This is a genomic window from Microvirgula aerodenitrificans DSM 15089, assembly GCF_000620105.1.
Taxonomy (GTDB): domain Bacteria; phylum Pseudomonadota; class Gammaproteobacteria; order Burkholderiales; family Aquaspirillaceae; genus Microvirgula; species Microvirgula aerodenitrificans.
The window spans coordinates 54052-110802 of record NZ_JHVK01000013.1; the positions used below are offsets into that span (position 1 = coordinate 54052).

The 56751-nt window shown below is 66.4% G+C and carries 48 protein-coding genes and 1 tRNA gene (2 of these 49 cut by a window edge); 21 read left to right on the forward strand and 28 right to left on the reverse strand.

Features of this window, described 5'->3' with window-relative positions:
* A protein-coding gene (locus Q352_RS0111990; protein ID WP_028499555.1) for an acyl-CoA dehydrogenase crosses the window boundary here: on the reverse strand, positions 1-460 show its 5' portion. 728 nt of this gene lie to the left of the window's left edge; the window shows 460 of its 1188 coding nt (coding positions 1-460); it begins with the start codon at positions 458-460; its stop codon lies beyond the left edge, outside the window.
* Positions 461-624: 164 nt separating this feature from the next.
* On the opposite strand from Q352_RS0111990, the gene Q352_RS0111995 reads away from it, so the two are divergent.
* The gene (locus tag Q352_RS0111995) at positions 625-1389 is read left to right on the forward strand and encodes an IclR family transcriptional regulator (RefSeq protein WP_028499556.1); all 765 of its coding nucleotides are present in this window, start codon (positions 625-627) and stop codon (positions 1387-1389) included.
* Positions 1390-1448: 59 nt separating this feature from the next.
* Here Q352_RS0111995 and alr read toward each other — a convergent pair whose 3' ends face one another.
* Positions 1449-2531 carry an alanine racemase gene (gene alr / locus Q352_RS0112000; protein ID WP_028499557.1) on the reverse strand — a complete coding sequence of 361 codons (1083 nt, stop codon included), beginning with the start codon at positions 2529-2531 and terminating at the stop codon, positions 1449-1451.
* Between the two features lie 116 nt (positions 2532-2647).
* On the opposite strand from alr, the gene Q352_RS0112005 reads away from it, so the two are divergent.
* Together Q352_RS0112005 and ychF are read left to right on the forward strand one after the other, a co-directional pair.
* Positions 2648-3262 carry a DedA family protein gene (locus tag Q352_RS0112005; protein ID WP_028499558.1) on the forward strand — a complete coding sequence of 205 codons (615 nt, stop codon included), beginning with the start codon at positions 2648-2650 and terminating at the stop codon, positions 3260-3262.
* A gap of 121 nt (positions 3263-3383) precedes the next feature.
* Positions 3384-4475 (forward strand): redox-regulated ATPase YchF, encoded by a 1092-nt coding sequence (ychF, locus tag Q352_RS0112010; protein ID WP_028499559.1) that lies wholly within the window; start codon positions 3384-3386, stop codon positions 4473-4475.
* A 182-nt stretch (positions 4476-4657) separates the two neighbouring features.
* On the opposite strand, the gene Q352_RS20870 is transcribed toward ychF, so the two are convergent.
* Complete coding sequence (locus tag Q352_RS20870; protein ID WP_084300110.1) at positions 4658-5659, reverse strand: DMT family transporter; 1002 nt, start codon at positions 5657-5659, stop codon at positions 4658-4660.
* A 412-nt stretch (positions 5660-6071) separates the two neighbouring features.
* Between Q352_RS20870 and Q352_RS20875 the strand changes: the two genes are divergently transcribed.
* On the forward strand, positions 6072-8921 hold the full coding sequence (locus Q352_RS20875; RefSeq protein ID WP_051528906.1) for a S8 family peptidase: 2850 nt from the start codon (positions 6072-6074) through the stop codon (positions 8919-8921).
* Positions 8922-9238: 317 nt separating this feature from the next.
* Here Q352_RS20875 and pbpC read toward each other — a convergent pair whose 3' ends face one another.
* The 3 genes from pbpC to Q352_RS0112035 all read right to left on the reverse strand — a co-directional run bounded on the left by pbpC (position 9239) and on the right by Q352_RS0112035 (position 18127).
* Positions 9239-11413, reverse strand: coding sequence for a penicillin-binding protein 1C (pbpC, locus tag Q352_RS0112025; RefSeq protein ID WP_051528907.1), 2175 nt, complete (start codon positions 11411-11413; stop codon positions 9239-9241).
* Positions 11410-17103, reverse strand: coding sequence for an alpha-2-macroglobulin family protein (locus tag Q352_RS0112030; protein ID WP_036386142.1), 5694 nt, complete (start codon positions 17101-17103; stop codon positions 11410-11412). Before Q352_RS0112030 ends, pbpC begins: the two co-directional genes overlap by 4 nt.
* A 241-nt stretch (positions 17104-17344) precedes the next feature.
* A complete protein-coding gene (locus Q352_RS0112035; RefSeq protein WP_036386144.1) occupies positions 17345-18127 on the reverse strand; it encodes an acetoin reductase in 783 nt (260 codons plus the stop codon).
* Between the two features lie 336 nt (positions 18128-18463).
* On the opposite strand from Q352_RS0112035, the gene Q352_RS0112040 reads away from it, so the two are divergent.
* Positions 18464-19783 (forward strand): methyl-accepting chemotaxis protein, encoded by a 1320-nt coding sequence (locus Q352_RS0112040; protein WP_028499563.1) that lies wholly within the window; start codon positions 18464-18466, stop codon positions 19781-19783.
* Positions 19784-19789: 6 nt separating this feature from the next.
* Here Q352_RS0112040 and Q352_RS0112045 read toward each other — a convergent pair whose 3' ends face one another.
* The 5 genes from Q352_RS0112045 to Q352_RS0112065 are packed head-to-tail and all read right to left on the reverse strand — an operon-like array spanning position 19790 to position 24828.
* Positions 19790-21892, reverse strand: a complete 2103-nt coding sequence (locus Q352_RS0112045; RefSeq protein WP_028499564.1) for a TonB-dependent receptor family protein — start codon at positions 21890-21892, stop codon at positions 19790-19792.
* A 30-nt stretch (positions 21893-21922) separates the two neighbouring features.
* Positions 21923-22363 (reverse strand): CopD family copper resistance protein, encoded by a 441-nt coding sequence (locus tag Q352_RS0112050; protein WP_028499565.1) that lies wholly within the window; start codon positions 22361-22363, stop codon positions 21923-21925.
* On the reverse strand, positions 22360-23061 hold the full coding sequence (locus Q352_RS0112055; protein WP_028499566.1) for an ATP-binding cassette domain-containing protein: 702 nt from the start codon (positions 23059-23061) through the stop codon (positions 22360-22362). The genes Q352_RS0112050 and Q352_RS0112055 overlap by 4 nt, the downstream gene beginning before the upstream one ends.
* Complete coding sequence (locus tag Q352_RS0112060) at positions 23054-23836, reverse strand: ABC transporter permease (RefSeq protein WP_028499567.1); 783 nt, start codon at positions 23834-23836, stop codon at positions 23054-23056. The genes Q352_RS0112055 and Q352_RS0112060 overlap by 8 nt, the downstream gene beginning before the upstream one ends.
* Positions 23833-24828, reverse strand: coding sequence for an ABC transporter substrate-binding protein (locus tag Q352_RS0112065; protein WP_051528916.1), 996 nt, complete (start codon positions 24826-24828; stop codon positions 23833-23835). The genes Q352_RS0112060 and Q352_RS0112065 overlap by 4 nt, the downstream gene beginning before the upstream one ends.
* Before the next feature lie 65 nt (positions 24829-24893).
* Between Q352_RS0112065 and Q352_RS0112070 the strand changes: the two genes are divergently transcribed.
* The 4 genes from Q352_RS0112070 to Q352_RS0112085 all read left to right on the forward strand — a co-directional run bounded on the left by Q352_RS0112070 (position 24894) and on the right by Q352_RS0112085 (position 28149).
* Positions 24894-25589 (forward strand): Crp/Fnr family transcriptional regulator, encoded by a 696-nt coding sequence (locus tag Q352_RS0112070; RefSeq protein ID WP_169735649.1) that lies wholly within the window; start codon positions 24894-24896, stop codon positions 25587-25589.
* A 152-nt stretch (positions 25590-25741) separates the two neighbouring features.
* Positions 25742-26017 (forward strand): PepSY domain-containing protein, encoded by a 276-nt coding sequence (locus Q352_RS0112075; protein WP_028499570.1) that lies wholly within the window; start codon positions 25742-25744, stop codon positions 26015-26017.
* Positions 26018-26125: 108 nt separating this feature from the next.
* Positions 26126-26785: a response regulator gene (locus tag Q352_RS0112080; RefSeq protein WP_028499571.1), complete on the forward strand. Its 660-nt coding sequence runs from the start codon at positions 26126-26128 to the stop codon at positions 26783-26785.
* On the forward strand, positions 26782-28149 hold the full coding sequence (locus Q352_RS0112085; RefSeq protein ID WP_051528909.1) for an ATP-binding protein: 1368 nt from the start codon (positions 26782-26784) through the stop codon (positions 28147-28149). The genes Q352_RS0112080 and Q352_RS0112085 overlap by 4 nt, the downstream gene beginning before the upstream one ends.
* On the opposite strand, the gene Q352_RS0112090 is transcribed toward Q352_RS0112085, so the two are convergent.
* Positions 28146-28607, reverse strand: coding sequence for a SixA phosphatase family protein (locus tag Q352_RS0112090; protein ID WP_234413023.1), 462 nt, complete (start codon positions 28605-28607; stop codon positions 28146-28148). The genes Q352_RS0112085 and Q352_RS0112090 overlap by 4 nt on opposite strands.
* A 110-nt stretch (positions 28608-28717) precedes the next feature.
* On the opposite strand from Q352_RS0112090, the gene Q352_RS0112095 reads away from it, so the two are divergent.
* The 3 genes from Q352_RS0112095 to Q352_RS20880 are packed head-to-tail and all read left to right on the forward strand — an operon-like array spanning position 28718 to position 30628.
* Entirely contained in the window at positions 28718-29221 is a 504-nt protein-coding gene (locus Q352_RS0112095) for a chorismate--pyruvate lyase family protein (protein ID WP_028499574.1), read from the forward strand.
* Complete coding sequence (gene ubiA / locus Q352_RS0112100; RefSeq protein WP_028499575.1) at positions 29218-30078, forward strand: 4-hydroxybenzoate octaprenyltransferase; 861 nt, start codon at positions 29218-29220, stop codon at positions 30076-30078. The genes Q352_RS0112095 and ubiA overlap by 4 nt, the downstream gene beginning before the upstream one ends.
* Positions 30065-30628, forward strand: a complete 564-nt coding sequence (locus tag Q352_RS20880; RefSeq protein ID WP_036386150.1) for a GNAT family N-acetyltransferase — start codon at positions 30065-30067, stop codon at positions 30626-30628. The genes ubiA and Q352_RS20880 overlap by 14 nt, the downstream gene beginning before the upstream one ends.
* 8 nt (positions 30629-30636) lie before the next feature.
* On the opposite strand, the gene Q352_RS0112110 is transcribed toward Q352_RS20880, so the two are convergent.
* The 4 genes from Q352_RS0112110 to Q352_RS0112125 form a co-directional block, all read right to left on the reverse strand.
* Positions 30637-30966: a c-type cytochrome gene (locus Q352_RS0112110; protein ID WP_028499576.1), complete on the reverse strand. Its 330-nt coding sequence runs from the start codon at positions 30964-30966 to the stop codon at positions 30637-30639.
* Positions 30963-31280 carry a c-type cytochrome gene (locus Q352_RS0112115; protein WP_028499577.1) on the reverse strand — a complete coding sequence of 106 codons (318 nt, stop codon included), beginning with the start codon at positions 31278-31280 and terminating at the stop codon, positions 30963-30965. The genes Q352_RS0112110 and Q352_RS0112115 overlap by 4 nt, the downstream gene beginning before the upstream one ends.
* A 99-nt stretch (positions 31281-31379) precedes the next feature.
* The gene (locus Q352_RS0112120) at positions 31380-32285 is read right to left on the reverse strand and encodes a MerR family transcriptional regulator (protein ID WP_028499578.1); all 906 of its coding nucleotides are present in this window, start codon (positions 32283-32285) and stop codon (positions 31380-31382) included.
* Positions 32286-32373: 88 nt separating this feature from the next.
* Positions 32374-32715: an FKBP-type peptidyl-prolyl cis-trans isomerase gene (locus tag Q352_RS0112125; protein ID WP_028499579.1), complete on the reverse strand. Its 342-nt coding sequence runs from the start codon at positions 32713-32715 to the stop codon at positions 32374-32376.
* 343 nt (positions 32716-33058) lie between these two features.
* Here Q352_RS0112125 and Q352_RS0112130 point away from each other — a divergent pair, with 343 nt between their 5' ends.
* Positions 33059-33820: a DUF2189 domain-containing protein gene (locus Q352_RS0112130; protein ID WP_028499580.1), complete on the forward strand. Its 762-nt coding sequence runs from the start codon at positions 33059-33061 to the stop codon at positions 33818-33820.
* A gap of 39 nt (positions 33821-33859) precedes the next feature.
* Here Q352_RS0112130 and pth read toward each other — a convergent pair whose 3' ends face one another.
* The 7 genes from pth to Q352_RS0112165 form a co-directional block, all read right to left on the reverse strand.
* Positions 33860-34429 carry an aminoacyl-tRNA hydrolase gene (pth, locus tag Q352_RS0112135; protein WP_028499581.1) on the reverse strand — a complete coding sequence of 190 codons (570 nt, stop codon included), beginning with the start codon at positions 34427-34429 and terminating at the stop codon, positions 33860-33862.
* An 83-nt stretch (positions 34430-34512) separates the two neighbouring features.
* Positions 34513-35067, reverse strand: coding sequence for a 50S ribosomal protein L25/general stress protein Ctc (locus tag Q352_RS0112140; protein WP_028499582.1), 555 nt, complete (start codon positions 35065-35067; stop codon positions 34513-34515).
* A 69-nt stretch (positions 35068-35136) separates the two neighbouring features.
* The gene (locus Q352_RS0112145; RefSeq protein ID WP_036386155.1) at positions 35137-36090 is read right to left on the reverse strand and encodes a ribose-phosphate pyrophosphokinase; all 954 of its coding nucleotides are present in this window, start codon (positions 36088-36090) and stop codon (positions 35137-35139) included.
* Positions 36091-36183: 93 nt separating this feature from the next.
* A tRNA-Gln gene (locus tag Q352_RS0112150) sits at positions 36184-36258 on the reverse strand.
* Positions 36259-36267: 9 nt separating this feature from the next.
* Complete coding sequence (gene ispE, locus Q352_RS0112155) at positions 36268-37104, reverse strand: 4-(cytidine 5'-diphospho)-2-C-methyl-D-erythritol kinase (RefSeq protein ID WP_028499584.1); 837 nt, start codon at positions 37102-37104, stop codon at positions 36268-36270.
* Between the two features lie 38 nt (positions 37105-37142).
* Positions 37143-37691, reverse strand: coding sequence for an outer membrane lipoprotein LolB (locus tag Q352_RS0112160; RefSeq protein WP_028499585.1), 549 nt, complete (start codon positions 37689-37691; stop codon positions 37143-37145).
* Positions 37688-39439, reverse strand: a complete 1752-nt coding sequence (locus tag Q352_RS0112165) for a tetratricopeptide repeat protein (protein ID WP_028499586.1) — start codon at positions 39437-39439, stop codon at positions 37688-37690. Before Q352_RS0112165 ends, Q352_RS0112160 begins: the two co-directional genes overlap by 4 nt.
* A 122-nt stretch (positions 39440-39561) precedes the next feature.
* Here Q352_RS0112165 and mutM point away from each other — a divergent pair, with 122 nt between their 5' ends.
* Positions 39562-40377: a bifunctional DNA-formamidopyrimidine glycosylase/DNA-(apurinic or apyrimidinic site) lyase gene (gene mutM / locus Q352_RS0112170; RefSeq protein WP_028499587.1), complete on the forward strand. Its 816-nt coding sequence runs from the start codon at positions 39562-39564 to the stop codon at positions 40375-40377.
* Between the two features lie 61 nt (positions 40378-40438).
* On the forward strand, positions 40439-41251 hold the full coding sequence (locus Q352_RS0112175; RefSeq protein WP_028499588.1) for a lysophospholipid acyltransferase family protein: 813 nt from the start codon (positions 40439-40441) through the stop codon (positions 41249-41251).
* Here Q352_RS0112175 and Q352_RS0112180 read toward each other — a convergent pair.
* A complete protein-coding gene (locus Q352_RS0112180) occupies positions 41181-42008 on the reverse strand; it encodes a symmetrical bis(5'-nucleosyl)-tetraphosphatase (protein ID WP_028499589.1) in 828 nt (275 codons plus the stop codon). The two genes, Q352_RS0112175 and Q352_RS0112180, sit on opposite strands and share 71 nt — an antisense overlap.
* A gap of 157 nt (positions 42009-42165) precedes the next feature.
* Here Q352_RS0112180 and Q352_RS0112185 point away from each other — a divergent pair, with 157 nt between their 5' ends.
* Both Q352_RS0112185 and Q352_RS0112190 read left to right on the forward strand, forming a co-directional pair.
* On the forward strand, positions 42166-44178 hold the full coding sequence (locus tag Q352_RS0112185) for a UvrD-helicase domain-containing protein (RefSeq protein ID WP_028499590.1): 2013 nt from the start codon (positions 42166-42168) through the stop codon (positions 44176-44178).
* A gap of 4 nt (positions 44179-44182) precedes the next feature.
* On the forward strand, positions 44183-45109 hold the full coding sequence (locus Q352_RS0112190; protein WP_028499591.1) for a bestrophin family protein: 927 nt from the start codon (positions 44183-44185) through the stop codon (positions 45107-45109).
* A 21-nt stretch (positions 45110-45130) separates the two neighbouring features.
* Here the strand turns inward: Q352_RS0112190 and Q352_RS0112195 are convergent, their stop codons facing one another.
* From Q352_RS0112195 to pap, 3 genes are all read right to left on the reverse strand, one after another.
* A complete protein-coding gene (locus tag Q352_RS0112195) occupies positions 45131-46051 on the reverse strand; it encodes a branched-chain amino acid transaminase (RefSeq protein WP_028499592.1) in 921 nt (306 codons plus the stop codon).
* Between the two features lie 228 nt (positions 46052-46279).
* Positions 46280-47155 (reverse strand): LysR substrate-binding domain-containing protein, encoded by an 876-nt coding sequence (locus tag Q352_RS0112200; RefSeq protein ID WP_028499593.1) that lies wholly within the window; start codon positions 47153-47155, stop codon positions 46280-46282.
* Positions 47156-47162: 7 nt separating this feature from the next.
* Positions 47163-48692, reverse strand: coding sequence for a polyphosphate:AMP phosphotransferase (gene pap, locus Q352_RS20885; RefSeq protein WP_036386157.1), 1530 nt, complete (start codon positions 48690-48692; stop codon positions 47163-47165).
* Between the two features lie 254 nt (positions 48693-48946).
* Here pap and Q352_RS0112210 point away from each other — a divergent pair, with 254 nt between their 5' ends.
* Positions 48947-49816 (forward strand): NUDIX hydrolase, encoded by an 870-nt coding sequence (locus tag Q352_RS0112210; protein ID WP_028499594.1) that lies wholly within the window; start codon positions 48947-48949, stop codon positions 49814-49816.
* A gap of 297 nt (positions 49817-50113) precedes the next feature.
* On the opposite strand, the gene Q352_RS0112215 is transcribed toward Q352_RS0112210, so the two are convergent.
* Entirely contained in the window at positions 50114-50740 is a 627-nt protein-coding gene (locus Q352_RS0112215; protein WP_028499595.1) for a TetR family transcriptional regulator, read from the reverse strand.
* Between the two features lie 385 nt (positions 50741-51125).
* Between Q352_RS0112215 and Q352_RS20890 the strand changes: the two genes are divergently transcribed.
* The 3 genes in view from Q352_RS20890 to Q352_RS20895 are tightly spaced (at most 12 nt apart) and all read left to right on the forward strand, a layout consistent with a single transcriptional unit that may run on beyond the window.
* Positions 51126-52229, forward strand: coding sequence for an efflux RND transporter periplasmic adaptor subunit (locus tag Q352_RS20890; protein WP_244879578.1), 1104 nt, complete (start codon positions 51126-51128; stop codon positions 52227-52229).
* A 12-nt stretch (positions 52230-52241) separates the two neighbouring features.
* The gene (locus tag Q352_RS0112225; protein WP_028499596.1) at positions 52242-55421 is read left to right on the forward strand and encodes an efflux RND transporter permease subunit; all 3180 of its coding nucleotides are present in this window, start codon (positions 52242-52244) and stop codon (positions 55419-55421) included.
* Positions 55421-56751 carry the 5' portion of an efflux transporter outer membrane subunit gene (locus tag Q352_RS20895; RefSeq protein ID WP_156952534.1) on the forward strand. Its footprint extends 103 nt past the window's final position, so only the first 1331 of its 1434 coding nucleotides appear in the window; its start codon is at positions 55421-55423; the stop codon falls past the right edge of the window. The genes Q352_RS0112225 and Q352_RS20895 overlap by 1 nt, the downstream gene beginning before the upstream one ends.

The following is a 56751-nucleotide window of genomic DNA, read 5'->3' on the forward strand; positions in this document are numbered from 1 at the left end:
TCATCCCGGCCGGATCGGAGCCGGCGTCCGGCTCGGTCAGCCCGAAGCAGCCGACCCACTCGCCGCTGGCCAGCTTCGGCAGATAGCGGTCCTTCTGCTCGTCGGAACCGTAGGCCCAGATCGGATGCATGACCAGCGAGCTCTGCACGCTCATCGCCGAGCGGTAGCCGGAATCGACCCGTTCGACTTCGCGGGCGATCAGCCCGTAGGCCACGTGCGACAGGCCGGCGCAGCCGTAGCCGTCGATGGTGCAGCCCAGCAGGCCCAGTTCCCCCATCTCGCTCATGATTTCGCGGTCGAAGCGCTCGTCACGGAAGCCCTGGCGGACACGCGGCAGCAGCCGTTCCTGGCAGTAGTCGTGCGCGCTGTCGCGCACCATGCGTTCTTCTTCGGTCAGTTCTGCTTCCAGCAGCAGGGCGTCATCCCACTGGAACGGGGCCCGGTTTTGCGTTGCAGCCATGTGATTTACTCCTTTGCAGAGGATTTCGCCTGCCCCGGTGCGGGGCGTCCGACAAATTTAATTCCGCCAGGCGGAACTTTGTTCTAATATGTGGAATCAAGATACCCTCGGCACCGGTGACTGTCAAAGCCCTTGCCCCGTCTTTCCCCCTTTTTTTGCCGACCATGACCGATACCGACAAAGACCGACTTTTCGTAACCGCGCTGGCGCGCGGCCTGGACGTGCTGTCCGCCTTCGACGGCACCGCCGCGCGCATGACCAATCTGCAACTGGCCAGCCGCACCGGTCTGCCGAAATCGACTGTGTCACGGCTGACCTACACCCTGACCCAGCTCGGCTATCTGAATGCGGTCGACAATGGCTATACCCTCGGTTTCCGCGTGCTGGCGCTGGCCGCCGCACAACTGAACCGCTTCGAGCTGCGCACGCTGGCCGCGCCACTGATGCGCGAGTTCGCCGACCGCCATCAGGTGTCGTGCAGCCTGGCAACCGATGACGGGGTGGAGATGGTCTATCTGGAATGCACGCGCAGCAGCGCGCGGGTAACGGTGCAGTTGTCGGTTGGTTCGCATGTGCCGATGACCCGCACCGCCATCGGCCGCGCCTGGCTGGCGGGGCTGGAGGCGGCCGAACGCGACCGGGTGTTTGCGCGGCTCGGGCAGCACTACGGCGAGGCATGGCCGGCCGAAGCGGCCCGCATCGAAACCGCCCTGGCCCAGTACCGCCAGCGCGGCTTTACCTCGTCCTATGGCGATTACGACGATGAGGTGGTGGCGGTCGGAGTGCCGATCGCGCCGATGCTGCAGGGCCAGCCCAAGCTGGCGATCAACGCCAGCAGCCCGGCCTACCAGATCAGCCAGGAACGGATGGAGCAGGACATCGCCCCGGATCTGGTCGCGCTGGCCGACCGCCTGTCCGGCCGCGCCTGATCCGGCACCGAACGACGGACGCAAAAAAACCGGGCAAGCCCGGCTTCAGACAAGACTTATTATTCGCCGACCACCACCACCGGCACGCGCGCGGCCAGCGCACACATGAGCTCATAGCCGATCGTGTCGGCGCCGGCGGCCACTTCGTCGATCGACAGGCCGTCGCCACCCCACAGCGTGACCTTGCTGCCGACGCCGGCCTGCGGCACCGGATCGAGATCGATGGTCAGCATGTCCATCGACACCCGGCCGACCAGCCGGGTACGGACGCCGTCGACCACGCACGGCGTGCCGGCACGGGCGATGCGCGGGTAGCCGTCGGCATAGCCGCAGGCGACAACACCTATGCGCATCGGCTGCGACGCGGTAAAGCGTGCACCATAGCCAACCCGGTCGCCCGGCTGCAGTTCCTGCACGCCGATGATTTCCGCTTCCAGCTTCATGGTCGGCGCCAGGCCGAGCTGTTCGGCCGACTGGTCGGCAAACGGGCTCGCGCCGTACAGCATGATGCCCGGGCGCACATACTCGCGCCGCGCCACGTCGTAGCGCAGTGTCGCGGCCGAGTTGGCCACGCAGCACGGCAGATCCAGTCTGGCATTGACGGCGTCGAAGCGCAGCAACTGCGGTTCGATGCCTTCGTCGTCATCGGCGGTGGCGAAGTGGGTCATCAGCCCGCGCACCCTGACCTGCGGCAGTTGTCGCAGCCGGGCCAGCACGTCGGCGGCCTGCTCCGGCCGGAAGCCGAGCCGGTTCATGCCGGTGTTGATCTTGATGAACACGTCCAGCGGCCGGCCACCGGCCGGCAGCGCGCGCAGCCAGTCGAGCTGGAAGGCGGAATGCACCGGCACCCACAGCCCGTTCGCCACGGCGACGTCGACTTCCTCTCGGTCGAAGCAGCCTTCCAGCAGCAGGATCGGCTGGGTGATGCCGGCCTCGCGCATTGCCAGCGCGTTCTCGATATTGATCAGCCCGTAGCCGTCGGCCACCGGCGCGAGCGCCTGCGCGACACGCAAGTAGCCGTGTCCGTAGGCATCAGCCTTGATGACGGCGAAGGCAAAACTGTTGGGGGCCAGACGTTTGGCAAGCAGGTAATTCTGACGGATGGCGGCGAGATCTATCGTCGCTTGAATCGGACGGGTCATGATGTAGGGCAAATCTCGATAAGCAGGGGGCAACACGCGGTGTGATAGTATCAACCATCTCCGCTGGAGCGGTGCTTTTTTAAACAAAACGTTTAATATTTCAACCAACGCCAAGCATGGACATACTGCAAACGCTGATCGACTTTTTTACCGGGTACGGCTATGCAGCCGTGTTCCTGGTGCTGCTGGCGTGCGGTTTTGGCGTACCGATTCCCGAGGACGTCACGCTGGTTGCCGGCGGCATCATCTCCGGCCTCGGTTACACCAACGAACACACGATGTTCCTGGTCGGCATGGCCGGCGTACTGGCGGGCGACTCGACCATGTTCATGATCGGTCGCCTGTACGGTCCGCGCGTGCGCCGTTTCAAGTTCGTCCGTCGCATCCTCACACCACAACGGTTCAGGATGGTACAGCAGAAATTTGCCCGTTACGGCAACTGGGTGCTGTTCGTCGCCCGTTTCCTGCCCGGCCTGCGCACCCCGATTTTCCTGACTGCCGGCATGTCGCGGCGCATCCCGTTCTGGCGCTTCCTGCTGCTTGACGGCCTTGCCGCGCTGATCAGCGTGCCGATCTGGGTCTACCTCGGCCACTTCGGCGCCAACAACCGTGAATGGCTGATGCAGATGGTGTCGCGCGGCCAGCACGGCCTGTATGCGCTGATGGCGGTCATTGCGGTGGCGCTGTTCGCCGTCTGGTGGCGCAAGCGCAAACGCAAGGCCGACTGCTGACGCGCAAGCGGTACGCCCCGCCGGGGGTGTTACAATCGCGCCTTTGTCGAACTCCGGCCGGCAAGCCGATGCGCCCGTGCGCGTCGCCCGCTTGCCCGCCCCTCGTGACGAAGGACACACCATGAGCCTCAAATGCGGCATTGTCGGCCTGCCCAACGTCGGCAAGTCCACGCTGTTCAACGCGCTGACCAAGGCCGGCATCGAAGCGGCGAACTACCCGTTCTGCACCATCGAACCGAACGTCGGCATCGTCGAAGTGCCCGATCCGCGCCTCGACGAACTGTCGAAGATCGTCAAGCCGCAGCGGGTTCAGCCGGCCATCGTCGAATTCGTCGACATCGCCGGTCTGGTGGCCGGCGCCAGCAAGGGTGAAGGCCTCGGCAACCAGTTCCTGGCCAACATCCGCGAGACCGATGCCATCGTCAACGTGGTGCGCTGCTTCGACGACGACAATATCGTCCACGTCGCCGGCAAGATCGACCCGATCTCCGACATTGAAACCATCGGCACCGAACTGGCGCTGGCCGACCTGTCGACGGTCGAAAAGGCCATCACCCGTGACGGCAAGAAGGCCAAGAGCGGCGACAAGGACGCGATCCGCCTGATCGCCGTGCTGGAAAAGGTCCGCGCCCATCTCGACGCCGGCCTGCCGGCCCGCAGCCTCGGCCTGGACCCGGAAGACGTCGAACTGGTCCGCCCGTTCTGCCTGCTGACCATCAAGCCGGCAATGTACGTCGCCAACGTGGCCGAAGACGGCTTCGAGAACAACGACTACCTCGACCGCCTGAAGGCCTTTGCCAGCAAGGAAGGCGCACCGGTCGTGGCGGTCTGTGCCTCGATCGAATCGGAAATCGCCGACCTCGACGATGCCGACAAGCAGGAATTCCTCGACAGCCTCGGCCTGGCCGAACCGGGCCTGAACCGGCTGATCCGCGCCGGCTACCAGTTGCTCGGCCTGCAGACCTATTTCACCGCCGGGGTGAAGGAAGTCCGCGCCTGGACCATCCACGTCGGCGACACCGCGCCGCAGGCGGCCGGCGTCATCCACACCGACTTCGAACGCGGCTTCATCCGCGCGCAGACCATCTCCTACGCCGACTTCATCGCCTGCGGCGGCGAAGCCAAGGCCAAGGAAGCCGGCAAGATGCGCTCGGAAGGCAAGGAATACGTGGTGCAGGATGGCGACGTGATGAACTTCCTGTTCAACGTCTGAGCCTGAGCATGGACGCCACCGGATGCCGGTGGACGACAAAACCCCCGCAATGATTGAGCTTTGCGGGGGTTTTTGTTTATTTCTGCCCAGGGCGGTCGTTGAAATCCCGGCGTGAGCCGGGTGTGGGGCCGGAGATGACGCCATGGAGGCCTTCCGCACCGGAGCGACCCGGGCGGTCCCGGTCAGACAGACCAGTCATCCTCGCCGGCCGCGCCATCGCCTCCGGCGGGACCTGCCGCCGGCAATGCCGGCGAATGCGCCGACGCGGCGGGGGGCGGCGCAGCGGTGGCCAGCCGCGCGTCCGGTATCGGTCGCAGCACCAGCCACAGGGCGGCGGCAATCATGCCCCCACCCAGCGCGTGGGCCAGCGTGGCGGCTTCGCCCAGGATCAGCCAGCCCCAGAACACGCCGAACAGCGGGATCAGGAAAGTCACCGTCAGCGCCTTCAGCGGTCCCACATCCGCAATCAGTCTGAAGAACAGGATGTAGGCCGCCGACGTGCACAGCAGGCCAAGCGCCAGCATCGACATCCACACCGGGGCCTCCACCTCGCCCCAGGGAATCGAACGGGTCGAGACATCCAGGACGGCAAACGGCAGCAGCATCAATACTGCGCCGATCTGGCTGCCCAGGGCGACGATCCGGCTGTCGAGGCCGCCGCGTGCGGTAATCCAGCGCCGGGTCAGAAAACCGGCCAGCCCATAGCAGAACGTCGCCAGCAGACAGGCCGCCACGCCCCACAACACGGCCCCGCTGACATCGAGCGGCCCGGTACGGGTCAGGACGGCGACCCCGGCCAGCCCGACCAGTACGCCGGCGGCCCTGGCGCCGGTCATCCGCTCGCCAAAACAGGCCATGCCGACCAGCACGCCCATCAACGGGGTCATCGCATTCAGAATGGCGCTGTAGCCGGCTGGCAGCACCCGGGCCGCCAGCGCGTACATCAGGAACGGGATGCCGGAGTTGATCACTCCCAGCGCCAGCGCCGCGCCGAGTTTGCCGTGGAACGACAGCCGCACCCGCAGCAGCAGCACCAGTGCGAGCAGGCCGAAAGCGCCCAGCAGCACGCGGCCGAATGCCGTGGGCACGGCCCCCAGCACCGGGGCCGAAATGCGCATGAACAGAAAGCTGCCGCCCCAGAGTGCGGCAAGCAGGAACAGGCGGGCGAGACTGGCGGGATTCATGATTGACCGTGACCTTTGCATGCTGCACCGGGGGAACTGCTTCCCGGATTTTCAGGGGGAAAGGCCGATTCTTCAAACGATTTGTTCTGGCTGGCTATTTAGTCTGGCTAAATCCTGTCAGCCACCGGCGAAGGCTGTTGTATTCAGACCGGATTTGACGATCGCAGCGGGAAAACGCTAGTTTTACCGGCAGCTCAGTGGGTGATCAGGCATTGCCAACCGATATTTTCATTCCCGCTCATGCTGGAAGAGACCCTGCCTGACGCCCCTTCGACCCTGCTTTCTTTATCCATTACGTCATTGACAAATCAAAGCCACTAATTATTTCCGCGGTCAAATTTTTATTTAATAGAGATTATAAATGTCTGCGAGAAAATGCATGCCCGGTGCCCGCTTGAAACGGGTTGGCAATATGACGGCGCTTTCCCTTGCCGCACCATTTTATGCCCCTGCCGCCCCCGCACAAGTGGCCGAACCGCTGCCGGTCAGCTGGGAAATCGCGGCTACAGGCGCCGATGCCGCCCGGCGCGCCGGTTTCAGGGGAAAGGGCGTCGCCATCGGCGTGCTGGACAAGGGCTTTCTGGTCCGGCACCCGTTATTGTCCGGGCCCAATTTTCATCCGCTCGACAGCACCCTGAATATCGACGGCAACACGCTGATTTTCGACGCCCGCGTACTGCAGCGGGACGAGCGCGGCTATGCCACGCACGGTGCGTCCGTCAGCGCCGCCATTGCCGGGCAGGCCTATCCCGATCTTGGCTATCTCGGCGGCATCGCGCCCGAAGCTGACCTGTACCTGTCATCGATGACCCCCTCCGACGTGATCTTCGCCACGACACACGGGAGCAAAAGCGCGGAGGCCGACAATGACAACACCCTGTTCCAGCCTCTCGACCAGCAACTGCTCGGCCATGGCCTGCGCACCCTGTACCGGAATGTGTCCGCGCTGCGCGTGATCAACAACAGCTGGAATGACGAAGCGGCCGGTGATCGCCCGGCGGATGTCGATACCGCCTATCGACGCGCAAGGCAACTCGACACGGGAAACGCGCCGCTGATCGACAGCCTGCGTGCCGCCACCCGGCAGGATGTCCTGCTGGTATTCGCGGCCGGCAATGAGCACCGTGCCCAGCCGGGCCTGATGGCGACCCTGCCGCGCTACCTGCCTGAACTCGAACCCCATTTCCTGTCCGTGGTTGCGCTGGATGCGGAAGGCCGGCTGGCGGCATACTCGAACCAGTGCGGCGTCAGCAAGGCCTGGTGCCTGAGTGCGCCGGGCGACATCTATGCGGCCAGCGCCAGCCATGCCCCGGCCGGGGCCGGCCCGGCCTACAACCTGGTGCGCGTCCAGGGTACCTCGATCGCGGCGCCGCTGGTCAGCGGTGCAGCCGGGCTGATCAGGGAACGCTTCCCGTACATGACCATGGCCCAGGTACGCGGCGTCATGCTCAGTACGGCAACGCCCGAGGGCGCAGAGCGGGTCAGCGAGGCCCAGGGCTGGGGCCGGCTGAACGTGGCCAGAGCCTTGCAGGGGCCGGAACAGCTGCTTGGCGATCCGGTCTACCATCTCGACCGTGCCAGCGACCCGGAGGGCGATGTCTGGCGCAACGATATCGTCGCCGGCGGCCGGCTGGGCAAGGCCGGCAATGGCACACTGTCGCTGGCAGGCATGCGGAACCGCTTTGCCGGCGTCACCGTGCATGACGGGCTGCTGACGCTGGAACAGGCCCATGTCTTCAGCCAGTCAAGCCGGGTCGAGGGCGGGGAGCTGCGTGTCGACGGCTCGCTGGAGGGCCCGGCACTGGACGTGGCACCGGCAGGCACCCTGAGCGGCAGCGGCGATATCCGGGCGCCGACCCGGATCGACGGCAGCCTGGCGTCGCAGCAGGCATCGCGTGCACTGACCTTTCACCACTCGCTGATCCTGGGACGGCACAGCCGCACGCGACTTGCCGCCGCACCGCTCGTGCTGTCCGGTTCCCGGGCCCAGGCCATGCTCGGCGGCACACTGATACCGTCCGGTCTGACGGCAGGCAGTAGATCACTGCTCAGAACCACGGCCGGCGCACGCTATCACGGCCGCTTCGACCGCCTGCAGCAGGACCCGGCGCTGAAGGCCGCCGGCCAGCGCCATGACCTGCTGTTCGCCCCCGACGGCATCCGCCTCGCCGTCCATCCGCAAGCGCTTCCCGGTCAGCAGGCACTGACGGCCAATGCCGCCCGTGGCGCCACCCTGCTCAATCAGTTGCGCGACCATCCACAGGCGCTGGGCGACAGCCGCTACAACCGCTGGTTGCATCAGGCGCTGGCCGGGCACGCCGGCAGCCTGCCGCAAACCATCGGCGGCCAGATCCATGCCGACCTCGGTGCGGCACTGCTGCTGCAACCGCTGCGACTGCAGTCCGCCTTGCAGACGCAGCTGGGCCGCCCGGGACAAGTCCCGGGCGGCAAGCGCTGGTGGCTGGATGCGGTCAGCGAGCGAGCGCACAGCAGCGCCCGGCCCGGCATCGCCGCCAGCAAGGAGCACAGCAGCACGCTGCGGCTGGGGCTCGGCCTGCCGGTCAGCGAACGGCTGGCGTTCAGCGGCGGTTTCTCGCCAGGCAAGGACACGGTCAGCGCCGCCTCCGCCCACGCCCGGACCGACCTGCTCCAGCTGGGCGTGGCGGCACGCTACGGGCTTCGTTCACTTGATCACGGGCCGTATATCGGCGGGCAACTGGCCATCAGCCGCGCCAGCAGTACGATCACGCGCAATCTGGCGCCGCTGGGGCAGACACGAGGCGACACCGGCGGCTGGCTGTACGGTGCCGGCCTGACCGGCGGCTATCGCTGGCAGGTCGCGCCGGACAGCATGATCACGCCTCATGCCGGTCTGCAGGGCAGCCGGGGTCATCTGCGCGCGTTCCGGGAACATGGCGGCGAACTGCCCCTTTCCGTCGAACGCAGCACGCTGTCCACGCAGACCGCGCTGGCCGGCATCGATCTGGAACGACGCTGGCAGCGAGGACGCTGGACCCTGCTCCCCGGCCTGAGCATCGCTTACCAGCGCACACTCGGTCGCAGCAGCCAGCACAGCCAGGCCCGGATCGACGGCTTCACGGTCGGGCAGACCTCGGCGCGGCACGGCCGGGACCGCGTCGCCGCCAGTCTGAAGCTCGACGCCCGCTATGCCGACTGGACCGCCCGGGTGCGTCTGGCCGGCCTGACCGGCAGCGGGGACAGCGGTGGTGCAGCCAGCCTGCAGCTGTTCCGGGCATTCTGAGTCGGCAGGACAGAATGCCGGACAGCGAACAACCCGAGCCTGTTGGTCAACAGACTTCAGACTGTCCACAAACCCCGTCCACGAAGAATGGACGAGCGAAGCGAGGTTTCCCCGCGGCGGCGGGGACGGAAGAGGCAGGGTTCAATCAGGCAGGCTGCCGTGTTCACGACAGTTTCTGTCAGTCGGGCGTGCACCGACGCCACTGCAACCGTCTGTGCCCACCTTCATGAGCAGTCTGAAACCTGTTGGTCAACAGGCTTGCGGGTCTGCCGTGGTCGAGAAGCACACCCAGTGCGATCGCCCTGGCGATGCCGGCATCACGTCCCCTTCCTGACCGTCCCCGCTTTCAGAAACGCCCCGCGCACTTCGAACCGTACCTGCTCAATCACCTGCTGACGGTCGCGCAGCTGCAGCACGTGGCGCCCGGGCATCGGGAACCAGGCCAGCGTCGCCCCGCTGCCGAGCAGCCTGCCATCCAGCCACCACTGCGGCCGGGCAATGCCGCTGGCGCGAAACACCACGCGCTGGTTCTGCGGCGGGATGTCCGGGTCCAGCGCATAGATCGCGCCATCGACCGGATTGCCGATGCCGCGCGTGCGGCTGCGGCGGTCATCATCGGCCGCATAGATCATGTCGCGCGCGGTGCCGGGCAGGAAGTATTCGCGATGGGCGACTTCGACATTCCGCTCGAAGCGCACCTGGCGCCGCTCCACCCCGGCCGGCGGTGCCGGCGGGCGTGACGGCACGCCATCGTGCAGCCGGTTCATCAGTGCCAGCCAGACCGGCGCCGCGCCATGCATGCCGGACACGTCCCACATCGGCGCGCCGCTGGCATTGCCGACCCACACCCCGACCGTGTAGCGGCGCGAGTAGCCCACCGCCCAGTTGTCGCGCATGTCCTTGCTGGTACCGGTCTTCACCGCGCTCCAGAAGCGGGTGGCCAGCGCACTTTCCAGGCCGAAGGTGCGCGCCCGCGCGGTGCGGTCGGACAGAATGTCGCTGATGATGAAGCTGCTGCGCGCATCCAGCTGCCGGGCCGGCGCCGGCCGGGGGTCCCTGACCTGCCAGCGCAGCGGACTGCCAAGTCCCCCGGTCGCCAGCGTGCGATAGGCATTGACCAGCTCCAGCAGCCGGACATCGGCGGAGCCCAGCGCCAGGCTGTAACCGTAGTAATCGCCGGACTCGGACAGGCTGCTCAGGCCGAGGTCGTACAGGCGCTGGCGCAGCCGGTTCGGCGTAATCATCTCGATGGTGCGGACCGCCGGCGTATTCAGCGACGAGGCCAGCGCGGTCCGGACCGAAACCGGGCCCTTGAAATCCTTGTCGTAGTTCTGCGGCGCATACAGGCCGCTGCTTGTCCGCAGGTCGAGCGGGCTGTCGTTCAGCAGCGACGCCGCCGTCAGCCAGCGCCCTTCCAGCGCGATCTGGTACAGGAACGGCTTCAGCGTCGAGCCGGCCTGGCGCAGGGCGGTCACGCCATCGACTGCGCCGGCCCGCGACAGATCGCCACTGGAACCGACCCAGGCCAGAATGTCGCCGCTGGCATTGTCCAGCACCAGCAGCGCCCCATCCTCGACATTGCGCTGGCGCAGATCGGCCAGCTGCCGGCGCAGGACACGGGTGGCGAAACGCTGCAGATCGCCGTCCAGCGTGGTGCGAACGGTGCTGCCGGCCGCCTGCGGCGACCGCGCCAGCAATTTGCGGGCGAAATGCGGCGCCAGTTGCTCGCCGCGCAGATAGTCATTGCCGTGCCGCGCCAGCGCAAAGCGGGTTTCGGCATCGATCCGGGCGCAGTCCTGCGCCTTTGTGCCGACGCGGCCCATGTCGCGCAGAATGCCGCAGGCGCGCTGCGCGACCCGGTCCGGACTGGCATTCGGGGCGCGGATCAGCGCCACGGCGATCGCGGATTCGTGGGCATTCAGCCCTGACGGCGACTTGTCGAACATCGACGCCGCCAGCGCATCCAGACCGACGACCTCGCCCCGGAAACTGACCAGATTCAGGTATGCCTCGAGAATCTGCGCCTTGCTCCAGCGGCGCTCCAGCCACTGTGAACTGACCCCCTGCCCGACTTTCTGCACCAGCGAGCGCCGCTGCGCGCCGCGCCGCAGATCGTCGTCCAGCAGGCCGACCAGCTGCATGGTCAGTGTCGAGGCGCCACGCGTGCGCTGGTTCCACAGATAGCCCCAGCTGGCGGCGGCCACCGCCGACCAGTCCACCCCGCTGTGCTGATAGAAGCGACGGTCCTCCGACATCACCAGCGCCTGGCGCATGGCCGGCGAGATGTCGGTCAGCGTGACCCAGTCCAGCCGGCGCACCCGCGCATCGACCCGCATGCGCTGCAGCGGCTGGCCGTTACGATCCATCAGGGCCACGTCGGACGAACGCCAGCCGGCCTTGACCTGCTGAAAGTCCGGCATTGCCTGCACAGCCGGCGCGATGATCAGCGCGGCCAGCAGCGCCAGCCCGCGCCCGGTTCCGGCCAGCCTCACGGCTTCGCCTTTACCGTGAACGGCGGATTCGGCGCCGCACCGAACACGTCCGGCGCATACAGCGCCTCCACCCGGGTCGGCGGCAGCCGGAACACGCCGGCATTGTTCAGCCGCATGCTGTACTCGACGCTGAAGCCGCCGCGCGGCACGTACTGGTAGTAGGCGCGATAGCCGGCAAAGCGTCGCTCGACATAGGCCGGCCACGCGTCACCGCTCTGCTGTTCGCCCTGGGTGGCGATCTGCGAATCGCGGCCCATGCCGTTGCCGAGAATGCTGGCGCCGGCCGGCACCGGGTCGTCGACCACCACCCAGGTCATGCCGGCCTGGGCGCTGATGTCCAGTTTCACCCGCAGCACATCGCCGCGCGAATACTGGCCGGACACGCTCTGCTGCACCGGCGTGATGGTTTTTTTGACACGGTAGCCAGCCGCCTGCGGCGCCCCCAGCGGCACGGCCGCCAGCACCTGCACCGTCGCCCATGGCGCACCGCTGCCCTGCTGGGCCAGCGTCAGCGAGGCCTGACCGCGTCCCGGCCACGGCAGCATCACCGCTGCCGGCTGCGGCGTGGTCCAGGGCACGGTCCGCTTGCCGGCGCCCAGCGCCAGCTGCACCTGGCCGGTCACCGGCCGGGTTTCGAACTGGCTGCCGAACCGCTTCACCGCCAGCGTGCCCCAGGCATTGGCATTGGTGGTCCACCAGGCGCCCTTCTGCTGCCGCGCCAGCAATCCGGTCAGCAGCCGTGGCGCATCGTCCTTCCAGCCCGGCACCTTGCTGGCGACCAGCAGCAGCCGCGCCGCATTGACGTCGGCGTTGCCCATCAGCCACCACCAGTAGTCATCGCGCTCGGTGGAGAACACCAGCCGCGTGCCCTGATAGGTCAGCCGGCTGCGCAGGATCTGTTCGGCCTGATGCAGCTTGCCGTCGCGGTCGGCCACATCGGGCAGGCGCTGCAGCAGCGACAGCCAGTCGATCAGCATCGCTGTCGACCAGCTGTTCGGCTGGATAGTCACGGTATCGAGCTGACGCGCCCGGGCACGGTCGTAGCGTGACAGCGCTTCCAGCGCCGCCAGCCGGCGTGCATCGCCGGAATCGCGCGGCATCCACAGATCACGCCGCAGTTGCCCTTCGACAAACCGGGTCAGCCCGGTCAGCATGCGCTCGCGCGCCGCATCGGGAATCGTCCAGCCGGCTTCGTTCGATACCGACAGCAGATAGGCGGTCAGCGTGTCGCTGCCACTGGCGCGGCTGCCTTCCTGGGACGGGAAGTACTGCGCCAGCCCGTCGCCGTCCAGATAGGTCGGCAGCTCGGCCATGATCGCGTCCCAGCGCGCCTTGTCGTCCAGGCCGATGGCGATCGACGAACGCTGTTCGAGGCAGGTGAACGGATAGCGCCGGAACCAGTCGCGCACCGACGGCAGTTCGTCGGCCAGCCGCGCCTGCAACTGCACCGAGACGCCACCGCGGCCCGGCTCGGCCCCCGGCGGCAGGCCGACCGGGATCGCCAGTTCACCATCCAGCTGGCGCAGCGTGGCCTGCTGCACCGTGACCGGCGTGGCCGCTTCGACCTGCTGGCTGAAGGCCAGCCGGTCCTGCGCGTGTTCACCCCCCTGCTCCTTCGCCGTCAGCGTCCACGGCAGGGTGGTGATGCCGGCCGGCACCACCACATTCCATTTGACCTCGCGTGCCTCGCCGGCCGGGATCTGCACCGTCTGCGCAGCCAGTGCCGGCAGGCCGGGCGCCTGTGCCTCCACTACCGTTTTCATCGCCCGGCCGGAGCCGTTGCGCACGGTGATGCCGGCCTCGACCCGGTCGCCGGATCGCGCCAGCGGCGGAATGCCGGCGGTGATCTGCAGGTCCTGGGTCACGGTAATGGTGGCCGATCCGGTGCCGAAGTACGCCGAGCCGGCGTCGGCGATCGCCACCAGCCGGAAACGGGTCAGCGCATCGTTCAGCGGTACGCTGACGGTGGCGCTGCCGGTCCGGTCCAGCACCACCCGCGGCTGCCAGGTCAGCAGGGTATCCAGCAGCTCGCGCGTCGGCGCAAAGCCGCCGCCGCCGCCCGGCTCGAGCGCCTTGCGACCGAAGTGGCGCTTGCCGACCACCTGCAATTGCGCGGTCGAGGTCTCCACGCCATAACTGCGTCGCTGCAGCATGGCGTCCAGCAGATTCCAGCTGGTGTTCGGCTGCAGTTCCAGCAAGGCCTCGTCCACCGCCGCGAACGCCACTTCCGTGCCGGCCGGGACCGGCTGGCCGTTCGGCAGCTTGACCTGGACCCTGACCGTCGCCGTCTTGCGGATCGAATACACCGGCTTGTCCGGCGTCACCGTCACCGCCAGCTGGTGGCCGGCGCTGCCGACGGTGATTTCCGCCAGCCCGTATTTGAAGGCCGGTCGCGACAGGTCGACCATGGCGGTCGGCGCCTGGTATTCGCCGCCCTCGTTGCGGAAGGCATCCCACCAGTCGCGCGGCGTCTTCCAACCCCAGGTAAAGAACGAATACCACGGCACCTCACGCACGCGGCCACGCACGGCCAGCACCGACACATAGACGTTCGGCGCCCAGTCCGGCCCGATCTTCAGCTCGAAAGACGGGTCCTTGCCGCTGAGTTCGATCACCCGGGTCTCGATCACGCCCTCGCGCTCGATGGCCAGCAGCGCCGTCGCCTTGCGGAACGGCATCCGCACCTGGAAGCGGGCGGTATCGCCCGGCTGGTAGCGCTTCTGTTCCGGCAGCACGTCGATGCGGTCATTGTTGTCGACGTCGAACCACATCTCGTCGCGGTTGCTGACCCAGATGCGCTGCGCGGCACGGGCGCTGTGGCTGTTGCCGTCATCGGCCTCGGCGATCAGCTCGATGCTGCCTTCCCGGGCCAGTTCGATCTCGCAGAACATCAATCCACGGCGGTCGGTCTTGCCATCGCAGACCTGGCCCAGATCCTTGCTGGTTTCCTGATGGTCATACGCATAGAAACCGCCAACCAGCCGTTTGCGGGTCGACAGGTATTCATGCTGGCGCGCCCTGACGCTGACCGTGCGATTGGCCACCGGCTGCCCGCGGGTATCCAGCACCACTGCCTTCAGGCTGACCCGCTTGCCGGCTGCGACCCAGTCGTCGACCGCCAGCCCGACGCGCACGCCGGCCGGCCACAGCGTGACCGTGCGCGACAGCGTCTGCACTTCACCGTTCGGGTCGCTGTAGGTCGCCTCCATCACCATGTCGTATGGCCGGTCGAGCTTCGGCAGCTCGCGCACGGCGGTCTGGCCATTGCCGTTGCCGTCGAGGGTGAACGCGGACTTGTCCAGCACCACCTTGCCGTCCAGCGACTTCTGCGGTTCGCCGCGCGCACTTTCCGGTGCGGCGAAACTGAAATTGTCATAGCCGTCGGCCTGGTCGTAGCGTGCGCGCAGCATGGCGCTGACTTCCACCGGCAGGCCTTTGGCCGGCCCCCCGGTGCCGTAGGCCATCGACACCCGCACCGGTATCCGGCCCGGCGCAATGGTGGTCTTCGGATCGGTGCCCAGCTGACCCCGCATGACCGGCAGGCGGAACTCCTCGACCCGGAAGCGGCCGGTGTACAGGGTGATGCCGTCCAGATCGATACTGGCAGGACGGGTGTCGCCCGACTGGCGGGTCGGCTTGCGCGTCAGCGTCACCGAGTACATGCCAAGCCTGGCCGCCTTCGGCAGGGCAAAGCTCGATTCGGCATGGCGCCCGCCGCGCCAGCTCAGCGGGAAACGGTACTCCTCGCCGCTGCCCTCATGGGTCACGGTCATCTGGTCCGGCAACTGCCCGGCCTTCGGCAATGCCAGACCGCGAGCGGTCTCGACGCGCAGGAAATGCTTCATCGACACCGTTTCGCCGGCACGGAACAGCGGCCGGTCGAATACGGTGCTGGCGCGCACGGTCGGCTGCGGCGTGGTGTCGGTCGGCACCGGGAAGCGCCACGGCTCGATCCCCTGGTTCCAGCCGGAACGCACGAAGGACACGTCCTCGCGGCCCTGCGCATCCTTCTTGCGCGCAGTGACAAACAGCCCGTACAGCCCGCCGTCCGGGCAGCGCCCGGCTTCATCCAGCGGCTGGTCGATGCGGGCGACGCCCTGCGCATCGGTCTTGCCCTGCCACAACAGCTCGCGGCGGCAGTCGTAGACCGACACCCGCGCGTCGGCCACCGGCCGGGCGCGGTCGAGCGTGGTCACCCACACCGCCGCATTGTCCCGCCCGCGCTTCAGGTGCACGCCAAGATTGGTCACCAGCATCGCGGTGCGCACATACATCGGCGCGTCCTCGGCCAGCAGCGACTTGCCGAGCAGGCGCGATTTCAGTTCGACCACGTGCAGGCCCGGTTCGCGCGCCGGAATGCCAACCACCGAGAACGGCCACTTGCCGCTCTTGTCCTGCACCATCGGCACCTGCATCGCCTGCACGCCGTGCTGCCCCTGCAGCAGGCTCAGGCGGCGGGTCTCCACCGGCTTGCCGCGCACCAGGGTCGTCGTCTCGTGCCAGCGTTCGACCCGGGCCAGCCAGTCCATCATCGAGCGGTCGTCGGTCACGGTCAGGTTGTTGGCACCAACCTGGATCTGGCGGACATCGAGGCCGGCCTCCACGTCGCGCAGCGTGACCGCGATGGCCGGGTCGGCATTCAGTTCGACAATGCCGAACGGTGCGGCGGCGAACTTGGCCAGCGGCGGTGCCGAGGCGGTGGAGAACGCGAGCGGGAACGAGGCCCGGTTGTCCAGCGTGCGACCGCTGTCATCCCTGAAGCCATCCGGCAGCGTCAGGGTAAACGCGGCATTGGGCGGGAACGGCGGCTTGAAGCTGACCTCGTAGACCGTGCTTTCGGTGTCGCGACCGAAATCCGGCTTGCGCTCGCCGTTCGGCGTCCGCAGCCGGATCTGCTCGGCCAGCTTGCGCGTGACCGGCGCCGAGAAATGCAGCGTGACCGGACGCAGCGGAATGCATGCTGCCTTTGCGCTTTCGCGCTTGCAGGTGAACGAGGCATTGAAGGCCTCGCGCACCGGGTACTCCAGCGTCTGCCGCTCGGCGCTGCCCGGACGCGTCAGCACCAGCTTGACCCGCTTGCCGGCCGGCAGGCGCTGGCCGCAGCTGACCGCGTCGACATTGGCCGCCTGCTGCTGCCAGCCCAGGTGCTTGATCAGCGCATTGCGGTCAGCAGCGGCGACACGCCGGGCCGGCAGCCGTTCCGGCGATCCCTCGACCTGGCAGAACATCGGCACTGGAGCCGCGACCCGGCCATTGAAGCGCAGGGCAAAGGTCTGGTCCTCGTCGACGGTGCCGCCGTTGTACGGTGCGCTTTCCACCACCGCCAGCGGGCCGGTGGAAAAGCGGAACTGGCGCTGGCCGCTGATTGCCTCACCGGCCAGCGTGGTCAGCGCCGGCCTGACACTGAAGCGGCACGTGGTCGCCGCCGGCACCCCGTGCGGGAAGTCCATGACCCACGAACGATCGTCGATCCAGTGGCCGTTGCCCTTCTGCGCGCAGTCGATGTCGAACGGCGCCGGCGCGGACACATTGCCCATGCGGATCATCGGTGCGGAAAACGTCGCCCGCACCTGCTGGATCTCGCGCACCTCGTTCTGCGGGGAGAAGGACAACACGCTCGCGGCCATCGACCACGGCGAAGCCAGGGCGATGGCGAGCAGGGCGAGGGTATGGGTGGTTTTCAGTTTCATGACGATCGGCAGGCAAGGACGAAGAAAAGGGGCAAAACAGCGGTCGACAGCCCCGAAAGGGCAGCGCATGCGGACGGAATCGACAACTGCCGTTACCTTACCTGTTTAGCCTGTTTGCTGATACCGCCCGGCAAATACATGAAAAAGCCCCGCGCAAGCGGGGCTCAGACTGTCCACACACTCCGCGACGACGAACGGGCGGGCGTAGCAGGGTTGCCGGGAAACGGTACCGGTGGCCGCCTTAGCGGTACACCAGCCCGCCGTCGATCATCGGCGCCTGACCGGTCATGTAATCGGCGTCCGGACCGGCCAGATAGGACACGAAGGCGGCCACGTCGTCCGGCGTCTCGGCACGGCCGAGCGCGATGCCTTCGACGAACTTGCGATAGGTCGCGCCCGGTTCGGCACCGGTGGCTTCGACCATGCCCTTGTCGATCTCGACCCACATGTCGGTGCCGACCACGCCCGGGCAGTAGGCATTGACGGTGATGCCGGACGAGGCAAGTTCCTTGGCCGCCGCCTGGGTCAGCGCACGAATGGCGAACTTGGTCGCGGAATAGACGCCGAGCAGCGCATAGCCCTCATGGCCGGCGATCGACGAGGCATTGATGATCTTGCCCTTGTGCCCGCGCGCCCTGAACTTCTTCGCCGCCGCCTGGATGCCCCACAGCACACCGTCGACATTGATCCTGAAAATGCGCTCGGTTTCCGCCGGCGTGACATCCAGCAGCGCCCTGACCTGGGCGATGCCGGCGTTGTTGACCATGATGTCGAAGCCGCCGAGCGTCTTCTCGGCATGCTCCACCGCCGCATACACCTGATCGCGGTCACCGACATCGGCCACGAAAGTCGTGGCCTTACGTCCGAGCGCCGCCACTTCGGCCGCCACGGCGGCCATCTTGTCCTGGTGCAGGTCGACGATGGCGATATCCGCGCCATCCTTCGCCAGCCGCAAGGCAATGGCACGGCCGATTCCCTGACCAGCCCCGGTAACCAGGGCCACTTTTCCATCAATAGTGCGCATGATGTTTCCTTCCGGATGTGGGTAATACGGTGGATCCGTATCCGATTCTGCTCCGTTTTCCGGCACGAGGGTTTGCCCTGCGACATCAGAACGGCTCCCGGCAGCTCGACTTGCGGACCCGCGGAGTAAAATGACGGCGGCAAGCCGGTCTGCCCCCGGCCAGGCTTTCCCTGCAACGGCGGGGCATGCCAGGCGAGAATCTCTGTCAAGTATTTGTACCTGAACACAATATTTGTGTCATAAGCACGCCAGACTACACGTTTGCCCTGCCGTTGCCCGCCCGGACCGGAGGGAAAAACATATACGCCATCAAGCCCGTATGAAAAGACGACTGCAATGTTCAACAACAAACTGAAGCAGGCCTGCGCAGCGCTACAGCAGCAGGTCGATGAGCAGGCTGCGATCATGCAGGCGCTGGACCGCGCCTCGGCCATCATCACCTTCGATCCCGACACCACGGTGCTGAGCGCCAACGCCAATTTCCTGCGCACGCTCGGTTATCGGGACAGCGAAGAAGTCGTGGGCAGGAAACATGCGACCTTCTGCCTGCCGGAAGACGCCGCCAGCCCGGCCTACCGGCAGTTCTGGGAGCGGCTCAAGCGTGGCGAATCCTTCAGCGGCCGGGTACGGCGCAAGGCCGCCGACGGCCGCATCGTCTGGCTGGAAGCCAGTTACAACCCGATCCTGGACCCGACCGGCAGGGTGGTCCGCTACATGAAATTCGCCACCGACATCACCGCCAGCGTCGATGCCGAGGCGGTCATGCAGGCCAAGCTGAATGCCATCGATCGCGCGATGGCGGTGATCGAATTCGCGCCGGACGGCCTGATCCGCGATGCTAACGACAACTTCCTGAACGTGATGGGCTACCGGCTGGACGACATCCGGGGCAAGCACCACCGGCTGTTCTGCGAAGACGAATTCACGGCCAGCGCCGAATACCAGGCGTTCTGGCACAACCTGGCCAGCGGCAAGCTGTTCAGCGGGCAGATCAAGCGCATTGCCCGCGACGGCACGCCGCGCTGGCTGGAAGCCAGCTACAACCCGGTATTCGGCAGCGATGGCCGCACGGTCATCTCGGTGATCAAGTTCGCCAGCGACGTGACGGCCAACGTGCTCCAGCAACAGCAGGAAAGCGAGAGTGCGCGCTTCGCCTACCGCGTGTCGCAGGACACGCTGTCGATGTCCAATTCCGCCGTCGACTCGATCCGCCTGAATGTCGACGAGATCCAGAAGATGGCAGACAGCATTGGTCAGGCCGGCGAGAACGTGCAGGCGCTCGGCGCCCGTTCCGGCCAGATCACATCAATCGTGCAGACCATCAGGGACATCGCCGACCAGACCAATCTGCTGGCACTGAACGCGGCCATCGAAGCCGCGCGTGCCGGCGAAACCGGCCGCGGCTTCGCCGTGGTCGCCGACGAGGTGCGCAAGCTGGCCGAGCGCACCGCTTCGTCGACCGCCGAGATCGGTGCCATGGTGTCCGAGATCCAGCAACGGACCCGGACCGCCGTCAGCCATATGGAACAGGTCCAGGCGCAGGTCGGCCAGAGCGTGTCGCTGACCGAGGCCACCGGCGCCACCATGAACCGGATCAGCGAAGGCGCCCGCTCGGTCGTCGACGCCATCGGTCAGTACGCGACACTGAAGGCCTGATCGGCATCAGAAGCGGTAACCGAGCCCGGCCGACACGCTGAAGCCGTTGCCGGGCAGGAAGCCCGGCTGGGCGGCGGTTGCCTTGTTGCGGATTGCGTAGCTGCTGGCGTAGCGCTCGTCGGTAATATTGTCCAGTTGCAGGAACAGGCTGAGCTGTTTGTTGCGGCGATAGTCGACCTTGAAGCCGAGCAGTGCATACGGGTCCTGATAGATCGACGACGTATTGGCATGGTCGGTCGGTGTCGCCTGCGGCAGCCAGCGCACATTCGGGCCGAAGCGCCAGTCGCCGGTCCGGTACAGCAGTTCGGCGCTGATCAGATGGCGCGGCACGCCGGCGATCTGATTGCCGGCGAATTCGCCGCCGCGAAAACGGAAATCGCTGTAGGTCCACGCCAGCCGATAGTCGATGGCGCCGCTGGCCGTCACCGGCAGCGAGCCGTTCAGCCCGGCCTCGATCCCCTGGTGGCGGGTACCGCCGGCATAGTTGTAGGTGCCGACCCTGATGCCGTAGCCGTCGGTGGTCGAGATCAGTTCGTCATCGACATCGCTGTAATACGCCGTCAGCGACCCGTTCAGCCGGCCGGCCAGCAGCTCAGCCTCGGTGCCGATCTCGAACGTGGTCGCTTTCTGCACCCCGAGTTTGACCAGTTCCGCGCGGGCACCGGCCGGATTCTGCGGCGACACTTCCCCACTGACGATTTCCCAGTAGGTCGGTGCCTCGTTGCTGCGGCTGATATTCGCGTAGCCGCGCAGGCCCGGCCTCGGCGTCCAGTTCAGGCCGATTTTCGGCGTGGCATAGTCCCAGGACTGGTCCAGCGACGAGCCGTCATCGCGGCTGCGCGCATCCCGCACCACATGACTCCACTTGACCTCGCCGACCAGTTGCCAGTCCGGTGCGAACTGCCAGCCGAGCCCGGCCAGCGCCTCGCGGTTTTCCGCCTGCAGCGCATAGTTGCCGAAACGCTGCATCGGCTGGCCGGTCTTCGGACTGGTCGCATACAGCTCGCGGTCCATGTCGCTGCGCGACCACGCCAGCGCCAGCCGGTAATCGAGCTGCCGCCACTTGCCGTCCAGCGTCCACTGCGCGCCGACCGTCTCGCTGCCGGTCACGGTGGTGCTGGTCTGGTTGTTGAAGCGGTCGTCCGTATTCTGCCAGTACACGCCAAACCCCTGCCGCAGTGCGTCGTCTCCCCATTGCGAACGGTTGGCCAGCCGCAGCTGGCGCGCGGCACGGCGCGGGTCGCGGCTGTACACATTCAGCAGCTTGTCCTGCGCGGTATTGCCGTCCCCCATGACGCCGCGCGGATTGCTGTCGATGCGGTCCCTGGGCACCACGGTCGGGATATCGAACTGCAGGTCGGTCCACGACAGATAGCTGCGGTTCTCGAAGCGGTCGCCAAGACGGAAGCCGGTATTGGCCTGCACGCTGCTGCGCGTCGATCCCGAGTGATGACGGTAGCCGTCGTAGTTGTCGGCGCTGACGCTGAGGCGACCGTCGAGCTGCTCGCCCTGCCCGCCGACGGCGGCCTGCAGCGCCTGACGGCCAAAACTGCCGCCTTCCAGCCGCAACTGCCCGCGCCCGTCCGCGCCGGTCATCGACTGGAAGTCCAGCTCGCCGCCGAGCGTGGTCGCCCCCGGCGTCGTCGCGTTGGCGCCGCGCCGGGCGGTAATGAATGCACTGTTGCGCGGTTCGAGCAGGCCGATGATGAATGACCCGTCGGCCTCGTTCAGTGGCAGCCCGTCCTGCAGCAGCAGCACGCCGCGATTGACCGGATTGCTCTGGATACCGGAACCGCGAATGCTCAGCCGGGGCTGGTCCGCGCCGCCGAAAAAGTCCTGGATGATGATGCCCGGCTGGTAGTCGAGCGCATCGCGCAGCGTCGCCAGCCGGGTTTCCTGCTGTGGCTCGGCCAGATTGGTACCACCAGGCACGCGGGCCAGTTTCGCGCGGGCCTGCCCGGCCGTCGGCGCCAGCGGCACGGCCTGTCCTTGCCGGTCGGACACGACCACCGGCGTCAGCACGACTTCGTCATCGGCGAGGGCGGCCGCCGGCAGGGCAGCGGCGATCGCCAGGCCCAGCAGCGGGCGTTGGAACGCATTCGGGAACATCGGAACTCTCTTTCAGGATGGGGGCGCCGCTCAGCCGTGCACGTAGAACATGCTTTTGGCGAGCAGCACGATGGCGACCATGTGACAGAACACGCTGAGGTGGAGACGGCGGAAGCGGACCGAACTCATCTGTCCGCACCCGCGCCAGCGCATGGCGAGCAGGAAGTGGCCGAACACGCTCAGCGCCAGGGCGATCTTCAGCGCCAGCAGCGTGCCGAAGCCGCCGGCGAGCGGCGTCATCAGCGCCGCGCGGTGATGCCAGCCAAGGCCGAGGCCGGCGCTGAACAGCACCAGCAGCACCCACGGCATCAGCGAGCGGGCACGGGCGGAGATCGCCTGTTCCAGCTCGCGCATCGACGCCGCCGGCATTCGCCTGCGCACGCCTTCGAGGATCAGGACTTCGAAAAACACCGTGCCGATAAAGATCAGCGCGGCAAACAGGTGCAGGATCAGCAGGACGGGATAAGTCATCGGGACAACACTCCGGGGTGGACAAGGGCGGCATGCAGGGCGGCGGCGACCTGGTCGCGGGACTGGCCGGGACGGCGGTCGTCAATATCGAACCGGCGCAGCGAGCCGGCATCGAGCAAGGCGCAGCGGTCGACCAGCCCGACCAGTTCGTCCGGGTGGTGGCTGACGCAGATCAGCGCCGCGCGGGTCTGCGCCAGCAAGGAACGGCAGACCTCGCCGAGTGACGCGCGCAGGCCCGGATCGAGCGCGCTGAACGGCTCGTCGAGCAGCAGCAGGTCCGGCTCCAGCGCAAAGGCCCGGGCCAGTGCCGCCCGTTGCGCCATGCCGCCGGACAACTGCCCGGGCCAGGCATCGGCCTGTGCGCCCAGCCCGACCCGCTCCAGCCACTCGCCGGCCCGCCGGCGCGCCTCGGTGGCACCGCAGCCGGCGGCGCGCAGCGGAATTTCCACATTGGCGCGCACGCGCCGCCAGGGCAGCAGCCGCGGTTCCTGGAACACCAGCAGCGGGTGGGCAAAGTCATTGCGATAGCCGCCCTGCGATGGCACCAGCAGCCCGGCCGCCAGTTTCAGCAGCGAACTCTTGCCGCTGCCGCTGACACCGAGCAGGCCGAGGTGCTCGCCGGGACGCAGTTGCAGATCAACACCATCGACAATGCGGCGACCGCCGCGATCGATGGATACCCCGCGCAGTTCAAGCATGGTTTGCCTCCTGCCAGCGGGTCAGCCGGCGCTGCAGCGGTTGCTGCACGCTGAATTCGAGGACCGCCACCAGCAGCAACAGCAGCAGCGCCCATGCATACAGCTCGCCGCTGTCGAAGGTGCTGCGGGCATTGGCCAGCGCAAAGCCGGCGCCGCTGTCGGCGCCGAGCACCTCGGCCATCACCACCACCCGCACGCCACCGCAGGTGGCAATCAGCAGCGCGGCGGTCAGCGGCGCAGCCAGATGCGGGACATACAGGTGCCAGAGCCGCTGCCACGGCCGCAGCCGGTAGACCGCAGCCATTTCGACCAGTGCCGGGTCGAGCATCTGCATGCCCCTGACCGTATTCACATACATGCCGGGCGCGACCATCAGCGTGGCGATAAACACCACCATGGCCGAGCCGAGGCCGAACCACAGCATGGCCAGCACCACCACGACCACCGGCGGCACCGCCATCAGCAACCAGCGCAGCGGTTCGAGCAGGCCGCGCAGCCGTGGTGACAGACCGGCCAGCAAGCCGAGCGCAAAGCCGGCTCCCGCGCCAAGTCCGACGCCGGCGGCGATGCGCAGCAGGCTGGCGCCGGCCTGGGCATGAAAATCATCGCTGTGCAGCAAGCGCCACAGCGCGGCCAGCGTCTGCAGCGGCGTCGCCATCAGCAGCGGCCCCAGCCGGATCGCAGCCAGTTGCCACAGCAGCAACAGCAGCGCCCCACCGGCCAGCGCCCAGATCCGCGACGTTCGCCGCGAGACGGCAAGACGGGGCGCGCTCATGGTCCGTAGAACCCGACGTCGGGCAGGCGGCCACCGATCGCCTGCGGGTGCTTGTCGGCAATCAGCCGGTACAGCGCTTCCAGTTGCGGACGGACTTCGCTGGCCGGGCGGCTGTCGAGCCGGGTGACGCGGATCGACGCCTCGATGGCGGCGACCGGCAGTTGCGGCAGATGGCGATGCGTCAGTTCGGCGCAGGCACGCGGCTGTGCCGAGCACCAGCGGGCCGAGGCCGCGTACGCGTGTTCGACCGCACGCGACAGCGCCAGGTCCGGTGCGCGGCGTGAACTGGCCATCAGCCCGGCCTGCGGCAGCGCCGGCTGGCCCGGAAAGGCCTCGCGCCACGCCGAAGCCAGACTTTGCGAGCGGTACAGCGGCGCACCGCCGGCCCGGGCATTGCGCCATAGCAGCAGCGACGCCATCGGCTCGCCGAGCACGGCGTGGTCGGCCTGTCCGGCCAGCATCAGCGCGACCGCATCCTGCATGTCGCGGGTGCGCCGCAGCGTGACCTTGCCGGCCACGTGCTCCGCCCGCAGCACTTCGTCGAGCAGAATGGCCGGCAGATCGCGCGAGAACGACGTCAGCAGCACCTTGCCGGACAGGTCGGCATAGCGCCTGACCTGCGGGTCGCGGCTGACCAGCCACAGCTGGCCCCATACCGAAATGTTCAGCAGCCGGACCGGCTCGCCGCGATTGGCCAGCAGTGCCGGCAGATTGGCCGGCGCAGCGGTGTAGTCGACCTGGCCATTGGCCAGCAGCACGCGCAACTGGTCGGGGTTCTGCCACAGCCGGAACGTCACCCGGTCCGCATGGGATTTCAGTGCCCCGCTGTCGATCATGTGCAGCAGCGGGAAGCTGACCACCGATGCCGGCCCGGCCAGTGTCAGCGGCGGGCGCGTCTCCGCCGCACCGGCGGTGCCGGCCAGCAGCAGACACAGCGCGGCCGCGGCATGCCGGGCCGTATTGATTGATTTGATAATACGAATTATTCTCATGCTGTCATTTTCGCTGCATGAGACCCACACCCCCAATGACATATGTCATGACGCAGGAAAAACGCATGCCGGACGTCCCGTCCCTCCCCCTGCTGTCCGGGCACCCGCTGTTTCGCAGCCAGCCGGCCACCGTGCTCGATGCACTGGTCCTCGGCGCGTCGGTGCGGCGGGTGGCGGCGGGCGGACAGCTGTTTCGCGAGGGGGACCCGGCCGGTCATTACTATCTGGTCATCAGCGGCAGCGTCGAGATGCTGCGCTATGGCCAGGATGGCGAAGAGCGGGTATTCCGCCTGTACGAGCGCGGCCAGTTGGTCGCCATCGCGGCAATGTTCATGGCCCATGCCCGCTATCCGATGAATGCGCGCGCACGCACCGACCTGGCCGTCCACCGGCTGTCGCGCGCCGCGCTGCACCAGGTCTGCGCGGCCCATCCTGATATCGCCATGCGCCTGCTCGAAGTGGTCAGCCAGCAGCTGTACCAGCATGTGAACCAGGTGGACTGGCTGACCGGCAGCTCGGCATCGCAGCGGCTGGCGGCCTACCTGCTCGGCCTGCCGCGCACGGCGGACAGTACCGCGGTCCAGCTGCCGCTGAGCCAGCGCCAGCTGGCCGCCCATCTCGGCGTTCGCGCCGAAACCCTGAGCCGGCTGCTGTCCGAATGGACCCAGCGCGGTCTGGTTCGCGGAAGGCAACGCACCTGGGCGCTGTGCGACATCGTGCCGCTGCAGCGGCTTGCAAGTGCATCGTCGCGCCCCTTCTGAACGAACCACCGGTCAGGCAATGCAGCCTGCTAAGACGCGTTTAAGTCATGACGGATGTAATGGTCGGGCTTTTTCAGACGGTTGACACCGGCCCCGATGGTGAAACCGGCCAACCGTCTGGCCCGCTGAATGCCGAACCTGGAGTTGCCGTCATGCGTCGCATCCTGATCTGTATGCCGCTGCTGTTGGCCGGCGCCGCCGTACACGCCGCGCCGCCCACGCCGTCCCCCTGCACTGATGCCCCTCGCGCCCAGTGGCTGAGTGATGAACAGTTGCTCAGCGAGGTCAAGCGCATGGGCTACAAGCTCAAGCGCTACGAACAGGAGCGCCAGTGCGTCGAAGTCGAGGGCTGGGACCGTAATGGCCAGCGCGTCGCACTGCGTGTCGACCCGGCCACCGCCCGCATCGTGCAGACTACGTTCAAGTAGCGCCTCACCCCCTCTTTTCCCCGGGTCGGTCATCAACCGGCCTTTTTTATTTTTTGCCGGCTGCGACCGCGTTACCATTCCGCCGGAACCCTTATCGGAGTCAAGGTCATGAGAGTGCTGCTGGTTGAAGACGATCCCCTGCTCGGCGACGGGCTGGAAGCCGGTTTGCGCCAATCCGGTTTCAATGTCGACTGGATGAAGGACGGTGCCGCCGCCCGTGCCGCCATGGCCGCCGCGCCGTATGATGCCGTGGTGCTGGATCTGGGCCTGCCGCGCGTGTCAGGGCTGGACGTGCTGTCCGACTGGCGCCGCCAGCAGGTGATGACGCCGGTGCTGATCCTGACCGCGCGCGATGCGGTCGAGGACCGCATCAAGGGCCTCGACGCCGGCGCCGACGACTATCTGGTCAAGCCGTTTGCCCTCGGCGAGCTGGTGGCCCGGCTGCGCGCACTGATCCGCCGCTCGCACGGCCGCGCCAACCCGGTGTTCGAGCACGGGACGCTGATCCTCGACCCGAATGCGCGCACCGTCAGCCAGGACGGCCGGGCGGTCGAGCTGACCGCCAAGGAATTCCAGCTGCTGGAACTGTTCCTTGAAAACAAGAACCGCGTACTGCCGCGCGCGCTGCTCGAAGAGAAGCTGTACGGCTGGGCCCAGGAACTGGACAGCAATGCGCTGGAAGTCCACGTCCACCACCTGCGCAAGAAACTCGGCAGCCAGCTGATCCGTACCGTGCGCGGGGTCGGCTACCAGTTGGGCGAGGCATGAAGGTCGGCAGGCTGCGCGGCGTCCCGTCGCTGAAGCGACGGCTGCTGACGGCATTCCTGATCCTGCTGCCTGCGGCATGGATGGTCAGCGCCGTCATCAACTACCGTGCCGCCTCGCTGGCGGTCAACGAACTGTTCGATACCGAGCAGGCGTTCTTCGCCCAGATCCTGGCCTCGGTCAATCTCGAGGCCCGCGCCCAGGGCTACAAGATCCGCCCGACGCTGCCGCGCACGCTGCACGAACTGTTCGACGACGGCGACGAAGAGGAAATGGACGCCGATATCGCCTTTCAGCTGCGCAACGGCGCCGGCGAAATCATCATCGCCGACATCAACCAGACCGAACTGCCGTTCAGCCGCGACTACAAGGGCTTTTACAACGTCCGCATCGACAACCGCGAATGGCGGCTGTTCTACCTGCACGACCGGAACAACGACGCGTTCGCCCTGGTCGGCCAGCGGATGAAAACCCGCAACAAGCTGGTCAGCCGGCTGGTGCTCGGCCAGATGATGCCGTGGCTGATGGCATTGCCGGCGCTGCTGGTGCTGATGTGGTGGGGGGTGCGCCGCAGCCTGCGCCCGGTCGACCGGCTGGCGCGCGACGTGCGCGAGCGCGCCCCGGACAATCTGGCGCCGATCGCCGCACCGGTGCCGGCCGAAGTCGGTCCGCTGGTGGTCGCACTGAACCGGCTGTTCGCGCGACTGGAAACCACGCTCGCCAACGAGCGCCGCTTTACCGCCGATGCCGCACACGAGTTGCGCACGCCGCTGGCCGCGCTGCGCGTACAGCTGGAAGTGGCGATGATGGCCGGTGACGACGCGTCGCGCCGGCGCGCGCTGGCCAAGGTCATGAGCGGCATCGATCGCGCCACGCGGCTGATCGAGCAACTGCTGACACTGGCCCGGCTCGATCACCTGGCCGCGGCCGATCGACGTCCGGCCGACCTGGCACTGTGCGCACGACGCGCGGTCGTGCTGTGCGCCGACGCCGCCGATACCCGCGCCATCACGCTGACGGCACCGGCCGAGGGCGTGATCTGGCCACTGGCCGGCGACGAAGGCATGCTGGAAATCCTGCTGCGCAACCTGATCGACAACGCCATCCGCTACACCCCGCCGGGCGGCGAGGTCTGGGTCGAGTGCGACGCGGCCGCGCTGTCGGTCTGCGACAACGGCCCCGGCGTCGCGCCGGAATGGCTGGAACGGGTCAAGGAACGCTTCTCGCGACCGGAAGGCCAGCAGGCCAGCGGCAGCGGGCTCGGCCTGTCGATCGCCGAGCGCATCGCCGAGCTGCACGGGCTGAAGCTGACGCTGGACAACCGCCCCGGCGGAGGCTTCATCGCCAGACTGAGCCGGGTCGGCTAGCCATCAAGCAGCGACGGCATCATCACCGTCCGCAGCAGGATCTGCCCGTCGCCCTGGCGCTGGCGGCGGGCGAACCACCATGCCGCGCCCTTCTTGATCGTCAGCATGGTCGGCGTGCCGGTCAGCAGCTGCGAGGCTACCTGGCCGATCCACGGCTGATGGCCGACCACCACCAGTGACTCGCCGCATTCCGGCCAGTCGATGGCCGACAGCACGCGTTCCCACGGCTGGTCCGGATTCAGTTCCGGCAGCACTTGCGCATGCTTGCCCAGGTGCGCGGCCGTCTGCTGCGAGCGGCGCGCCTCGCTGACAAAAATCCGCACCCGGTCCGGCAGGCGCGGCCGCAGCCACTCCGCCATCGATGCTGCCTGCACCTGTCCGCGGCGCGTCAGCGCCCGGTTCAGGTCCGGACTGCCGTCTTCGGCTTCGGCATGTCGCCACAGCACCAGTTCGATCATGGTCGTATCCTTGTTGCAAATCCGGGCCCCCATTGTCGCAGACTGTCGCCTGCAGGCAAAAAATCGCCGCCAATACCGATCCGGGGCGAGGTATTTGGCATAATGCAGGGATGACTTCGCTTCCCGACTGGCAGTCCGCCGTTCCGGCCGACTGCGCCTATCCGGACTGGCTCAGCGAGCAGGGCTCGCTGACCGCCCGCCTGCTCGCCACCGGCCATGCATTCGCTGTCGAACTGCAGGCGCTGGAGGCCACCGTTCCGCGCGCCGACGAGGCGGCCTGTCTGGGCATCGCCAGCGACAGCGTCGTGCTGGTGCGCCAGGTCCGGCTGACGCTGGATGGCGTGGCGGTGATTGCCGCCCGCAGCCTGTCGGCGGATGACGGCTGGCGTGCCGTGCTGGACCGCGGCGGCCGCTCGCTCGGCTATTCGCTGTTCGGCGACGACAACGACATTCTTCGCGGCCCGCTCGAATACGCGACCCTGTCCGCCGGCCAGGCGTTGCACCCCGGCGATGGGCCGTCACTGTTTGCACGTCGTTCGACCTTTGCCCGCCACGGCGGGCGGCTGCTGGTGCAGGAGGTTTTCCTGCCCGCCCTGACCGGGTTCCTGCCATGAATCGCGAACGCCTGATTACTTACAGCCAGTTGATGCGGATCGACAAGCCGATCGGCACCTTCCTGCTGCTGTGGCCGACGTGGTGGGCATTGTGGATCGCCTCCGGCGGCGTGCCGCCGCTGCCGGTGCTGGCGATCTTCACCCTCGGCACCTTCCTGATGCGCTCGGCCGGCTGCGTGGTCAACGACTACGCCGACCGCGATTTCGACGGCGCCGTCGACCGGACCCGCCAGCGCCCGTTTCCGCGTGGCGCGGTCAGCAAGAAGGAAGCCCTGCTGCTGGCCGCCGGTCTGGCACTGCTGGCCGGGCTGCTGATCCTGCCGCTGAACCACCTGACCTGGGCCATGAGTCTGCCGGCGCTGTTCCTTGCCGTCAGCTACCCGTTCACCAAGCGCTTCTTCGCCGTGCCGCAAGCCTATCTCGGCCTGGCATTCGGCTTCGGCATCCCGATGGCCTTCGCCGCGATCCAGGACACCATTCCGCTGGTGGCCTGGTGGATGTTCGTCGCCAATGCCTTCTGGACCGTGGCCTACGACACCTGCTATGCCATCACCGACCGCCCGGACGACCTGAAGATCGGCATCAAGACCTCGGCCATTACCTTCGGCCGGCACGATGTGCTCGCCGTCGGCATCTGCCATGCGACCTTCCTGCTGCTGATGGCACTGCTGGGGCCGCAGCTGGGCATGGGCTGGCCGTATCTGGCCGGGCTGGTGGTGGCCGCCGTGCTGATCGGCATCCAGATGGGGCAGATCCGTGGCCGCGACCGCGCGGTGTGCTTCAAGGTATTCCTCGACAACAACCGGGTCGGGCTGGCGATCTTCGTCGGCATCGTCATCGACTATGCGCTGCGCTGACCTGCACCTGCGCGCGGCCGTTGCCGCAGATGCCGCCGCCATTGCCCGCATCCATACCGAGAGCTGGCAGCTGGACTATCGCGACATCCTCAAGCATGCGTATCTGGATGACGAGGCGCCGGCCGAACGGCTGGCGCTGTGGTTGAGCCGGATGGGCGGCGATGCACCGCCACGGGTGCTGCTGGCGGAAAGCGCCGATGGGGTCGCGCTCGGTTTTGTCTGCGTATTTCCCGATGTCGACAGCCGTTTCGGCGCCCTGCTCGACAATCTGCACGTCGCACCGGCCGCCCGTGGCCGCGGCATCGGCCGCCGGCTGCTGGCCGAGGCCTGCCGCGAACTGCGCACGTACGGCCAGTCCGGCGGCATGCACCTGTGGGTCTACGCGGCCAATCGCAGTGCCAGCGGCTTCTTCCGCCGCTATGGCGGCAGCGAGGTCACGCGGGAAACCATCGTCACGCCGGATGGCGGCACCACCATCTCGCTGTGCTATCACTGGCCGAACCTGGACATGCTGGCGGCGGATACCGGCGCGCGCGACAGCGGCAAATAGCCGGCCGCTCAGCGCCGGACCCGCAGCGGCCCCGGCAGGCGGGCGAAATGCTCGGCCAGCGCCGTGATCTCGTCAGCGGTCAGCCCGGTCACCTGCGCCTGCATGATGGCGTTGCGGCGGGCGCCGTGCTGGTAGTCGGCCAGCGCCCGGGCCAGATAGTCGGCATGCTGGCCGGCCAGCGCCGGAAAGTCATCCGACACGCCCCGCCCGTCGGCGCCATGACAGGCCGCGCACTGGGTCCGCGCCCGCTCCTCCACACCGACCGCCCGCGCCGTACCGGACGCCAGCAGCACGGCGATGGCCAGCAGCAGGGCTGCACCTTCTCCGCAACGGGTCATTTTCCGCTCCCGTAGAAAGCCGCCAGATCGGCGATATCCTGGTCGGACAGGCTGCGGGCAATCGCCTGCATGCCCGAGTGGCTGCGTTCGCCGGCACGATATGCATGCAGCGCCGCTTCCAGGTAACGCGCTTTCTGTCCGCCAATCAGCGGCACCGAATACACCGCCGGATAGGCGGTGCGGTAGCCGGGAATGCCGTGACAGCCGGCGCACATGGCGGTCTTGTCGCGTCCTGCGGCCGGATTGCCGGGCGCAGCCAGCGCCGGCAGCGTACAGACGGCGGCGAGCAGCCACCATGAAGGCAGTCGGAGCATGGGCACGGTCCTTTGTCCTGACAGCCATCGCACAGGCGATGACAACCGGTTTATAGCGGCTGTCGCCGCCGGCTGCCATGGCGGAATGAAGCGGGGGACTTACTCCTGGCGTGCCGCCTGACGTGCCCGCCAGGCGGCGACGATGCCGTCGATGCCGGACAGCTCGGTCATCACCTCGCAGCGCGGCCGCGAGCGCAGCCCGCGGCAACCGGCGCCGCCGACCCACAGCTCGACGTCCGGCGGCAGCAATTCCAGCAGCGATGCCGTTGCATCCTGCACGTCGCCGTCATAGGCGCCGGAGAACGACAGCGCGACCACGTCGGCATCGTGCTTGACCGTGGCGTGCGCGGTATCGGTAAACGGCATTTCCGGACCGAAGGCCAGGGTTTCGCAGCCGGCCAGCCGCAGCATCGCCTCGACCATCAGCACGCCGATCACGTGCTGTTCGCCGGGACAGGTGGTCAGGATCACCCGCGGGCGCTCGGCCGGCATCGCCAGCCGCGCCAGTGCCTCGCGCAGCACGCGGTTGATCTGTTCGGTATACAGGTGTTCTTCGTAGACTTCGATCTCGCCGCGCATCCAGGCACTGCCGACCTGCTCGATGGTCTCGCTGAGAAAGTCGCAGACGAACGGGCGGGTGCCGAGGGTATCCAGCTGGATGTGCAGATAGTCGCGAACGGCGTAATGGTCGCGTCCGCGCAGCAGGCGGACCATGTCGTGGGTCGACGGCGAGGCCTCGCGGCGCGGCTCGTGCACGTCGATCATCCGCCCCAGTGCGTCGCTGTCGAGGTGCATGACCTTGCCCGGCCGGAAGCCGAGGTCCATCAGCCGGCGTACCAGCCGCAGCTTGTCGATCTGTTCGCGCGGATACAGCCGGTCACCCTGGTCGTCACGGGCCGGCTCGGGAAAGCCGTAACGCCGTTCCCACATGCGCAGCAGATCCTTGGCGATGCCGGTCTCGCGCTCGACGGCGCTGATGGGCAGTCCGTGCGGTATCAGGTTCATGGGGTCCATGCCGTAGGCAATGTAGGGGGTGCGCCGATTATGCCATGCGTGATCCGGCCGGCACCGGCCGGATCACGCAATGGCGAACTCAGACGCGCAGCAGCTCGACTTCGAACACCAGCGTGGCATTCGGCGGAATCACGCCGCCGGCGCCACGGGCGCCATAGCCGAGCGAGGCCGGAATGGTCAGCTTGCGCTTGCCGCCGACCTTCATGCCGCTGACGCCTTCGTCCCAGCCCTTGATCACATGGCCGGCGCCAAGCGGAAAGCTGAACGGCTGGGCGCGGTCCACGCTCGAATCGAACTTGGTGCCATCGGTCAGCCAGCCGGTGTAATGCACGGTGACTTCGCGGCCGGCACGGGCCTCGTCGCCGGTACCGACTTCCAGTTCTTCAATCACCAGTCCGCTGTCGGTGGTCGTTGTGCTCATGTGTGTCTCCTCGTGGGGGTCAGATCCGGATGGCGGCGCGGGCGGCAGCAGGAAGCCAGAGCCGACGCCGGGGATGCCGATTGTAAGCAGGAAGCGGCGCAGGACAAAGCCCGACCGGCGGGACGACCCGACCACCGGGGCTTGCCAGCAGGCGCGCACTGTCTATAACCACAGGACAACACCATAGCGGCAGCCCACGGCTGCCGGGGAAACGGGTGAGCGCCCTCTGCGCGCTTGCCCTTCCGGGAGAGGGGACGTTCTGCCCCGCTGCGTCAGCCTTCGCACCTGACTCCGCCGCCCGACCGGGATGGCGAACCGCTCACCGCTGCCGAGGAAAGCCGCCATGGACATCACACACGCCCCCGTTACCCGTCCGCCCGCCGTGCGTCATGTCGACGCCGCCGCCCCCCTGTCGTGGCTGCTGCATGCCCTGCTCGACTTTCGCCGCGCACCGGCCGTCAGCCTGTTCTACGGCGCCGCCTTCGTGGTCATGGGCTATCTGATGTTCTTCTATTTCGGCAACCGGCCGGAATACGTGATCACCTGCGCAACCGCCTTCCTGCTGCTGGGCCCGTTCCTGTCGATCGGGCTGTACGACATTGCGCAGCGGCTGGAACAGCACGGTGAAGTCCACCTGCTGCCGACGCTGACCGCCTGGCGGGCGAACCTGCCCGGCATCACGCTGTTCGCGGTGATGCTGGCCATGCTGGTTTTCTTCTGGTTCCGGATTTCGCAGCTGATGTTCGCGCTGTTCTATACCGGCGACATCCCGGCGCTGTCCGATATCGTCGCCAATGCGTTCACGGCCGGAAACCTCGGTTTCCTGGTGGTCTATTTCGGACTCGGGCTGATCTTCGCCGCCGTGGCCTTCAGCTTCAGCGTGGTGGCCATCCCGATGATGCTGGATCGCAATGTCGACACCGTGACCGCAATCCTGACCAGCCTGCATGCCACGGCGAAGAACATCCCCGCCATGCTGGTCTGGGCCGGGCTGATCGCGCTGCTGACGGTCATCGGCTTCGCCACCTTTGCGGTGGGGCTGGCGATCCTGATGCCGCTGATCGGGCTGGCCAGCTGGCACGCGTACCGCGCTCTGGTCGAGTGAGGCCCGCGGGGGGCGGATTGCCCGTCCCCCGTCCCCTGCCTACCTGGCCGCCGTATGCAGGGTTTTCATTGCCGAGGCGAAGTCGCCGTCGCGCACCTGCGGCAGCACGTCCAGCGCATGGTTCATGGCAATGTCGATCAGGGTCTGCTCTTCGGCGCGCGGGCGCTTCAGTACGAAGTTGACCACTTCATTGCGATCGCCGGGATGACCAATGCCGAGTCGCAGCCGCCAGAAATCCGGACCGCCGAGTGCCGCGATGATGTCCTTCAGCCCGTTGTGGCCGCCATGGCCACCGCCGAGCTTGAACCGGGCAGCACCGGGCGGCAGGTCGAGTTCATCATGAACGACCAGGATTTCATCCGGCATGATCTTGAAGAATTTCGCGACCGCAGCCACCGCGCGCCCCGAGGCGTTCATGTAGGTCTGCGGCCACAGCAGATGCAGCTCGCCGGCACGCGCATACTGGCCGAAGAACTTGGCTTCGAGGCGCGGCGTGGCCCGTTCCTGGTGTGCAATCTGGTCCAGGAACCAGAAACCGGCGTTATGGCGCGTATCGGCGTAGTCCGGCCCGGGGTTGCCGAGGCCGACGATCAGGCGAATCTGACTCATGGCTCAATGGGATTCTGGGGAGAGTGAATGAAAAAACGGCCCGCTGCAGGCAGCGAGCCGTTTTGTCGTGTACGCGCAGAAACTCAGGCGCGGGCCACGGCCAGGTCGTGACCGCGACGCAGCGATGCCAGTTCGGCACCTTCCGGCAGCTTCAGGTCCGACAAGTGGATGGCTTCGCCGGCTTGCAGCGTGCTCAGGTCCACCACCAGCGACGACGGCAGGTTGGCCGGCAGGGCCACGACTTGCACTTCGCTGACGATGCGGCTGATCAGCTTGCCACCCAGCTTCACCGCCGGCGAGATGTCGGCGTTGATGAAGGACAGGCGAACCTTGGCGGTCAGCGGCACGTTGGCTTCCACGCGCTGGAAGTCGGCGTGCAGCACTTGTTGCTTGTACGCGTGCTGTTGCACGTCGCGCAGGATGACCTGCTCGGCAGCGCCGTCAACGATCATGTTCAGCACCGAGCCGTGGAAATCGTCATCCTTCAGCGCGTAGAACAGGGTGTTGTGGTCGAGCGAGATGGCCTTGGCTTCGCCATTGCCATAGATCACGCCCGGAACCTGACCAGCGCGACGCAGGCGGCGGCTCGCACCAGACCCCTGATCGTCACGCTTTTGAGCGATAACTTCGATAGTCATTGTGATACTCCAGTTGGGACACCGGCCGCGACCAGCCGGCGTTGTGACGGGCGCTTGCGTGCCCGGAAATCAATCCATGAACAGATAGCTCACCGATTCTTCGTTATTGATGCGGCGCAGCGTCTCGCCAAGCAGACCGGCGATGGACACCACGCGGATGTTCGAGCAGGCCAGCGCTTCTTCGGACAGCGGGATGGTATCGGTCACGACCACCTGGTCGATCTCGGAAGTCTTGATCCGCTCGACCGCCTGACCCGAGAACACCGGGTGGGTCGCATAGGCCAGCACGCGGGCAGCACCCTTGACCTTCAGCGCGGCGGCCGCCTTGCACAGGGTGTTGGCGGTATCGATCATGTCGTCGACGATCAGACAGGTCCGGCCCTGGATGTCACCGATGATGTTCATCACTTCGGCCACGTTGGCCTTCGGACGACGCTTGTCGATGATCGCCAGGTCGGCATGCAGCGCCTTGGCCATGGCACGGGCTCGCACCACGCCGCCGATGTCCGGGCTGACCACGGTCAGGTTCTCGATGCTCTGCGACTGGATGTCCTTCAGCAGCACCGGCGTGGCGTAGATGTTGTCCACCGGAATGTCGAAGAAGCCCTGGATCTGGTCGGCATGCAGGTCGACGGTCAGGATGCGGTCGATACCGGCCGACGTCAGCATGTTCGCCACCAGCTTGGCGGTGATCGGCACGCGGGCCGAACGCGGACGGCGGTCCTGGCGGGCGTAGCCGAAGTACGGGATGGCTGCCGTGATCCGGCCGGCCGACGCGCGCTTCAGCGCATCGACGGTGGTCAGGATTTCCATCAGGTTGTCATTGGTCGGCGCACACGTCGACTGCAGCACGAACACATCGCGTCCACGGACATTTTCCAGCAGCTCGATGGCGACTTCGCCATCGCTGAAGCGGCCCACGTCGGCGCGGCCGAGGGTGATGTCCAGGTGTTTGACGACACTGTGTGCGAGTTCTGGGTTGGCGGTCCCGGTAAAGATCATCAAGCTGTCGTAAGCGGCCATGTGTATTCCGATTCAAGACAAACAAAAAGCGTGTAAGTCCGATTTAACTTACACGCTTGCGTTATGCTTTTATTCGCACTTTTCGTATTGGATTGGCTGGGGAGGTAGGGATCGAACCTACGAATGTCGGAATCAAAATCCGATGCCTTACCACTTGGCGACTCCCCAGTATAACCGTCAATCCGTCTCGTACAGCGGATGATCCTGCAGTCCCTTGACCACGAATCCCCGATATTCGTCCGACACGGATCGGTAAACTGTATTTGCTTGCTGCTCCGTTTCGCATTCCAGAAAAACGCAACTTCCGGAACCCGTCATCAACGCCGGACCAAATTCACTCAGCCGTTGATGGCACTTTGCAACCTGCGGAAACTCTTGGAAAACAACGCTTTGCATGTCGTTCCTGCGTCGCGTCACATCCGAGAGGCTTCGCATTATGGAGATGGTCGAATTGCGTGTCAACAGCTCCGACGCGAAAATTTTCGCAGTCGGCACATGCGCGTCCGGATGCAGCACCACATACCAGGCGTCCGGCACGACACAAGTCGTTAATTCTTCACCGATTCCGCTCGCGAACGCCGGGCGTCCATAAATGAAAACCGGCACATCGGCGCCAAGGGTCAAACCGAGCATTTGCAGCGCGGTTCTGGACAACCCGCAGCCCCACAGCCGATTCAATGCCAGCAAAACCGTAGCCGCATCCGAGCTGCCGCCGCCCAGACCGCCGCCCATCGGGATGCGCTTGTCGATCCGGATCGAGGCGCCCAGTCGCGTGCCGCTGGCCGCCTGCAGCGCCCGGGCGGCGCGCACGGTCAGGTCCAGGGCCGGGTCGACGCCGGGCGTCGGCGTGTCCAGCACGATGGCGCCATCGTCACGCACGGCCAGTTCGATGGTGTCGCACAGGTCGATAAAGCGGAACACTGTCTCCAGCAGGTGATAGCCGTCGGCGCGGCGGCCGACGACATGCAGTGACAGATTGAGTTTGGCGGGAGCGGGAAAGGCGTGAAACGTCATGCGATCGGACCGGGAAAGACAGGAAGGGACGGCGCGGCTTATTGCCAGCCGTTGATGGCGAACCTGATTTCCAGGTCGCTGCCGCGGGTCAGCGTGACGCGGGTCGGGCGCGGACCGGCCGGGGTGTCGACCGGACTCTCGGCGACGATGCGCCAGCCGTCCTGGACAAAGCCGGCCCCGTCCTGCTGCCAGGCGCCGGGGGCCGGACGGCCGAGGATCCACCAGCCGAGGTTGTCGAGCGGCAGCGGCCAGCCCAGTTCGGCCTCGGTCAGTTGCTCGGTGTCGGCCGCGCAGCGTTCGCGCTGGTGGGCCACCAGGCATACGGCATCACGCTGGCGGTTCAGTGTGGCGACGATCTGGCCCAGCGGCGACATGACCGCGACGTCATCGACGCCGGCGACCCGTTTCCAGTCGAAATTGCCGTAGTGCCCCTTGCCGGTCGCCTTGACCGCCAGACGGCCGTCGATGCGGAAGTCGGGGGCCTCGGCCTGATGACCGGCATCGACCGGCGCCATCGGCCGCAGCTGCGCACAGGCGGCCATCAGCACGACCGGCAGCAGCGCCAGCAGCCGATGCCAGCGGCTCATGGCTGCACCTTCAGCCGCTTGACCGTCTCGGCCAGCACGTCGCTGTCCGGGTGCAGGGTCAGCATGTTGGCGGCCAGCGCGCGCGCGTCAGCGACCTTGCCCTGTTTGACCAGCACTTCGATCATGTGGGCGGCGATCTCGCCATCCGGCAGTGCCGCATACGCACGCTGCAGCCAGTCGTAGGCTTCGGTCAGCCGGCCCTGCCTGAACAGGACCCAGCCCATGCTGTCCATGACCATCCCGTTGTCGGGGCTGTCGGCCAGCGCCTTTTCGATCAGTTGCCGGGCTTCGGCCAGCTTGATGCCGCGATTGGCCAGCGTGTAGCCGAGTGCGTTCCGGGTCTGCATCGAGTTCGGATCGAGCTTCAGCGCGTGGCGCAGATCGCTTTCGGCCTGACCCGGGCGACCGAGCTGGTCGGCGAGAATGCCGCGCTCGTACCACAGCTCCAGCGCGGCCGGATACTTGCGCAGCGCCGTGCTCAGGATCGCGTAGGCACGGTCCTGCTGGCCGGCGTCACGCGCCAGCTGGGCGCGCCACAGTTCCAGCCGTGCCGGTTCCTTCAGGTCGGGCCCCAGCTTCTCGATACGGGCCAGTGCGGCGTTCAGCTGGCCGGACTGGGCTTCGAGGCTGGCGATGCGCGCCTGTGCCTGCGGATAGTACGCACCCTGACCGACCTGCTCGTAATAGGCACGGGCCTGCTCGGGGCGTTTCTGTTCGTCCTCCATCTGTCCCAGCGTCAGCAGGATGAAGGCCGGGTCACGATAGCCGGCCGCACTGGCCGCCTTCAGGTGACGCTCGGCATCGTCATAGTCCTTGTGCTCGTAGTCGAGGATGCCGATCGCGTACAGGATGTCGGGGTTGTTCGGGTTGCGCTTGTCCAGCCGGGTGAATTCGGCCCGGGCCTGGTCATATTGCCGGTCAGCCACCAGCAGCCGCGGGTAGGACAGCTGCAGTTCCAGCGGCGACTTCGGCCGGTCGGCCAGCGCCTGTTTCAGGAACGGCGCGGCCAGGGCCGGACGCAGTGCACGCAGCCGCTCGACCCGCCACATGACCGGGATCACCCAGTCCGGCCGCGATGATGCCAGCTGGTGGATCGCCTGATCGGCGACCGCATCGGCACCGACTTCAGTCGCCGAGGCCGACAGCGCAAAGCGCGATTCCGGCAGTGTCGGGAAACGCTGGGCCAGTTCCTGCACGACTTCGTAATTGCCCTGCTTGTCCGCCTGACGCGGGGCAAGTACCGCGATATGGCTGAACAGCGCCGGCGCACGCGACGGCACGCTCAGCAGCGAATCGAACAGCGGCCGCGCCTCGGCCAGCCGGCCGGTGCGGGCCAGCGCCAGTGCCAGCTGCAGCCGCGCCTGCTCGGACTCGGGGTCCAGCGCGCTCCACAGCGACAGCGATGCCAGCGCCATGTTCAGGTTGCCACCGACCAGCGACAGTTCGGCCGCCCGCCGCGCCAGGCGCGGATCGCGGACTTCCTGCGCCAGTTCCAGATAGGTACTGGCCGCGGCGGCGGTCTGGCCGTTCTGCGCCGCGTACTCGCTGGCCAGCAGACCGAACAGCAGGTCCTCGTTCATCTCGACCTTCGGCAGACGCGCTTCTTCCTCGGCACGGGCCTCGTTCTGGGCGGTCAGCAGGTCGGCCTCGGAGCCGCCGGGCGAACCGGTAACGGGTTTGGCGGTACTCGCGCAGGCAGCGAGCAACAGGGTCAGCAAAAGTCCGAGTGCCGGGCGATGAAGGTTCATGAAGTCGTTCTGCCGCAGGAGAAGTGGACAAAGAGGTTGATACTTTTCAGCATAACACGCCGCTCAGCAGCATTCCGTACCGTATCATCGCGCGTTATCGTATTTTGCTGCCGCCTGAATCGATGCCCGAACTCCCCGAAGTCGAAACCGTGCGCGCCGGCCTGACGCCGCACATCACCGGCCGGACCGTCACCGACGTCACTATTCGCGATCCGCGCCTGCGCTGGCCGATCGATCCTGCCCTGCCCGCCCACCTGACCGGCCTGACGGTACGCAGCGTGTCGCGCCGTGCCAAATACCTGCTGATCGACTTCGGCCAGGAATGCCGGCTGATCATGCACCTCGGCATGTCCGGCAGCATCCGCATGGTCGAGACCGGCCTGGCGCCGGAAAAACATGACCATCTGGATCTGGTGTTCGGCGCCAGCACGCTGCGTTTTCGCGACCCGCGCCGCTTCGGCGCAGTGCTCTGGCATATCGGTCCGCCCGAACTGCACCCGCTGCTGGCGCGGCTGGGGCCGGAACCGCTGTCGGAGGAGTTCGATGGCGCGCGGCTGTATGCCGCCACCCGCAGCAAGCGCGCAGCCATCAAGACCGTGCTGATGGACAACCATGTAGTGGTCGGCGTCGGCAATATCTATGCGAACGAGGCGCTGTTCGCCGCCCGCATCGATCCGCGCCGCGCCGCAAACAGCCTGGATGCCGATGCCTGCGCGCGGCTGGTCGCGGAAGTGCGTGAAGTGCTGACCCGTGCCATTGCCGCCGGCGGCAGCACGCTGCGCGACTTTACCGACGCCATCGGCAAGCCCGGCTACTTCCAGCAGACCTATGCGGTCTACGGCCGAGACGGCTGGCCATGCCCGGTCTGCGGCGGTCCGGTCGCCAGCGTGCGCATCGGCCAGCGCTCCAGCTTTTACTGCCCGCACTGCCAGTGCTGATGCGCTTTGCGTCCATCAGGGTTTTTTGAGATCGTAGCCAATTGCAGGTATTTTCAGCGTCATGAACAACCGTCTTCCCCTGCCCGGCCGCCTGTGGCGCGTCGCCCGCCTGCTCGGCCACCTGATGGCCGGCCTCGGCCTGGTTTCCTTCCGCTACGGCAAACTGAATCGCGCCGGCCGCGCTCACGCCGGCCGCGACTGGTCGCGGCGCCTGCTGCGGCTGACCGGTGTCGAGATCCGCGTCATCGGCAACCAGCCGGAGCTGATTCCGGCCAATACGCTGCTGGTCGCCAACCACGTGTCGTGGCTGGACATCTTCGCCATGTGCAGCGTGTCGATGTCACGCTTTGTCGCCAAGAGCGAGATTCGCCGCTGGCCGGTGCTCGGCTGGCTGGTGACCCGTGCCGGCACGCTGTATATCGAACGTGGTTCGCGGCGCGATGCGATGCGCGTCAACGACATGCTGGCCAATGCCATGCTCAGCGGGGACGCGATGGCGGTCTTCCCCGAAGGCACCACCACCGACGGTGCCCGGCTGCTGCCATTCAAGGCGTCACTGTTCGAGTCGGCGCTGCGCGCCGGCAGCGTGGTGCAACCGGTTGCCATCCGCTATCTGAACGCCAGTGGCGAGCTGTCGACGGCCGCGCCGTACATCGACCAGATCCACTTTCTCGGCTCGGTCTGGCGGCTGCTCAGCGAACGCCAGACCATTGTCGAACTGACCTTCCCCACGCCGTACCATGCCGTCAACCAGAGTCGCCACCAGCTGGCGCTGACCGCCTACGCCCGTATCGCCGGCGCGCTCAGGCTGCCTGCTGGACAGGACGAAACGTGGGACATGGCAGCTGAAACGCCTGCCGATCAGACAGCCTGACCGCCGTCAGGCTGCCGCCCCACAGGCAGCCGGTATCGATGGCCAGCACACGGTCGTCCAGCCGCAGTCCCAGTGCCGACCAGTGGCCGAAGATCAGCGGCGTATCGCTCCAGCGCGGGTTCGGCGCATCGAACCAGGCGATCAGGCTGGCCGGTGCATCGGCCAGTTCGCCCTTGAAGGCCAGATCCAGTTCGCCGTCGCGGGTGATCAGCCGCATGCGCGTCATCACGTTGACGATCATCCGCAGCCGGTCGATGCCTTTCAGGTCGTCGCTCCAGCGAACCGGCTTGTTGCCGTACATGCGGCTGAAAAAGGCCCGGTAGTTCGGCCCGGACAGTTCGGCTTCCACTTCTTCAGCCAGACGCAGGGCCTTGCGGATGCTCCATGACGGCAGCAGCCCGGCGTGGACCATCGCATAGCCTTCGCCCGCGATCATCAGCGGCTGCATGCGCAGCCAGTCGAGCAGAATCTTGCCGTCGGCGGCATCCAGGATGTCGAGCAGCGTATCGTCCGGCTTGACCCGGCCAAAGCCTTCCGACACTGCCAGCAGGTGCAGGTCATGATTGCCGAGCACCATGCTGAGGCTGTCCTGGTACTTGAATGCCCAGCGCAGCATGCCGAGCGAATCCGGCCCGCGGTTGACCAGATCGCCGGTCAGCCACAGGTGGTCGCGTGACGGGGAGAAATCGATCAGGCGGAGCAGTTGTTCGAATTGACGGAAGCAGCCCTGAATGTCGCCGATCGCGTAGGTGGCCATGTTTTCTCCAGATATTTGCATCATCAGGCCGGCGCCGGTCCTGCTGGCGCCTTTCGTGCCCGGCCCGTACCAGTGGTCTGCCTGGCGGGTCAGGCCGATCTTACCTGATAGAATACGACGCCTTGTTGACGAACTCAGGAAGCCACAGGCCCGCACGATGTCCATCGCCGATATGAATCCGCCGCAGCGCGCGGCGGTCCGCTACCTTGACGGCCCCCTGCTGGTGCTGGCCGGCGCGGGCAGCGGCAAGACGCGGGTCATCACGCAGAAGATCGCCTATCTGGTTCGCGAAGGCGGGATGTCGGCGCGCAATATCGCCGCCATCACCTTCACCAACAAGGCGGCGCGCGAGATGCTGGAGCGGGTCGGCAAGCTGCTGCCGGCCGACGCGTCGCGCGGGCTGACCGTCAGCACCTTCCACTCGCTAGGCCTGCAAATTCTGCGCCAGGAAGCGCCGCGCGTCGGCTACAAGCCGCAGTTTTCGATTCTCGATTCGGCCGATGCCGCAAAGATCATCTCCGATCTGCTCGCCACCACCAGCAAGGACGAGATCCGCCGGGTGCAGAGCCAGATCTCGCGCTGGAAGAACGACCTGCTGGCGCCGGAAAGCGCGCTGGTCGGCGCCGGCAACGAGTTCGAGCGCATTGCCGCCCGCATCTATCTGAACTATCAGGATACGCTGCTCGCCTACCAGGCAATGGACTTCGACGACCTGATCCGACTGCCGGTGCGGCTGTTCGAGACCGACCGCGAAGCGCTGGAAAAATGGCAGGCGAAGCTGCGCTATCTGCTGATCGACGAATACCAGGACACCAATACCTGCCAGTACCTGCTGGTCAAGCTGCTGGCCGGCGTGCGCGGCATGTTTACGGCAGTCGGCGACGACGACCAGTCGATCTACGCCTGGCGCGGCGCCAATGTCGAGAATCTGGCGCAACTGCCGCGCGACTATCCGCGCCTGCACGTGATCAAGCTGGAGCAGAACTACCGTTCGACCGCCCGCATCCTGCGCGCGGCCAACAGCGTGATTTCCAACAATCCGAAGCTGTTCGAGAAGCAGTTGTGGAGCGAACTCGGGCTCGGCGAGCCGCTGCGGGCCGTGCAGTGCCGCGACGACGATGGCGAAGCGCACATGGTCGCCCAGCGGCTGCTGGCGCACAAATTCGAACACCGGACCGATTTCCGCGACTATGCCGTGCTCTACCGCGGCAATCACCAGGCGCGGCTGATCGAGCAGGTATTCCGCGAACACAAGATTCCGTATGCCATTTCCGGCGGCCAGTCGTTCTACGACCGGGCGGAAATCAAGGACGTGCTCGGCTATCTGCGCCTGATCGCCAACCCGGACGACGACCCGGCCTTTATCCGCGCCGTGACCACCCCCAAGCGCGGCATCGGCAATACCACGCTGGAAAAGCTTGGCGCCTATGCCGGCGAGCGCCATGTCTCGCTGTTCACCGCCGCACGCGAGCACGGTCTGCAGGGCCGCATCCAGCCGGCGCAGCTCGAACCGCTGCAGCAGTTCTGCGACTATATCGAACGGATGGGGTTCCGCGCCGTGCGCGAACCGGCCGGTCCGCTGATCCGCGAACTGCTGACGGCCATCCGCTACGAGCAGTGGCTGTATGACAGCGAAGAGCCGCGTCCGGCGGAAAGCAAGTGGAAGAACGTGCAGGAGCTGTGCGGCTGGCTGGAACGCAAGGGCGAGGCCGATGGCAAGAACCTGGTCGAGCTGACCCAGACCATCGCCCTGATCACGCTGCTCGAGGGTCGCGAGGGCGAAGAGGCGCCGGATGCGGTGCGGCTGTCCACGCTGCACGCGTCCAAGGGGCTGGAATACCCGCATGTATACCTGATCGGCTGCGAGGAAGGCATCCTGCCGCATCAGGAATCGATCGACACCGGCATGGTCGAAGAGGAACGCAGATTGATGTATGTCGGCATTACCCGCGCGCAGCGCACGCTGACCCTGAGCCACTGTGTAAAGCGCAAGCGCGCCGGCGAATGGGTGTTCTGCGAACCGTCGCGCTTTATCGGCGAGATCAACGGCGACGATATCCGCTTCTTCGGCAAGCCCGGCCAGCCGCAGCAGGTGACCCGCGACGAGGGCAAGGCCAGGCTGGCCAATCTGCGCGAGATGCTGGCCTCGAAGCGCAAACCGGCGGAGTAATGGCATGATCATCCGTCCGCACAAGTCGTCGCTGCAGTTGCTGTTCGTCTGGCACGGCTCGATTCTCCGCCGCATTCTGCCGCAGCTGGGCATCGTGTTTGTCATTTCGGTGTTCTGCGTGCTGGCCACGCCGTGGTGGGCCCACCTGTTTCCCGGGGAAGTGCTGAACCTGCAGCCGTTCACGCTGATGGGGCTGGCGCTGGCAATCTTTCTCGGCTTCCGCAACAGCGTCAGCTACAACCGGTTCTGGGAAGCGCGCCAGCACTGGGGCAGCCTGCTGATCAATGCCCGGTCGCTGACGCGACAGGTGCTGTCGCTGGTGTCGCCGCTGCATGCCGACTGCCGCCGGCACATGGTCAACGGCCAGATCGCCTTTGCCCACTCGCTGCGCCACCAGTTGCGCAACGACGACGCCCAGGCCGACCTGGACCGGCTGCTGCCGGCCGAGGTGGCCGCGCGCATCGGCAGCGCACGCTTCAAGCCGGCCATGCTGCTGCTGTGGCTCGGTGAAACCGCCAGCCAGGCCCACCGGCACGGCTGGATCAGCGACCTGCAACTGCAGTCGATGGACCGCAGCCTGTGCACGCTGTCGGAGGTGGTCGGCGCGTGCGAACGCATTGCCGGCACGCCGATCCCGTATACCTATCACGTGCTGCTGAACCGCACGGTAATGGTCTACTGCCTGCTGCTGCCGATGGCCCTGTCCAGCAGCATCGGCTGGCTGACGCCGCTGATCTCGACCTTTATCGCCTACACCTTCTTCGGTCTGGACGAAATCGGCGAGGAAATCGCCGATCCGTTCGGCGTCCAGCCGAACGACCTGGCGCTCGGTGCGATCTGCCACACCATCGAGACCTCGCTGCGGGAAATGCTCGACGATGGCGACGCCCTGCCGCTGGAGCCCGAGCCGCGCCACTTCGTGCTGCACTGAGGCGCGGCCCGTGCCCGCCGCTCAGGCCGGCTGCAGCCAGTCCGGGTGGCTGCGGTCCTCGCCGCGCACGCAGGCGAAGTAGCGCGCCTGCAGTGCCCGGGTTACCGGCCCGGGCCGGCCGTCGCCGATCTGCCGCCGGTCGAGTTCGACCACCGGCGTCACTTCGGCCGCCGTGCCGGTGAAGAACATCTCGTCCGCCAGGTACAGGTCGTCGCGCGTCAGCCGCCGCCGGCTGGTGGTCAGCCCCATATCGGCCGCCAGCGCGATCACCGTGCGCCGGGTGATGCCGTCCAGCGCGCAGGCGCTGTCCGGTTCGATCAGTTCACCATCGCGGACGATAAACACGTTTTCTCCCGAGCCCTCGGCCACGTAGCCATCGCCATCCAGCAGCAGCGCCTCGTCGTAGCCGTCCCGGCGCACTTCGCGGCAGGCCAGAATGGAGTTCGCGTAGCCGGCCACCGCCTTGACCCGGAACAGCTGCGCATTCGGCGAGGCGCGGACGAAGGACGAGGTCTTGACCCGGATACCGTTGTCCAGCGCGCCGTCCCCCAGATACGCGCCCCATTCCCATGCGGCAATCATGCCGTGGGTGGACGCGCCGGCCGGGTCGACCCCGGCCTTTTCCGCGCCGAGAAACAGCAGCGGCCGCAGATAGGCCGATGTCAGCCCGTTGCGGCGCACGGCCTCGCGGCAGGCGTCGGCCAGCGCATCGGCCGACCAGTCGAGGTCGAGTGCCATCAGCCGGGCAGAGTCGCGCAGCCGGCGGATATGGTCGTCCAGGCGAAACAGGGCGGGACCGCTGGCGGTCGGATAGGCACGGATGCCCTCAAAACAGCCATAACCATAATGCAGGGTATGGGTCATCACGTGCACCCGGGCATCGCCCCAGGGCAGCCATTCGCCATCCATCCAGATCCAGCCGTTGCGTTGTTCCATGCTCATTTTTCGTACTCCATCGATGTCCGGGGAAAGGGAAAACCACTGGCCACCCCGGATCGGGATGGGGCACGCGTCGCCGCTGGCCGGCAGGGGTGGAGCCGGCAGATCACGGACAACGCATGGCGCGTGTCGGTAGGGACAGACTGGCGGGGATCGGGAAGGCGGACAAATGAAAGTTTCCGCTCGCAGATGAATCATTTTCATCCGAAGCGAAACCAGACCGGGAAAGGGTCAGCCGCGGGCGCGGTGGACCAGCCAGCGAATGAAGTCGGTGATCCACGGCTGCGCATGGCCGCGTGGCAGCGCCACCGCGTAGAAGGCCCGGTCCGGGCACGCGCATGGCAGCGGGCGGACCAGGGCGCCGCTGTCCAGATACGGCGCCGCCAGCGCGTCGACCATCAGCGCCACGCCCTGCCCGGCCACGGCAGCCTCCAGCATCAGCAGGGCATCGTTGAATCTCGGCCCGCGTTCAGGCTCGGGCACGCTCAGGCCGGCGGCGGCGAACCAGCGCGACCATGACAGCAGCGGGTGGCGCAGCAGGCGGGTATGCAGCAGGGCGGACGGATCGGGCAGGCCGTCCAGGGTATTGAACAGCGCCGGACTGCAGACCGGGAACACGGTCGCATCGAACAGCTTCCAGGCATCGAAGCCCGGCCAGTCTTCCTCGCCGAAACGCAGCGCGAGATCGGCCTCGCCATTCAGCAGCGGTGCCAGGTCGATGGAGGTAGTGAGTTCCAGCTCGATATCGGGATATTGCGTCTGCCAGGCCGCCAGCTGGCCGACCAGCCATTTGCCGCCCAGTGCCGGTGCCACCGACAGCCGCAGGCGGCGCAGCGGACGCGGTGACAGCGCGGACGTCGCCGCCGACAGCGCTTCCAGCGCCGGCGCCACCCCCGCCAGATAGCGCTGGCCGGCCTCGGTCAGCCGCACCTGACGGTGCCCCCGCACGAACAGCGCCTGGCCGAGATGGGTTTCCAGCACACGAATGCGGTGGCTGACCGCCGACGGCGTCAGCGCCAGTTGCGCGGCGGCATCCTGGAAGCTGCCCAGCCGCGCCGCAGCGGCAAAGGCAGGCAGGGTGTGCAGGGGCGGCAGGCCATCGCTCATGGCAGGATCAGGCCAGCTTGCCCTTCTTGCTGCCCTTGGCGCCTTCCGCCAGCCGCTTCTCGATGGCGGCGCAGACGGTTTCCAGCACCTTGATGCGTGCGTAGTACTTGTTGTTGGCTTCGACCAGCGTCCACGGCGAATGATGGGTACTGGTGCGGTCGATCATGTCGCAGACCGCCAGCTTGTAGTCGTCCCACTTGTCACGGTTGCGCCAGTCTTCATCGGTGATCTTGAAGCGCTTGAAGCCGGTTTCCTCGCGGGCCTTGAAGCGGGCCAGCTGCTCTTCCTTGGAAATGGTCAGCCAGAACTTGACCACGATCGCACCGGCGGCATGCAACTGGCGTTCGAAGTCGTTGATCTCGTTGTAGGCGCGCATCCAGTCGACCTCGCGGCAGAAGCCCTCGACCCGTTCGACCAGCACGCGGCCATACCAGGTGCGGTCGAAGATCGAGATGCCGCCACGCTTCGGCACATGGCGCCAGAAGCGCCACAGCCACGGCTTCGCGCGTTCTTCCTCGGTCGGTGCGGCGACCGGGATGATCCGGTAGCGGCGGGCATCCAGCGCCATCGCCAGCCGGCGGATCGCCCCGCCCTTGCCGGCGGCATCATTGCCCTCGAAGGCGATCAGCAGCGAATGGTTGGCGAACGCCGCTTCCCGGGTCAGCTGCGCCAGCCGGCTCTGCAGTTCGGCCAGCCGTGCCTTGTATTCACTCTTGTCCAGCGGCTGGTCGAGCTGCAGCGTGTCGAGCAGCATCACGCCGTCGACCGGTGGCAGCAACGGCGGGGTATCGTCGTGGACGACCGGCTTGGCATTGTGTTCCAGCCCGGCCTTCAACATGTTCAGCAGCGTGCGACCGACGGTGATTTCGCGGTAGCGGGCATTCAGTCCCTCGACCACCACCCACGGCGATTCGGCAATGCTGGTCGCGCGCAGCATCCGCTCGGCCTCGGCACGGATGGCGTCGTAATCCTTTACGTGCTGCCAGTCGCGTTCGCTGACCCGCCAGCGCGTGGCCGGGTCCTTTTCCAGCGACTTCAGCCGGTTTTTCTGGTCGGCCTTGGACAGGTGCAGCCAGAACTTGACGATGCTGGCGCCCTCGGCAGCCAGCTGCTTTTCGAACATCAGTGTCTCGGCCAGCGCCTGCAGCGCCTGCTGCTCAGTGGTCTGGCCATACACGCGGCCGAACAGCACGTCGGAATACCAGCTGCCAAAGTAGACGCCGATCTGCCCGCGCGGCGGCAGCGCATTCCAGTAGCGCCACAGCCAGGGCCGGCCGGTCGCTTCATCGACCGGATCGGCGAACATCGCCGTCTGTGCGTAGACCGGCACCAGCCGGGGATCGAGCCAGGCGTCGATCTGGGCCAGCGTCTCGCTGCGACCGGCGCCGTCCATGCCGTTGATCAGGATGATCACCGGTCCGGCCGCCCGTTCTTTCAGCTCGTGCTGCGCATCCAGCAGGGCTTCCCGCAATTCCGACACTTCGGCTTCATACGCCTCGCGCCCCAGGTGATGACCCAGCTCGGCTGACTCGAACATGCTTACTCCACGCTATGACATTGGCGACAATGCGGCTATTGAACGGTCGCCAGCCCCCTGCGTCAAGCAGCATGTCGCCCGTTCCCGCCATCAGGTCATGACAGGGGGGTCGCGACAGCAATTGCAGGAACAGCTATTAGCCATCATGCCGAAAGCACCGCACGCAATGGTTTTGCATGGCCTGAAAATAGGTTATGTTGCCGCCTTTCTTCATAAAGCCGCGCCCCTTTCGCGGCGGATTGCAAGAGGATCAAATGCACATCGCCGCCCTGCTTGGCCTGCTTGATGCTGCCAGCCGACTCGATAGCGCCGACCTGACCCCGCTGGTGATTGCGGGCCGGGAAATCGGCTTGCTGAACCCGGACTGGAAGGCGCAGGTCGTCTCGCATGCGGAGTTCCAGGACGACGGTGCCCGGGTCGTTCTGGCCCCGGCCCTCGACCGCTACAACGACATCAGCGCCGTGCTGATGCGCATTGCGCGCGGCTGGCGCGACAGTGGTCGTCTGAGCGGCTGGCGCGGCGAGAACTTCACCGCCTTCGCCCAGGACGGCACGCCACTGTTCGAGCTGGAACGCGCGGCGTTCCGGCCACTGGGTCTGATCAGCCGCGCCGTCCACGTCAACGGACTGGTTCGCCAGGCCGACGGCTCGCTGAAGATGTGGATCGGCCGCCGCAGTCCGCACAAGTCGGTCGAGCCGGACAAGCTGGACAACCTGACCGGGGGTGGCGTGGCCGCCGGCGAATCGCTGCTCGCCGCGCTGGAGCGCGAAAGCTGGGAGGAAGCCGGCATGCCGGCCGCGGCCGTGCGCGAGCTGTCGTCAGCCGGCCGGGTGTTCGCCCAGCGCCGGGTCGCGCGCGGTCTGCACCGCGAGTGGCTGCATACCTACGACCTGTGGCTCGATGAAGGCACCGTACCCTGTAACCAGGACGGCGAGATGAGCGAGTTCGTGCTGATGTCGCCACCGGAAGTGGTCAAGGCCATCGTCGACGGCCGCTTCATGGCCGACGCCGCGCTGGTCGCCCTCGACTGCCTGGCACGCAACCGCGCGCTCGGTGCCAGCAGCGCGCGCATCGTCGCCGCGCTGCTGCCGATCAAGGGCTCGACCTCGCCGTTGCTGGCCTGAGCCCGACCCCATCAGTGAATGTGATGGGGGGGTATCAGGATTTGTGATTGGAATACGTCAGGAAGCTGCACCTATTATGGCTCCACGTGCTGCGCGTTTTGCCCGCGTCAGCACCACTAGTAAGGTGTTTCTTCCTCGTGCTTTCCCCCACGCCCTAGCGAGCCGGGGGATTTTTTTTGCCCGCACGGTACGCACGGGCATGGGCGCGCAGGGCGGCCCGCTGCGGCAGCGGATGGCCGGCCGGACGGGCCCGGCCAGCGTGCCTGACGGCAGCCGATGCCCGATCCCGGGCCCAGGTCAGTCGTTCAGCGGCTTGACCAGGATCCCGTTCAGAATCTGGTCGATCAGCGGCCCGGCCCGTTCGGCCAGCGGGTAGCGCTCCGGCCACAGCAGCCAGATCGACAGCGCGCCGTGTACGGTGAAGCGCAGGGTTTCCGCCGCCAGTTCCGGGTCCACGTCGGCACGCAGCACCCCGACGGCTTTCGCCTCGACGAAGATCTGCGCGATCGCCTCGCTCACCCGCTTGTGGACGCCATGAATGTCGTCAATCGCCGGTTTCAGTTCGTCGACGTACTCGGCCTTGTGGGTCAGGATGTCCAGCAGCCGGCGCCGGCGTTCGGAACGGGTGGTTTCCTCCAGCACGTACACGTAATAGTCACGCACGCGCCGGATCGGATCGCCACTGCCGGCGACGATCAGTTTCTGGAACACCGCGTCGACCGGCTCGCGCAAGCGGGCGTGCATGGCGACGAACACCTCGGCCTTGTTCTTGAAATGCCAGTAGATGGCCCCCCGCGTGACCCCGGCCGCGCCGGCGATATCCGCCAGCGAGGTGCGTGACACGCCCTTCTCGGAGAACAGCCGTTCTGCTGCATCCAGCAGGCTCTCGCGGGTCAGCGCCGCATCTTCTTTGGTTCTTCTCATAGCGTATCTTCAACAAAATCCGTAAACTGCCGCATTAACATCCAGTCAAGAATGTATGATAACCCGATATTGCCTGTGAACATCTTTTTAAAACAAGAGTAAATCGCCAACTTTCACTATCACTGGCGACAGCTTGTTTTTATAGTGAAGCTGCGTGCCCGGCATCATACTCAAACTCGCTGCCCGCACTTGAGTGCAGTACCCAATTTCAAAAGGTCCGCGTGCGCAGTCTGTCGTGGCGCGGAGTTTCCCCGACGAGGTTCAAGTGAAGCCCATCAGACATACAACTCACGCTGCCCTGCTCCTCCCCCTCGCACTCATGCTCGCCGCATGTGGCGCCAAAGACAATGCCCCCCCTGCGCCGCCGCCGGCACCGGTCTCGGTCATGAAGGCAACAGCGCAGGATGTACCGGTCTCTTACGAGTTTATCGGCCAGGTCGCCGGCTTCCGCGATGTCGAAGTCCGCGCCCGCGTCGGCGGCATCCTGCAGAAGCGACTGTACACTGAGGGCCGGCTGGTCAAGGCCGGCGAACCACTGTTCCAGATCGACCCGGCGCCGTTCGTGACCGAGGTCGACCAGTCCCGTGCGGCGCTGGCCGTGCAGAAGGCGCAGCTGACCCGTGCCGAGCTCGACTACAAGCGCATTGTGCCGCTGTTCGCCGAAAATGCCGTCAGCCAGAAGGACCGGGACGATGCACTGTCGGCCTACGAGTCGGCCAAGGCCGCGGTCAACCAGGCGCAGGCCAAGCTGTCGCAGGACCAGATCAACCTCGGCTACACCAAAGTCACCGCACCGATCACCGGCATGGCCAGCAAGGAAACGGTCAGCGAAGGCAACCTGATTGTTGCCAACTCGGCCGAAGGCAGCCTGCTGACCACGGTGTCGCAGATCGATCCGATCTATGTGAATTTCTCGATCTCGGACAATGATGCGCTGCGCTACCGCACCCAGATCGCCAACGGCCAGCTCGTCGTGCCACAGGGCGAGAAGTACCAGGTGACGGTCCAGTTGTCCGATGGCAGCAATTACTCGCGCACCGGCTGGATGAACTTCACCGACAACATCATCGACACCACCACCGGCACCATCCGCGCCCGGGCCACGTTCAAGAACCCCGACGGCCATCTGCTGCCCGGCCAGTTCGTCCGCGTTCACCTCGAAGGCGCGCACCTGAAGGACGCCATCGTGATTCCGCAGCGGGCGGTCCTGTCGACCCAGCAGGGCAACATCGTCTTTACCGTGACACCTGATGGCAAGGCGGCACCGCGCCCGGTGGAAAAAGGCCAGGAGATCGGCGACAACGTCGCCATTCTCAAGGGGCTGAAGAGTGGCGACACCGTCATTGTCGACGGCGCGGTCAAGGCCAAGCCCGGCCAGCCGGTGAAGATCCTGCCCGCCAGAACCGACGGCAAGCCCGCGGCACTCCCGCCGGCGACCGGAACGGCCGCCGCACCGGCCGCCGGCAACGAGAAGAAACCGGCCAACTAAGCGGGAGCCTCCATGTTTTCAGCGTTCTTCATCCGGCGGCCCATCTTTGCCAGCGTGATCTCGATCATCATCATGCTGGCCGGGATTGCCGCCATCAAGGCACTGCCGATCGCGCAGTATCCGAATATCGTGCCGCCGCAGGTGTCGGTGACCACCAGCTATCCGGGCGCATCGGCGGAAACCATCGCCAAGTCGGTGGCCGCGCCGCTCGAAACGCAGATCAACGGCGTGGACAACATGCTGTATCTGCAGTCGGCCAGTGCGTCCAACGGCTCGCTGACCATCACCGTCACCTTCGCCATCGGCACCGACCCGGACCAGAACACCATCAACGTGAACAACCGCGTGCAGGCCGCCATGGCGCAACTGCCGCAGGAAGTCACGCGCCAGGGGGTCACGGTGCAGAAGAAGTCGTCGACCATCCTGATGGTGCCGGCGATCTATTCCCCCGAGGACCGCTTCAGCCAGACCTACATCAGCAACTACACGCTGGTGAACATCATCGACGACATCAAGCGCATTCCGGGGGTCGGCGACGCGTCGATCTTCGGCGCGAGCGACTACTCGATGCGGGTCTGGATCCGGCCTGACCGCCTGGCCCAGCTGAAGCTGACGCCGGCCGACATTTCCAGCGCCATCAACGAACAGAACGCGCAGTTCGCCGCCGGCAAGGTCGGCGCGGAACCGACCAGCGGCAAGCCGGTCGACTTCACCTATACCGTGACCGCCAAGGGGCGGCTGGAAACCCCTGAGGAATTCGGCCAGATCATCGTCCGCTCGAACCCCGACGGCTCGAAGATCAGGCTGAAGGATATCGCCCGCATCGAGCTGGGCGCCAAGGACTACTACTCGCAGACCTTCCTCAACGGCAAGCCGGCCACGCTGTTCGGCGTGTACCTGGCCCCGGGCGCGAACCAGATCGCCGTGTCCGACGCGGTCCAGGCCAAGCTGAAGGAACTGTCCGGCCGCTTCCCGGAAGGCATCACCTACAAGGTGCCGTACGACACCACCAAGTTCATCAAGGTGTCGATCGAGGAAGTGGTGCACACGCTGTTCGAGGCGATGGTGCTGGTGTTCCTGGTCGTCTACCTGTTCCTGCAGAACTGGCGGGCAACACTGATCCCGTGCCTGGCGGTGCCGGTGTCCATCGTCGGTACCTTTGCCGGCATGTATCTGCTCGGTTTCTCGATCAATACCCTGACACTGTTCGGCATGGTGCTGGCCATCGGCATCGTGGTCGACGACGCGATCGTGGTGCTGGAAAACGTCGAGCGGCTGATGCGGACCGAACACCTGTCGCCAACCGATGCCGCGATCAAGGCCATGCAGGAGGTGACCGGCCCGGTGGTCGCCATCGTGCTGGTGCTGTGTTCGGTGTTCATCCCGGTCAGCTTCCTCGGCGGCCTCGCCGGCCAGATGTACAAGCAGTTCGCCGTGACCATTGCCATCTCGGTGGTGATCTCCGGCATCGTGGCACTGACGCTGACGCCGGCGCTGTGCGCCCTGTTGCTGAAGGATCATGACCACAGCAAGAAGCCGAACCGCTTCTTCAGCTGGTTCAACGATTTCTTCGAGAAAGCTACCGGTCGCTACACCGGCGGCGTGTCGTTCCTGCTCAAGCGCTCGGCGGTCGGCCTGCTGCTGTTCGCCGGCATCATCGCCGTCACGCTCGGCCTGTTCCGCCACGTGCCCGGCGGGCTGGTGCCGGACGAGGACCAGGGTTATGTGCTGACCCAGACCTTCCTGCCCGACGGCGCGTCGCTGACGCGCACGCAAAAGGCGGTGCTGAACCTGCAGAAGATCGCCAGCGAGAACCCTGCCACCGCCGATGTGGTGACCATCAATGGCCTCGACCTGCTGACCGGCGGCACCTACAAGACCTACAACGGCGTGACCTTCCTGCCGCTGAAGGACTGGAAGGAGCGCGAGAAGCACAAGGGCCAGGACTCGTTCAGCTATGCGAAGGAGATCATGCAGGGCACTTATGGCGACCCGACCTCGCTGACCATGGCGTTCAACCCGCCGCCGATCTCCGGCATGTCGAACACCGGCGGTTTCGAGGCGTATATCCAGGACCGGACCGGCGGCACGTCGCAGGATCTGGAAGTCGCGCTGAAGAAGTTCATCGACGCGGCACGCAAGCGGCCCGAGCTGACCGGTATCAACACGCTGTTCTCGGCCAACGTCCCGCAAATCTACCTCGACCTCGACCGCGAGAAGGCCAAGGCGCTGTCGGTGCCGATCAATGACGTGTTCGCCGCCATGCAGAGCACGTTCGGCGCCTACTACGTGAACGACTTCAACAAGTATGGCCGGCCGTTCCGGGTGCAGATCCAGTCCGAGTCCGACTTCCGCTCGCGACCGGAGGACATCCGCAACGTCTACGTGCGTTCGACCAGGGGCGACATGATTCCGCTCAACGCGCTGGTCAATGTCAAACAGGTCAAGGGCACGGAAGTGGCCGAACGCTTCAACGTGTTTTCCGCCGCCAAGGTCATGGGCGGTCCGGCCCAGGGCTACAGCTCGGGGCAGGCAATCCAGATCATGGAACAGGTGGCGGCCGAGTCGCTGCCGGACGGCTACACGCTGGCCTGGACCGGCACGGCGTATCAGGAAAAGGCCACCAGCGGCTCGTCGGCGATCGTGTTCATCGCCGGCCTGATCATGGTGTTCCTGATCCTGGCCGCGCAGTACGAGAAGTGGTCGCTGCCGCTGGCGGTGCTGATGGCGGTGCCGTTTGCCCTGTTCGGTGCCATTCTGGCCAACTTCCTGCGCGGGCTGGCCAATGACGTGTACTTCCAGATCGCGCTGGTGACACTGATCGGTCTGGCGGCCAAGAATGCCATCCTGATCATCGAGTTCGCAGTCATGCGCATGCACGAGGAAGGCGAAACCCTGGCCCAGGCGGCGGTCAACGCGGCCCGGCTGCGTTTCCGCCCGATCATCATGACCTCGCTGGCCTTCGTGCTTGGCTGCGTGCCGCTGGCCATCGCGTCCGGCGCCGGCGCGGCCAGCCGTCACTCGATCGGCACCGGCATTATCGGCGGCATGCTGGCGGCAACCTTCGTCGCCACCTTCTTCATCCCGATGTTCTTCGTACTGATCATGAAACTGTTCAAGGGCGACAAGCCCGTTACGCCGCCCGCCACCCCGCCGACCGGCACGGATGGCTCGCAGGGAGGACATGCCTGATGAAACGTCTGCTCCTGCCCACGCTGATCACGCTGGCGCTCGGCGCCTGCGCGGTCGGTCCCGACTACCAGCGACCGGCGATGGACCTGCCGCAGTCGCTGGCTGCCGACGCCCGCCCTGACGCCCGTGTCGACCTGAACTGGTGGACCGCGTTCAACGATCCGGTGCTCGACGCCTTCGAGCAGCGTGCCAGTGTCTACAACCGCGACCTGCTCGCCGCCATCGCCCGTGTCGACGAGGCCGCCGCGCAGCTGACCAGCACCCGTGCCGACCTGCTGCCGCAGCTCAACGGCGCGGCCGGCGGCCAGCGCGGCCAGCCGTCCAGCCTGCTGCCGTCCAGCGGCCTGCAGCCGGGCCAGAAGGTCATCGGCGAGCAGTACAACGCCTCGCTGCAGGCCTCGTACGAGCTCGATCTGTGGGGCAAGCTGCGCCGCGCGACCGAAGCCTCGCGCGCCGAGCTGCTGTCGTCGCAGGCCGCCCGCGACACGGTGGCGCTGACGGTGGCCGCCAGCGTGGCCAACGGCTACTTCCAGCTGCGCACTTATGACGAGCAGCTCGACATTGCCCGCCGCACGCTGAAAAGCCGTGAAGACGCGCTGGTGCTGCGCAAGAAGCGCTTCGAGGGCGGACTGATCTCCGAACTCGACTATCGCCAGGCCGAGGCGGAAACCGCCACGGCGCGCGCCGCGGTGCCGCTGTACGAGCAACTGGTCTCGCAGGCGGAAACCGCACTGAAGGTGCTGATCGGCGCCAGCCCGCGCGAGATCTATCAGGGTGAGGTCAGTCGCGGCAAGGCGCTGTCGACGCTGAACGTGCCGCCGACGCCGCCATCCGGCCTGCCGTCCGACCTGCTGCTGCGCCGGCCGGACGTGGTCGCCGCCGAGCAGCAGCTGGTGGCCGCCAACGCCCGCATCGGCGTTGCCCGTGCTGCCTACTTCCCGGACATCACCCTGACCGCCGCACTGGGCAGCGCCAGCCTGGCGCTGGGCGACCTGTTCACCGGGCCGGCCGCACTGTGGTCGTTCGCCGGCGACCTGACCATGCCGATCTTCAACTGGGGCAAGACCGGTGCCGGCGTCGACATCGCCAATGCCCGGCAGAAGCAGGCACTGGCCAGTTACGAGCAATCGGTGCAGAACGCGTTCCGCGATACCCGCGATGCCCTGGTGGCCCAGCAGAAGACCGCCGAGCAACTGGTGGCGCAAAACACCCAGGTGTCCGCCTATACCCGCACCACCCACCTGGCCCGCCTGCGCTACGACAACGGCTATTCGAGCTATATCGACGTACTGGACTCGGAACGCAGCCTGTTCAGTGCCGAGCTGGACCG

What these genes read in the sequence shown, in the direction of transcription:
- Q352_RS0111995 (WP_028499556.1), top strand. Translation starts at nt 625, where the DNA reads ATGACCGATACCGACAAAGACCGACTTTTCGTAACCGCGCTGGCGCGC.
- alr (WP_028499557.1), bottom strand. Translation starts at nt 2,531, where the DNA reads ATGACCCGTCCGATTCAAGCGACGATAGATCTCGCCGCCATCCGTCAG.
- Q352_RS0112005 (WP_028499558.1), top strand. Translation starts at nt 2,648, where the DNA reads ATGGACATACTGCAAACGCTGATCGACTTTTTTACCGGGTACGGCTAT.
- ychF (WP_028499559.1), top strand. Translation starts at nt 3,384, where the DNA reads ATGAGCCTCAAATGCGGCATTGTCGGCCTGCCCAACGTCGGCAAGTCC.
- Q352_RS20870 (WP_084300110.1), bottom strand. Translation starts at nt 5,659, where the DNA reads ATGAATCCCGCCAGTCTCGCCCGCCTGTTCCTGCTTGCCGCACTCTGG.
- Q352_RS20875 (WP_051528906.1), top strand. Translation starts at nt 6,072, where the DNA reads ATGACGGCGCTTTCCCTTGCCGCACCATTTTATGCCCCTGCCGCCCCC.
- Q352_RS0112030 (WP_036386142.1), bottom strand. Translation starts at nt 17,103, where the DNA reads ATGAAACTGAAAACCACCCATACCCTCGCCCTGCTCGCCATCGCCCTG.
- Q352_RS0112035 (WP_036386144.1), bottom strand. Translation starts at nt 18,127, where the DNA reads ATGCGCACTATTGATGGAAAAGTGGCCCTGGTTACCGGGGCTGGTCAG.
- Q352_RS0112040 (WP_028499563.1), top strand. Translation starts at nt 18,464, where the DNA reads ATGTTCAACAACAAACTGAAGCAGGCCTGCGCAGCGCTACAGCAGCAG.
- Q352_RS0112045 (WP_028499564.1), bottom strand. Translation starts at nt 21,892, where the DNA reads ATGTTCCCGAATGCGTTCCAACGCCCGCTGCTGGGCCTGGCGATCGCC.
- Q352_RS0112050 (WP_028499565.1), bottom strand. Translation starts at nt 22,363, where the DNA reads ATGACTTATCCCGTCCTGCTGATCCTGCACCTGTTTGCCGCGCTGATC.
- Q352_RS0112055 (WP_028499566.1), bottom strand. Translation starts at nt 23,061, where the DNA reads ATGCTTGAACTGCGCGGGGTATCCATCGATCGCGGCGGTCGCCGCATT.
- Q352_RS0112060 (WP_028499567.1), bottom strand. Translation starts at nt 23,836, where the DNA reads ATGAGCGCGCCCCGTCTTGCCGTCTCGCGGCGAACGTCGCGGATCTGG.
- Q352_RS0112065 (WP_051528916.1), bottom strand. Translation starts at nt 24,828, where the DNA reads ATGAGAATAATTCGTATTATCAAATCAATCAATACGGCCCGGCATGCC.
- Q352_RS0112070 (WP_169735649.1), top strand. Translation starts at nt 24,894, where the DNA reads ATGCCGGACGTCCCGTCCCTCCCCCTGCTGTCCGGGCACCCGCTGTTT.
- Q352_RS0112075 (WP_028499570.1), top strand. Translation starts at nt 25,742, where the DNA reads ATGCGTCGCATCCTGATCTGTATGCCGCTGCTGTTGGCCGGCGCCGCC.
- Q352_RS0112080 (WP_028499571.1), top strand. Translation starts at nt 26,126, where the DNA reads ATGAGAGTGCTGCTGGTTGAAGACGATCCCCTGCTCGGCGACGGGCTG.
- Q352_RS0112085 (WP_051528909.1), top strand. Translation starts at nt 26,782, where the DNA reads ATGAAGGTCGGCAGGCTGCGCGGCGTCCCGTCGCTGAAGCGACGGCTG.
- Q352_RS0112090 (WP_234413023.1), bottom strand. Translation starts at nt 28,607, where the DNA reads ATGATCGAACTGGTGCTGTGGCGACATGCCGAAGCCGAAGACGGCAGT.
- Q352_RS0112095 (WP_028499574.1), top strand. Translation starts at nt 28,718, where the DNA reads ATGACTTCGCTTCCCGACTGGCAGTCCGCCGTTCCGGCCGACTGCGCC.
- ubiA (WP_028499575.1), top strand. Translation starts at nt 29,218, where the DNA reads ATGAATCGCGAACGCCTGATTACTTACAGCCAGTTGATGCGGATCGAC.
- Q352_RS20880 (WP_036386150.1), top strand. Translation starts at nt 30,065, where the DNA reads ATGCGCTGCGCTGACCTGCACCTGCGCGCGGCCGTTGCCGCAGATGCC.
- Q352_RS0112110 (WP_028499576.1), bottom strand. Translation starts at nt 30,966, where the DNA reads ATGACCCGTTGCGGAGAAGGTGCAGCCCTGCTGCTGGCCATCGCCGTG.
- Q352_RS0112115 (WP_028499577.1), bottom strand. Translation starts at nt 31,280, where the DNA reads ATGCTCCGACTGCCTTCATGGTGGCTGCTCGCCGCCGTCTGTACGCTG.
- Q352_RS0112120 (WP_028499578.1), bottom strand. Translation starts at nt 32,285, where the DNA reads ATGAACCTGATACCGCACGGACTGCCCATCAGCGCCGTCGAGCGCGAG.
- Q352_RS0112125 (WP_028499579.1), bottom strand. Translation starts at nt 32,715, where the DNA reads ATGAGCACAACGACCACCGACAGCGGACTGGTGATTGAAGAACTGGAA.
- Q352_RS0112130 (WP_028499580.1), top strand. Translation starts at nt 33,059, where the DNA reads ATGGACATCACACACGCCCCCGTTACCCGTCCGCCCGCCGTGCGTCAT.
- pth (WP_028499581.1), bottom strand. Translation starts at nt 34,429, where the DNA reads ATGAGTCAGATTCGCCTGATCGTCGGCCTCGGCAACCCCGGGCCGGAC.
- Q352_RS0112140 (WP_028499582.1), bottom strand. Translation starts at nt 35,067, where the DNA reads ATGACTATCGAAGTTATCGCTCAAAAGCGTGACGATCAGGGGTCTGGT.
- Q352_RS0112145 (WP_036386155.1), bottom strand. Translation starts at nt 36,090, where the DNA reads ATGGCCGCTTACGACAGCTTGATGATCTTTACCGGGACCGCCAACCCA.
- ispE (WP_028499584.1), bottom strand. Translation starts at nt 37,104, where the DNA reads ATGACGTTTCACGCCTTTCCCGCTCCCGCCAAACTCAATCTGTCACTG.
- Q352_RS0112160 (WP_028499585.1), bottom strand. Translation starts at nt 37,691, where the DNA reads ATGAGCCGCTGGCATCGGCTGCTGGCGCTGCTGCCGGTCGTGCTGATG.
- Q352_RS0112165 (WP_028499586.1), bottom strand. Translation starts at nt 39,439, where the DNA reads ATGAACCTTCATCGCCCGGCACTCGGACTTTTGCTGACCCTGTTGCTC.
- mutM (WP_028499587.1), top strand. Translation starts at nt 39,562, where the DNA reads ATGCCCGAACTCCCCGAAGTCGAAACCGTGCGCGCCGGCCTGACGCCG.
- Q352_RS0112175 (WP_028499588.1), top strand. Translation starts at nt 40,439, where the DNA reads ATGAACAACCGTCTTCCCCTGCCCGGCCGCCTGTGGCGCGTCGCCCGC.
- Q352_RS0112180 (WP_028499589.1), bottom strand. Translation starts at nt 42,008, where the DNA reads ATGGCCACCTACGCGATCGGCGACATTCAGGGCTGCTTCCGTCAATTC.
- Q352_RS0112185 (WP_028499590.1), top strand. Translation starts at nt 42,166, where the DNA reads ATGTCCATCGCCGATATGAATCCGCCGCAGCGCGCGGCGGTCCGCTAC.
- Q352_RS0112190 (WP_028499591.1), top strand. Translation starts at nt 44,183, where the DNA reads ATGATCATCCGTCCGCACAAGTCGTCGCTGCAGTTGCTGTTCGTCTGG.
- Q352_RS0112195 (WP_028499592.1), bottom strand. Translation starts at nt 46,051, where the DNA reads ATGAGCATGGAACAACGCAACGGCTGGATCTGGATGGATGGCGAATGG.
- Q352_RS0112200 (WP_028499593.1), bottom strand. Translation starts at nt 47,155, where the DNA reads ATGAGCGATGGCCTGCCGCCCCTGCACACCCTGCCTGCCTTTGCCGCT.
- pap (WP_036386157.1), bottom strand. Translation starts at nt 48,692, where the DNA reads ATGTTCGAGTCAGCCGAGCTGGGTCATCACCTGGGGCGCGAGGCGTAT.
- Q352_RS0112210 (WP_028499594.1), top strand. Translation starts at nt 48,947, where the DNA reads ATGCACATCGCCGCCCTGCTTGGCCTGCTTGATGCTGCCAGCCGACTC.
- Q352_RS0112215 (WP_028499595.1), bottom strand. Translation starts at nt 50,740, where the DNA reads ATGAGAAGAACCAAAGAAGATGCGGCGCTGACCCGCGAGAGCCTGCTG.
- Q352_RS20890 (WP_244879578.1), top strand. Translation starts at nt 51,126, where the DNA reads ATGAAGGCAACAGCGCAGGATGTACCGGTCTCTTACGAGTTTATCGGC.
- Q352_RS0112225 (WP_028499596.1), top strand. Translation starts at nt 52,242, where the DNA reads ATGTTTTCAGCGTTCTTCATCCGGCGGCCCATCTTTGCCAGCGTGATC.